This window comes from Mesorhizobium sp. B2-8-3 (assembly GCF_006440815.1).
GTDB lineage: Bacteria > Pseudomonadota > Alphaproteobacteria > Rhizobiales > Rhizobiaceae > Mesorhizobium.
The window spans coordinates 1-53,390 of record NZ_VFTW01000032.1; the positions used below are offsets into that span (position 1 = coordinate 1).

The 53,390-nt window shown below is 59.2% G+C and carries 38 protein-coding genes and 2 pseudogenes; 21 read left to right on the forward strand and 19 right to left on the reverse strand.

Features of this window, described 5'->3' with window-relative positions:
* Window positions 1-2,706, forward strand: a 2,706-nt coding sequence (locus tag FJ418_RS28705; protein ID WP_210243168.1) for a hypothetical protein, incomplete at its 5' end; no start/stop codon positions are given.
* A 190-nt stretch (window positions 2,707-2,896) separates the two neighbouring features.
* On the opposite strand, the gene FJ418_RS28710 is transcribed toward FJ418_RS28705, so the two are convergent.
* Complete coding sequence (locus FJ418_RS28710) at window positions 2,897-3,508, reverse strand: hypothetical protein (RefSeq protein ID WP_140871477.1); 612 nt, start codon at window positions 3,506-3,508, stop codon at window positions 2,897-2,899.
* Between the two features lie 526 nt (window positions 3,509-4,034).
* On the opposite strand from FJ418_RS28710, the gene FJ418_RS28715 reads away from it, so the two are divergent.
* Window positions 4,035-4,322 carry a hypothetical protein gene (locus FJ418_RS28715; protein ID WP_140871480.1) on the forward strand — a complete coding sequence of 96 codons (288 nt, stop codon included), beginning with the start codon at window positions 4,035-4,037 and terminating at the stop codon, window positions 4,320-4,322.
* Window positions 4,323-4,401: 79 nt separating this feature from the next.
* Here FJ418_RS28715 and FJ418_RS28720 read toward each other — a convergent pair whose 3' ends face one another.
* The 6 genes from FJ418_RS28720 to FJ418_RS28745 all read right to left on the reverse strand — a co-directional run bounded on the left by FJ418_RS28720 (window position 4,402) and on the right by FJ418_RS28745 (window position 17,626).
* Window positions 4,402-7,806 (reverse strand): DUF499 domain-containing protein, encoded by a 3,405-nt coding sequence (locus tag FJ418_RS28720; protein ID WP_140871483.1) that lies wholly within the window; start codon window positions 7,804-7,806, stop codon window positions 4,402-4,404.
* Window positions 7,807-7,823: 17 nt separating this feature from the next.
* Window positions 7,824-10,700, reverse strand: coding sequence for a DUF1156 domain-containing protein (locus tag FJ418_RS28725; RefSeq protein WP_140871486.1), 2,877 nt, complete (start codon window positions 10,698-10,700; stop codon window positions 7,824-7,826).
* A gap of 78 nt (window positions 10,701-10,778) precedes the next feature.
* A complete protein-coding gene (locus FJ418_RS28730; RefSeq protein ID WP_140871489.1) occupies window positions 10,779-14,276 on the reverse strand; it encodes a helicase-related protein in 3,498 nt (1,165 codons plus the stop codon).
* Between the two features lie 140 nt (window positions 14,277-14,416).
* Window positions 14,417-15,499 (reverse strand): phosphomethylpyrimidine synthase ThiC, encoded by a 1,083-nt coding sequence (locus FJ418_RS28735; RefSeq protein ID WP_348643130.1) that lies wholly within the window; start codon window positions 15,497-15,499, stop codon window positions 14,417-14,419.
* Window positions 15,463-16,836: an SIR2 family protein gene (locus FJ418_RS28740; RefSeq protein ID WP_140871495.1), complete on the reverse strand. Its 1,374-nt coding sequence runs from the start codon at window positions 16,834-16,836 to the stop codon at window positions 15,463-15,465. Before FJ418_RS28740 ends, FJ418_RS28735 begins: the two co-directional genes overlap by 37 nt.
* Window positions 16,837-16,996: 160 nt before the next feature.
* Window positions 16,997-17,626: a recombinase family protein gene (locus tag FJ418_RS28745; protein WP_140871498.1), complete on the reverse strand. Its 630-nt coding sequence runs from the start codon at window positions 17,624-17,626 to the stop codon at window positions 16,997-16,999.
* Window positions 17,627-17,837: 211 nt separating this feature from the next.
* On the opposite strand from FJ418_RS28745, the gene FJ418_RS28750 reads away from it, so the two are divergent.
* The gene (locus FJ418_RS28750; protein WP_140871501.1) at window positions 17,838-18,581 is read left to right on the forward strand and encodes a hypothetical protein; all 744 of its coding nucleotides are present in this window, start codon (window positions 17,838-17,840) and stop codon (window positions 18,579-18,581) included.
* Window positions 18,582-18,847: 266 nt separating this feature from the next.
* Window positions 18,848-22,492, forward strand: coding sequence for an AAA family ATPase (locus tag FJ418_RS28755; protein WP_181167130.1), 3,645 nt, complete (start codon window positions 18,848-18,850; stop codon window positions 22,490-22,492).
* 671 nt (window positions 22,493-23,163) lie between these two features.
* Here the strand turns inward: FJ418_RS28755 and FJ418_RS28760 are convergent.
* The 3 genes from FJ418_RS28760 to FJ418_RS28770 form a co-directional block, all read right to left on the reverse strand.
* Window positions 23,164-23,358 (reverse strand): hypothetical protein, encoded by a 195-nt coding sequence (locus tag FJ418_RS28760; RefSeq protein WP_140871506.1) that lies wholly within the window; start codon window positions 23,356-23,358, stop codon window positions 23,164-23,166.
* 678 nt (window positions 23,359-24,036) lie between these two features.
* Window positions 24,037-24,930: a DUF1376 domain-containing protein gene (locus FJ418_RS28765; protein ID WP_281407592.1), complete on the reverse strand. Its 894-nt coding sequence runs from the start codon at window positions 24,928-24,930 to the stop codon at window positions 24,037-24,039.
* Window positions 24,931-24,945: 15 nt separating this feature from the next.
* Window positions 24,946-25,152 carry a helix-turn-helix domain-containing protein gene (locus tag FJ418_RS28770; RefSeq protein WP_140871512.1) on the reverse strand — a complete coding sequence of 69 codons (207 nt, stop codon included), beginning with the start codon at window positions 25,150-25,152 and terminating at the stop codon, window positions 24,946-24,948.
* 129 nt (window positions 25,153-25,281) lie between these two features.
* On the opposite strand from FJ418_RS28770, the gene FJ418_RS28775 reads away from it, so the two are divergent.
* Window positions 25,282-25,776, forward strand: coding sequence for a hypothetical protein (locus FJ418_RS28775; RefSeq protein ID WP_140871515.1), 495 nt, complete (start codon window positions 25,282-25,284; stop codon window positions 25,774-25,776).
* Between the two features lie 46 nt (window positions 25,777-25,822).
* Window positions 25,823-26,962, forward strand: a complete 1,140-nt coding sequence (locus FJ418_RS28780; protein WP_181167131.1) for a site-specific integrase — start codon at window positions 25,823-25,825, stop codon at window positions 26,960-26,962.
* A gap of 76 nt (window positions 26,963-27,038) precedes the next feature.
* Here FJ418_RS28780 and FJ418_RS28785 read toward each other — a convergent pair whose 3' ends face one another.
* The 3 genes from FJ418_RS28785 to FJ418_RS28795 all read right to left on the reverse strand — a co-directional run bounded on the left by FJ418_RS28785 (window position 27,039) and on the right by FJ418_RS28795 (window position 29,619).
* Window positions 27,039-28,628: a recombinase family protein gene (locus FJ418_RS28785; RefSeq protein ID WP_140871521.1), complete on the reverse strand. Its 1,590-nt coding sequence runs from the start codon at window positions 28,626-28,628 to the stop codon at window positions 27,039-27,041.
* A 77-nt stretch (window positions 28,629-28,705) separates the two neighbouring features.
* A complete protein-coding gene (locus tag FJ418_RS28790; protein WP_129468801.1) occupies window positions 28,706-28,936 on the reverse strand; it encodes a hypothetical protein in 231 nt (76 codons plus the stop codon).
* Between the two features lie 92 nt (window positions 28,937-29,028).
* On the reverse strand, window positions 29,029-29,619 hold the full coding sequence (locus FJ418_RS28795) for a hypothetical protein (RefSeq protein WP_140871524.1): 591 nt from the start codon (window positions 29,617-29,619) through the stop codon (window positions 29,029-29,031).
* A gap of 136 nt (window positions 29,620-29,755) precedes the next feature.
* On the opposite strand from FJ418_RS28795, the gene FJ418_RS28800 reads away from it, so the two are divergent.
* Window positions 29,756-29,992 carry a helix-turn-helix transcriptional regulator gene (locus FJ418_RS28800; protein ID WP_210243170.1) on the forward strand — a complete coding sequence of 79 codons (237 nt, stop codon included), beginning with the start codon at window positions 29,756-29,758 and terminating at the stop codon, window positions 29,990-29,992.
* Between the two features lie 279 nt (window positions 29,993-30,271).
* Here the strand turns inward: FJ418_RS28800 and FJ418_RS28805 are convergent, their stop codons facing one another.
* Entirely contained in the window at window positions 30,272-31,948 is a 1,677-nt protein-coding gene (locus FJ418_RS28805) for a winged helix-turn-helix domain-containing protein (RefSeq protein ID WP_140871526.1), read from the reverse strand.
* Window positions 31,949-32,037: 89 nt separating this feature from the next.
* Here FJ418_RS28805 and FJ418_RS28810 point away from each other — a divergent pair, with 89 nt between their 5' ends.
* Window positions 32,038-32,313, forward strand: coding sequence for a hypothetical protein (locus tag FJ418_RS28810; protein WP_140871529.1), 276 nt, complete (start codon window positions 32,038-32,040; stop codon window positions 32,311-32,313).
* A 371-nt stretch (window positions 32,314-32,684) separates the two neighbouring features.
* On the opposite strand, the gene FJ418_RS28815 is transcribed toward FJ418_RS28810, so the two are convergent.
* Window positions 32,685-37,490 carry a winged helix-turn-helix domain-containing protein gene (locus FJ418_RS28815; protein WP_181167132.1) on the reverse strand — a complete coding sequence of 1,602 codons (4,806 nt, stop codon included), beginning with the start codon at window positions 37,488-37,490 and terminating at the stop codon, window positions 32,685-32,687.
* 215 nt (window positions 37,491-37,705) lie between these two features.
* Here FJ418_RS28815 and FJ418_RS28820 point away from each other — a divergent pair, with 215 nt between their 5' ends.
* The 3 genes and pseudogenes from FJ418_RS28820 (at window position 37,706) to FJ418_RS28830 (ending at window position 39,430) form a co-directional block, all read left to right on the forward strand.
* Window positions 37,706-38,536 carry a DUF1194 domain-containing protein gene (locus tag FJ418_RS28820; RefSeq protein WP_181167133.1) on the forward strand — a complete coding sequence of 277 codons (831 nt, stop codon included), beginning with the start codon at window positions 37,706-37,708 and terminating at the stop codon, window positions 38,534-38,536.
* A gap of 297 nt (window positions 38,537-38,833) precedes the next feature.
* Window positions 38,834-38,932 (forward strand): annotated as a pseudogene (locus tag FJ418_RS32485) (ATP-dependent DNA ligase); the annotation flags it as partial.
* 96 nt (window positions 38,933-39,028) lie between these two features.
* On the forward strand, window positions 39,029-39,430 hold the full coding sequence (locus FJ418_RS28830; protein WP_140871538.1) for a hypothetical protein: 402 nt from the start codon (window positions 39,029-39,031) through the stop codon (window positions 39,428-39,430).
* An 8-nt stretch (window positions 39,431-39,438) separates the two neighbouring features.
* On the opposite strand, the gene FJ418_RS28835 is transcribed toward FJ418_RS28830, so the two are convergent.
* Window positions 39,439-39,804, reverse strand: coding sequence for a hypothetical protein (locus tag FJ418_RS28835; protein ID WP_140871541.1), 366 nt, complete (start codon window positions 39,802-39,804; stop codon window positions 39,439-39,441).
* 132 nt (window positions 39,805-39,936) lie between these two features.
* On the opposite strand from FJ418_RS28835, the gene FJ418_RS28840 reads away from it, so the two are divergent.
* Window positions 39,937-40,794: an ankyrin repeat domain-containing protein gene (locus FJ418_RS28840; RefSeq protein WP_246683261.1), complete on the forward strand. Its 858-nt coding sequence runs from the start codon at window positions 39,937-39,939 to the stop codon at window positions 40,792-40,794.
* An 84-nt stretch (window positions 40,795-40,878) separates the two neighbouring features.
* Window positions 40,879-41,298: a thermonuclease family protein gene (locus FJ418_RS28845; RefSeq protein ID WP_181167135.1), complete on the forward strand. Its 420-nt coding sequence runs from the start codon at window positions 40,879-40,881 to the stop codon at window positions 41,296-41,298.
* Window positions 41,299-41,958: 660 nt separating this feature from the next.
* On the opposite strand, the gene FJ418_RS28850 is transcribed toward FJ418_RS28845, so the two are convergent.
* Window positions 41,959-42,174, reverse strand: a complete 216-nt coding sequence (locus tag FJ418_RS28850; protein WP_140871547.1) for an AlpA family phage regulatory protein — start codon at window positions 42,172-42,174, stop codon at window positions 41,959-41,961.
* 128 nt (window positions 42,175-42,302) lie between these two features.
* Window positions 42,303-45,350, reverse strand: a complete 3,048-nt coding sequence (gene traA, locus FJ418_RS28855) for a Ti-type conjugative transfer relaxase TraA (RefSeq protein WP_140871550.1) — start codon at window positions 45,348-45,350, stop codon at window positions 42,303-42,305.
* Between the two features lie 172 nt (window positions 45,351-45,522).
* Between traA and FJ418_RS28860 the strand changes: the two genes are divergently transcribed.
* From FJ418_RS28860 to FJ418_RS28870, 3 genes are all read left to right on the forward strand, one after another.
* Window positions 45,523-45,849: a conjugal transfer protein TraD gene (locus FJ418_RS28860; protein ID WP_140871553.1), complete on the forward strand. Its 327-nt coding sequence runs from the start codon at window positions 45,523-45,525 to the stop codon at window positions 45,847-45,849.
* Between the two features lies 1 nt (window position 45,850).
* Window positions 45,851-46,099 (forward strand): conjugal transfer protein TraD, encoded by a 249-nt coding sequence (locus tag FJ418_RS28865; protein ID WP_140871556.1) that lies wholly within the window; start codon window positions 45,851-45,853, stop codon window positions 46,097-46,099.
* A 353-nt stretch (window positions 46,100-46,452) separates the two neighbouring features.
* Window positions 46,453-46,836 (forward strand): MucR family transcriptional regulator, encoded by a 384-nt coding sequence (locus FJ418_RS28870; RefSeq protein ID WP_140871559.1) that lies wholly within the window; start codon window positions 46,453-46,455, stop codon window positions 46,834-46,836.
* 130 nt (window positions 46,837-46,966) lie between these two features.
* On the opposite strand, the gene FJ418_RS28875 is transcribed toward FJ418_RS28870, so the two are convergent.
* Complete coding sequence (locus FJ418_RS28875) at window positions 46,967-47,515, reverse strand: HlyD family efflux transporter periplasmic adaptor subunit (RefSeq protein WP_246683262.1); 549 nt, start codon at window positions 47,513-47,515, stop codon at window positions 46,967-46,969.
* A 53-nt stretch (window positions 47,516-47,568) separates the two neighbouring features.
* Here FJ418_RS28875 and tnpB point away from each other — a divergent pair, with 53 nt between their 5' ends.
* From tnpB to FJ418_RS28910, 5 genes and pseudogenes are all read left to right on the forward strand, one after another.
* Window positions 47,569-47,835 (forward strand): IS66 family insertion sequence element accessory protein TnpB, encoded by a 267-nt coding sequence (tnpB, locus tag FJ418_RS28885; protein ID WP_348643132.1) that lies wholly within the window; start codon window positions 47,569-47,571, stop codon window positions 47,833-47,835.
* A gap of 73 nt (window positions 47,836-47,908) precedes the next feature.
* Window positions 47,909-49,400 (forward strand): annotated as a pseudogene (locus FJ418_RS28890) (IS66 family transposase); the annotation flags it as partial.
* 1,044 nt (window positions 49,401-50,444) lie between these two features.
* Entirely contained in the window at window positions 50,445-50,693 is a 249-nt protein-coding gene (locus tag FJ418_RS32120) for a transposase (RefSeq protein WP_181167136.1), read from the forward strand.
* Between the two features lie 462 nt (window positions 50,694-51,155).
* The gene (locus tag FJ418_RS28905; protein ID WP_140871567.1) at window positions 51,156-51,623 is read left to right on the forward strand and encodes a hypothetical protein; all 468 of its coding nucleotides are present in this window, start codon (window positions 51,156-51,158) and stop codon (window positions 51,621-51,623) included.
* Window positions 51,624-51,641: 18 nt separating this feature from the next.
* On the forward strand, window positions 51,642-53,390 hold a 1,749-nt coding region (locus FJ418_RS28910; RefSeq protein WP_210243169.1), incomplete at its 3' end, for a VCBS domain-containing protein.

The window sequence follows — 53,390 nt, forward strand, 5'->3', positions numbered from 1 at the left end:
CGCGGTCGCCTGCTGAGCGAAGCCTCGACCTGGCTGGAGAGCCGCGGCGACGATCTCAACGACGCCGAGCGCGCCTTTATCAAGGCAAGCCAGGACCACGCCCGGCAAGAGGCCGAGGAAGAGCTCGAGCAAGCACACGAACGCGAGCGACTGGCGAACGAGCTTGCAAAGGCCGCGCAAGAGAGCGCCGACACTCGCGGGCGTGCGCTGCAGGACGGCGAAATCGCTCGCAAGCGACAGAAGCGCATGAACAACTGGCTGCGCGGCGTCGTTGCCCTGCTGCTGATCGCGTTGATCGCCGGTGGGTACTTCTTCAAGGACAATGTGACCCAGCGGAATCGGGCTGACACTGCCCGTGACGCGGCGGAAGTGACAGCGCAGGAGGCCAAGGGCCGCCAGCTAGGTGCCGAAGCCTCGGGTTTGCAGGGGGGCGGGCAAGATTCAGCAAGCGCTGAAAGAGCCGCTGCGCTTGCGATCGAGGGCTGGCGACGCTTTCCAACCGACGCCGCGTTTCAAGCAGCCGCCACAGCACTGCGCGAACTGCCGGAGTACAGCATCAAGCACGGCGGCCAAGTCAATGCCGTCGCCTTCAGCCCGAAGGGCAACCTGCTCGCCACCGCCAGTGACGATGGCAGCGCGCGGCTGATAAGCATCGCTGACGGCAGCGAGGCAGTCCGTATCGAGCACGGCAGCGAGGTCCACGCCGTCGCCTTCAGCCCTAACGGTGAACTGCTCGCCACTGGCAGCGAGGACGGAACCGCGCGGTTGATCCGCACCGCCGACGGCAGTGAGGCGGCCCGCATCGAGCATGGCAAAAGGGTCAAGGCGGTTGTCTTCAGCCCGAAGGGCGACCTGCTCGCCACCGCCAGCGACGACGGCAGCGCGAGGCTCATCCGCACCGCCGACGGCAAAGAGGTGGCGCGTATTGAGCATGATAGCTCGGTCAATGCCGTTGCCTTCAGCCCGAAAGGTGACCTGCTTGTCAGCGGCAGCCAAAACGGCACAGCCCGGCTGACCCGCACCGCCGACGCCAAAGAGATGGCCCGCATTGAGCATGATGGCCCGGTCAATGCCGTCGCGTTTGGCCCGAAGGGCGACATGTTCGCAACGGCCAGCGAAGACGGCAGCGCACGGCTGATCCGCCCCGCCGACGGCAAAGAGGTGGCGCGTATTGAGCATGATAGCCCGGTCAATGCCATCGCCTTCAGCCCGAACGGCGACCTCCTCGCGACTGCCAGCTGGGGCGGCAGCGCGCGGCTGATTCGCACCGCCGACGCCAAGGAGGTGATCCGCATCGATCACGGCGGTCCGTTGTGGGGCGTCGCCTTCAGCCCGAAAGGGGACATTCTCGTCATCGGTAGCGACGACGGTAGCGCGAGGCTGATTCAAACCATAGGAGGGAAAGAGGTAGCCCGCATCGATCACGACGGCCCGGTCCGCGCCGTCGCCTTCAGTCCCAAAGGCGACCTCCTCGTCACAGGCAGCGACTACAGCGCGCGGCTGGTCCGTACAGCCGACGACAGCCAGGTGACGGGCATTGAGCACGGCGGGCCGGCGTGGAGCGTCGCCTTCAGCGCCAATGGCGATCTCTTGGCCATCGGCAGCAACGATGGCAGTGCGCGGCTGATCAACACCGCCGACGGCAAACAGGTGGCGCGCATCGATCACAGTGGCCCGGTAAGGAGCGTCGCCTTGAGCCCGAAGGGCGACCTTTTCGCCACCGGTAGCGTCGACGGGAGCGCCCGGCTGATTCGCACCGTCGACGGCAAAGAGGTAGTCCGCATCAAGCATGATGGCCCGGTGTGGAGTGTCGCCTTCAGCCCCAATGGCGAACTCTTGGCCACCGGCAGCAACGATGGTAGCGCGCGGTTGATCAACACCACTGACGGCAAAGAGGTGGTCCGCATCGATCACGATCAGGCAGTACGAGACGTTGCGTTCAGCCCGAAGGGCGATCTGCTGGCCACCGCCAGTTGGTACGGCGGCGCGCGGCTGATCAGCACTGCCGACGGCGGTGAGGCGGCTCGTATCGAACACGGCGAGGCGGTCTTGGTTGTCGCCTTCAGCCCGAACGGCGACCTATTCGCCACCGGCGGCGACGATGGCAGCGCCCAGCTGATCCACAGCGCCGACGGCAAAGTGGTGGCTACCATCCACCCCCTCGTTCATGTCCTGAGCAGCGGTGTGATACGGGTCGGCGGCGCGGTATGGGCCCTCGCCTTCAGCCCGGACAACAGCCTTCTTGCTATCGGTAGCGACGATGGCAGCGCCCGGTTGATCCGCACTGCCGACGGCAGTGAAGCGGCCCGCATCGAGCATGGCGGCCCGGTCAAAGCCTTTGCCTTCAATTCCAAGGGTGACCTCTTGGCCACCGCCAGCTCGGACGGTAGTGCGCGGCTGATCCGAATTGTCGACCTCAATGAGGAGGCTCGTGTGGAACATGGTGGCCGGGTCAATGCCGTGGCCTTCAGCCCGAGGGACGACCTTCTAGCCACCGCAAGTGAGGATGGCGGCGTACGTCTGTTGTTAACCCCGGAGCGAGTGTTCGACAGGCTTTGCACAGAGCGCGTCGGCCGAAATCTGTCGGCGCAGGAATGGCAGCAGCACATCGGACCAGTGCAGGACTGGATGCCGACCTGTCGGGAGTGGACGAGCGAACCGTCGCTTCTCGCAGCCTGGCAGGCGCGCAATGGAGGACAGAACTGACGCGTCTGAGCCGACAGTTTTTGCAGGGAGCAACAACCACAGGACATGCAACGAGAAGTTGCCTGATCCGAGGCTCGGGATCGCTAACCGCCCGATCGAACCAAAGGCCTCGCCCGGCCCCATTGGCCGTAGCCGCAGCTCTGACGCATTTTTTGATCTTTAAGCGAACCAACGCGACGGCAGCGGACGATCACACTGTATAGCTGATGGCCGCATAGTACTTCATGGCATAACTCGCCACGAGTTCCGCCCTGTCCTTGCCGTTGATTATCCTTCTAGCTTTTACCCAGTCGGCTTTGGCGCCTTCAAAATAGTCGGCCAGCTTGCTACCCGTAAATGTCCCGTTGATCATCCCTCTAAAGAGGATCGCCGTGGCCAATTCCGGCTGGAGAACCAGATCCGGCTTTGCGGTCAGATCGGTGTCAAAAAGACGTCCCCAGGTGATGTAATTGGCTCTGCCGGTGAGCTGGACAAAACCGCGTCCGCAAAAACGAACCCCATCGCCCCTTTCGGTGTTGCCAAGCCGCCTCGCAACGTCGGGACGTTGTCCATAGGGGTCGTACATGTTGAAGAAGTACTTTGGCCCCCCAAATTCTGTGATGGGTTGCATCGTTCTGCCAGTTTCATGATGAACTGTTCCCAGCGCATAGGCCAGCCATCGATCATCCTGCGCGGCATAACCCGCGCTCCACTTTGCCAGTATGATATTCAATCCACCAGCTTGACCGGAAGACATTCTCCCGTCGAATAGATGGAGGCGAACAAAGTCGAAAAAGAACCTCGAATTCAATGGTCCAGACATCGTTCCCCCCGAAACAAACGGCAGAAGTCCCTTTAGCGTAATTCGCTAGCAGCTTTGTCCAGGTAATTCTACCGTTCTAACGCAAGCTAAGCAACACAGCGAGTGACAGGAATGTTCCGACTCCATTGGCCATTGCGCCACCCGCAAAGCTATCGGGGAAAAAAGCGCGTTGCCCGCCGAGGCGGCATCCCGATAACGCCTGTTCTCTCAGGTCGGGGTGTTATCGAGAGGTAAGCTGGACTCAATAGAGGGCAAGCTTCCCCGCATCGCGAGCAGCACTGATCACCACAAAGTTGGCACCAGGGGCACCGGTCTTGAAATTCGGTTATAGCCGTCCTCACCCGCCCCTAGTCATCCCGCCATGTCATTACGTTTCAGTTGCTTACGCTGCTTTTTTCTCGCCGTGTCATGTCTTGTTTTCTTTCGTGCTACCGAATTGGGTAGCAAAATGGTAGCAACGCGTTCACCCATCGTTCCGGGGCGAAGGAGGGTCAAAACCTCACAGATGAGTACACCCAACCTGCGAATGCGCGACAACGACACAATGGAATTGCTGCGCGAGATGGAGCTCCGCCTTCGCGAGAGCGAATTTTGGCGCAGTAAGCCCAAGGGCGCGGAAGCGGCCATCCGGCGGCTTTACCTGACAGGGGCCGGCGACTGCGGCGGCTCTGACTGGCCGCTCGATGAGCTGCAAGAGGAGATTGACGCCCGAATTGCGGCTGAGCACGCGCAGGAGCGCAAATTTGAAGCGATGTGGAAGCGCGACGCTGAATTGGCGCGGTCAGTCGACTGGCGACACCTTAGCGAACCGTGAGAAAGGGCCTCGTGGCTCAAGGAGCGTGCGGCCGATTAATCATCTTGGACAAGGAAATATGGTGCCAGCACGGGCCAACTCAGTCCCCAAAGCCAGTTGATTCTGCCTTGAATTTCAGCTGCTTCGCATTGTCCCGGATCACGTCAATGTCTCCGTCGGGAAAGCCCGCGTCCGACAAGGCTTCGATGTCGAGCGTCAATTTCACCCGGGTGCCCGGCTGTCGTTGGAGTTCGGCGACGACTGCGTTGACGATCGACTCGAATGAGCGAATTGGCCTTGAGGGGTCTATCTCCACAACGCCGAAGAAGCGGTGCGCTTGGGTTTTCACGGGTTCGACAGTCGAGCCGCCTGCGGGACCGGCGGCTCCTCCGCCACTAGAAGCTCCTGTTGTGGTTGCGGCATTTGCCGCGGTTGCTTTTGGCTGCGACGCTGCTGACACCACATCCTTTCGAATGATGACCGCCCTGTCAGAAAAGGACGTCGGCGCAAACCTTCCAAAGACAATTCCTTCGTAGGTGGCTGTCTCGCTGTTGTAGGAATCCGCGTAGCCGAACATCGGGTCCGTGGTGGACACGCCCTCCGCGATTGCGCTCTCCAGTACGGCTGCGTCGCGTAGCTTCGGCAGATAGACGTATGACGCGAACCACTCCTTGAGATCGGCGATTGATACATGGGGCTGCTCGGCGGGCCACAAGTTCTGTAGCTTGGCTGAAAGCATACGTGGACCGAGCGTATCCTTCACAATACTGTCGCCCCGCGAAGAGAGCTTTTCATAGACCGACGCCGCGATGGACGGACGATCTCTCGCCAGCAACGTGGTCTGGGCAATTTCAAATGGACGCCCATCGAGCGCGGCTTCTTCCTTTTCGGCATATAGGATGTGAATCCATGCAGAGCGGACGGCCTTGTCCGCAGAATCGCGATTGGACCGCGCCCGCTCGGAAACGTCTTCGATTTGGCCCTGCGTCAATTGCTTGCGAAGGTCGCCTTTGTCAGCCTCCTTCTCTATCGATGACCAAGCTAGGGACTTTCTGACGACCTCGCGTGCTGTTGCCAGAGAGGCCTCGTCGGCGGCCGCGAAAATGAGAGTATTTCGATAGCGCCGCTGGGCCGAACGACAACGGGTCAGCGCGTCGGCAGCCGCTTCTAGGGCGGGCGAGCTTGGAGCGCCCTTGGTGTGTATACTGGCCGGCAGAAGAATGACGAGCGCGAGCGACGCCGCCTCATCAACGCTACTAGGGGAGTCAGGTGCCGCATGGACCTTCGAGAAGCCGGTGTTTCGCTGGGTGTTCTCTGTCGAGAGAATGCGGATGATTTCGGCGTCAACCTCGTGCGCCGGATAGGCCTTGGCGCGCTCATCTGCCAACCGGTTTAGGGTCGGCTGCGTCGAGAACCAGTAGCGGCCGGCGTCCTCGTAGAGGTACGTCGCCTTTTCGTGCAATTCACGCAGAGCTTCTCCGAAAATGGCCAGCTGATCACCGGGTTCGGCGGACGCAAGGCGAATGGCCTGACCGGTGACACCGTGATGCGGCTGGCCAACCGTCGGTGCCGAGCAGAGAAACACCGCGCGTGCGGCGCGCGTCGCGGCCCGTGCCTGGGAAATGCGGCGGGTCGTCACCGACTCCATGCGCGCCGGTAAAGAGCCGTCGCCATCAACTTCGCTGTCGATCACTGCGGAATAGGCCGGGTCGAGCGGATAGATCGCAGAGGCTTTCACACGCTCGTCAGCCAGCGGAACACGAGCGGGCAGAATGAGCGCGTCACGGGTGCGCTGCTGCCACAACACGCTGACGACATTGGCCATGAAGCGCAGAACGCCGCGCGTGCGCTGAAAGTTGTCAAGCGTCGACCAGTCTTTCGATAGCCGTTCAAACAGCTCCGGATGGATCGGATAGGATAGCTTCAGGAGTTCCTGGTATCGCGGCTCCTTCGCATACGATGGGAACTCGCCCGGGTTGTTCCGGTAGAGCTGATGGAAGGCCTTCACAGTCTCGTCGCGCGCCTTCTCTCCCTCACCGTCCAGCTCCTGAAAGAGACGACGACGCACGATCTCGTACGTCTCATTGCCATGCGCTGCGAGCCAGGGGGAGCCTGTACGGCCGAACACTCGTTCCAAACGACGCAAGGCGGCCACGCCCTTGTCTCCGCCTGCCTCCTGATCGCTTTCTGGCAGCGAGCCGACGAGCAAGACATTGGGTACCATCTTGGCTGCTTCAGTCAGTGACTGAATGAACGAGAGGAATGCTTCAAAGCGATCATCTGGAAGTTGGCGGGCGAACGCAACGACTTCGTCCAGGAGGATCACGCTCGGGCCGGCGAACCGAAAGACCTCGACCATGAGTTCCGAGCCTGGGTTCGTGCCGCCGCTTTCGGCCTCGCGGATCAGCTCAAGCCCGGTGTCTCCGGCCAGCCGCCAGGCGATGTAGCCCCACAATGTCCGTACCTTCGGCCCATCCTTCAGCACCAGGGAGGAATCGACCCCCTTTGCGGTACCTACGAACACGACGGTCTTCACTGATGGCCAGTTCTTAACCCCAAGCGTGTCGGCGAGGTCGGACACACCTTTGAGAAGACCAAGGTCCCGTGCGTGGGCAAGATGGTACAGCGCCAGCATGGTATGCGTCTTGCCGCCGCCGAAAGATGTCTGGAGGCCAAGCACCGGGTCGCCACCCGCGCCTGTCAGTCGCTCAAGCGCAGTGCGCAAGACACGCCGCAAACCTTCGGTCAGGAAGGTGATGCGGAAGAAGTTTTCCGGCGTCGCGTAGTCGTCGCTGGCGTTGCCCATGTCGACCGCAGCGAGGTCCGCCGCAAACTCCGACTGCTTGTAGCGGTTCGCAATCACATCTGGATGCGGGAAGGCCACCTCGATCCAAGGACGCAGCGCGCCGGCTGGCGTCTCGTCAGGATCGAGACCGAGCGACAATGTGCCAGGCTTGGCTTCAGCAGAAGGTTTGTCTCGCCCGGCAAGCAAGAGCGTGGGACGTGCTGCTGGCTGTGCAGGCACAACTGTCATGGTTAGTTTCGGATCAGCGGGGGCGACCACTGACGGAAAGCCGGATTGTCCCTGCGCGGTGTAAAGGCTGGTGATCTCGTCGATCTCGGCCTTTGGTCCTTTGACGGCGCGCGCGAGGCAGACCATGGCGTCGAGGTATCGCAATGCCTCGGCATCGCTCAGCGGTAGGGCGAGGTGAGATGTGGCGTTCCGTCCATCGAAAGCGGTGGAGGCGAAATTGCGAACCTTGAACTTCTCATTGCGGGCAAAGGCATCATCAAAGACATCCCGCCACTGGTCGAGCATGGTTTTCAGCATGCCGTAAATGTCTAGCGGGTCGCGCGGTCCGGAGCCAGAGGCGCGGCTCGCAAATTGAAGCCACCCCTTGCCATATTTCTTCTCCATCCGCTCGGCGATGAATGAGCCCAATGCCCGTTGCAGATGGTAGAGACCATCTTGAACGCGTCGCAGCGTCTCCTTCTCGTTGCTCATCGATCCTCCCGGATTCGTTACGCGAACAGATCGCCGGTCTCGGCCGGCCGCACTTCATTGAATATGTTGGTCGAACGTTCCAAAAGATGGGGCCATTCCTCGGCAAGCTGGTTGTAGACCAACGCTTCTTGGGCCCAACCCTTGTCTGTAGCGACCTGGAACAGACGATCGAGCAGAGCTCGCGCGTCCGTCGCCTTTGGTCCCATTTCTACGATCAGGCGAGCTGCTGCCTGCGCGCCACCTTCTGCGGCACTGAGTGTTCGAGCAAGATGTTGGACGCATTCCCAGACTGTTAGCCGCCGGTCGCGGATAGGCGACCACCGTGGATCGAGTTCTCCACGCTTAGTCAACGCCGTTCGCCCTTTGAGATCGGCAAACACTTCGGAGGCGAATAGATCGCTAATCGTTGTGTCCTTGGCGTTTGCAAGAGTGATCAGCTCGCCAGAAGGCTTTGGTTCGAAGCCGTAAGAGGAAAACCAGGCGAGTGCCACCTGCGTCTCGGGGTCGAAGCTTGCAACAATCTCGTTGTCGATTTCTTCCCAAGTGCGGTTGATAATCGAAAGCGCCGTTTTGACGGTCATCTTTGAATCATCATCCTCGAGCACTTCCAAATACCGGGTGAAGACGCCCATGCCTGGTCCAATAACCGATTGCTGCATGTCTACCGGCCCAACACCGGCTGCGCGGATTTTTGTTATTGCTGCCGGAAGTTCGCGCCTTAGCGCGGCGATGAAGCCCGCCCTATCGGACCCAAGCGCTAACGTCGGATTAATTTTACGACAAACTAATACAATCGAGGAAGCTAGAGCATTGGCCTTATTGCCGATCAAGCGGCCCGCACTCTCAGTTCGGATAGGCCACGTCCCATCAATCAGCAAACCCGAATCCACAACTCCCTGCAAGAAAGAAGCCCAGCCCGCAGAAGTAATCCCCTCTTCTGCGACCTCTGACTGTTTAAATGCGTAGTAGATTGTTAACGGAATTCCATCCGCCGCCGCCTTTTGCATCGCACCGAGGGTGCGCGACATCCCTTGCATAAAAAATTCTTCGGCCAACTGCCTATTGCCATGTCTTGTCGGAGTCGCGACAAGCTCTGCTTCCTTGGGCGTTGAAAGCCGGCGAAACAAATCAGGCCAAATGTGTTGGAGTGAAATTTTTAGCCAAACATAAAAGAAATCCGATAGATCTGCGTAGCCAATGTTGTCATAGTATGGTGGATCTGTCGAAAAAACAGGCGCTTTAATTTTATAATTGTTTTCAGCCGCATCCTGCAAAGAAACCGATGCAAGACCACCTGCGACTTCCAGAGATTGAATTGCCTTAACGAGATATTCGAGATTGACATCAAAACTTCCGGTGTTGCCTGAGAAAGGATTTATCTCAGCGTAATCCCAGGTCATAGGAAGAGCTTGCCGTGAAAATGTATTCCGCACCTTCGTATTCCACCCAGGGCCTCCGGGGTCCCAGGTGCATATTTGTGACGAACTGTTGGCAACGCTGGAAACATTAAATGCCAAATAAGTCGCGACCGCGTCAGCGTATCCCTCGCGATCTTTATCGGAGTCAAAAGCCCTTTCGACCGTAGCGTCGTGGATTATCTGTTGGCGCGCTTTAGAAACTAGGGACGAAAAGACTTCAAGCGCTAGCTTTTGCCTCTCTGAGAAAATGTCACCAAAAGTCTCAAACCCGTATAGGGATAGATTGACTCGGCTCTTACCAGCCAGCGGAGTATCCACCAACGATTGTGATTTTGCTCGATGTGCAGACGTCTCTTGAACCGTGTCCGGGGACAGATAGATCCTTCCTTTTGGTCCTTCTGCGATTGTCGCCATAAGTGTTTGGCCTAGGCGCTTATTTATGCCTTCGGCCCTAATGTACGAGAACGGAATCGATGTACCAGTGAGGGTACATTTCGCCCCGCTGCTTCGCTGGACATTGCCTTTTCGAAGTTCCTCTTCGTCGTTACGCTCTATTGCCCCTGTATGTGTTTGGAATGCCCACCCATTTGGTTTCGTGGGATCAACCGTTACGCTGGCCCACGCCTTGTTACGCGCCATTCGAGACAGCATCAAAGAAGAATACAGCGGAACCATTGCGCCCTTGGCCGCGGGATCAGGCGAGCGAACCGTGCGTGCCCAGAGCCAAGCGATCACTCTTGCCTCTGAACCGTCGCTTAGTTTTGTGTTCGGATACAGATGACCAATTTGCTTTTCAGCCTCATCCCGCATCCACTTGCCATAATAGCGGACATCATCAGCAAGTCCTTGCGCGCCCTTGCCGTTCCAACTCCCGCCGCGCTTAAGTTCGGACCGCGCCTTTGGATTGACCGGCTGGCGACCAGCAAATCTCGGCGGGATTTCCAGCAACGCTTTGCCGATTAGCACTGCAACCGGGTTCAAGTCCGACCCATAGGCGCGAAGCCCGAGGCGCTGCGCCTCCAACGGAATTGAGCCGCCACCCGAGAAAGGGTCATAGACGGGCGCGGCCTTTTCCTGGAGATAGGCGAGGATCGCGCTGCCGTTGTCCTTCGCTGGCGGTTCCTCCCCTAATCCCCAGGCTACCGAGCGCGCGATTTCCCAGCGCGCTTCGTCCAGGATCGCCTCGTCATTGGATGCCTCCCACGGCACCATTCTTTCGATGACCCGGTGCAAGCGGAGCCTCTCAACTTCCTGCTCCGCTTCCGTTGGAAATTTATCCGGCCAGGATGAGGGATCGTCAACAAGTTGCGCGAATAACACTGCGCGGCACGCTGCTAGCGGGCGACGTGCCCACCACAGATGCAGCGTGGACGGATGGCCGTGGCGGATCGACTTTTCCCGGGCCGAGGCCTTGTTTATCGCTTCCAGCGGGATCGAGACTTCGATGAGCTTCTTGCGGGGAGCCGCTACAGTCATGCCAAAACCCTGTTCTACCCCCTGAGAACAGCCGGTTCGGCTTACGCGTCGCGGATTTTCCTCCTAGGGAATCGAGCCTCAATTCGGCCCAGTGCCTATCGATAGCAGATCGGCCACGTTAAACACCACCGCTGTCTCAGCAAAGCCCAGTTCCCTGTTGAAAAACCGGCGAACATAGACGGGCTGGTGAACAAATCCATCGTTGATCTGCACGATGGCGAGAACAAACGCGTCCGTTGCGTTCAGTGAGGCGAGGATTTCGTTCTTGGTGAGGATGATATCGCGACCAGCCTCATGGCGGCCCTTGACCTCGATGAAGCGCAAATGGCCGGTCGTGCCGTGACGGCTTTCGATATCCCACCCCTTTTTCTCCGCCGAAACATCATGAGGGTGGTGTCCAAGCGCGCGCTCGGCCGCGAAGACAGCGTCCATGGCCCTCCGCTCGCTTTTGGCGCGCAGAATGGGGTCTTCGGCGAAACCATCTGGCGAGAGCCCCTGCGGCGCGGGCTGGAGTGATCTTAATAGCCCCCCCGGCATGATAAGCGCCGCACCCTTCAGAACTGGTGGCATGGCCGAAATTTGTCGCTCGCTGTCGAGTTCCGTCTGACGGCGATAGAGGCGCTCGACAAGGCGCTGAGCGGTTGCTTCCGCGTTCTGTGCGTTAATGCGCTGTTCCTTGCCGGCACGCTCCTCTTCTCGAAGCCTCGCCGCGCGCGCATCCCAATAGTTAATTTCACGAGTTAGCCGCGCGCGCACCTCCCGTTCGATCTTGTCGATCTCGCCAACACGCCTGCTACGGACTTGATTGAGATGGCTCGGAACGAGAGTTCCGATTGCATAGGCCATCGCCTGCTTCTCGACATTGGCGGAAAGCCAGGAGGCCTTCATCTGGTCGGCCACAAGGTTGCGCTCACCGACAGTTATAGGTCGGCAATCGAGATAAGGGGCCGGCCCCCCGTCAAACGCGTTTCCGTTAGATTTTAAAAATACAAATTGTAAGCGTTGCGAGATGGCTCGTGGCTCGCCTGATCGGTTCGTGCGCCCGTCGCGGATGGCGTGCTCAAGGTAGACCAAGAGCTTGGGTTCAAGGCTATCGTCGGAATCATCGACCAACACTGCGCCCTGCGCGAGCAGCGGCTGGTACCGCTCCAGTATCACATCAACGAGAGCCTCCAGCATTGGATGGCCCGGCGCGAGAAGTTCGGCCTGCGGCTGGCCGGCGATCAGGGACTTCTCGAACGTGACCCGCGCATATCGATCAAGTATCGGATCGGCCCTGCCGATCAGCCTGTCTCTTTCCTTCAGAATTGGTGGGACGCGCAGGATTTCATAGCGACCCTTCTCCCGCTCCGACATGCGTCCGCCTAAGTTCGCGAACGCCTCACGGAAGAAAGAGCCAATGAAATGCGGTTGCAAGCGTCGGGCCGCAGCACGCTCCATCTGCTCGCGTATCTCGGCTACCGAGCTGGCAGACATGCCCTCGGAGGTCAGCTTCCGTTCCTCGACGAGCTTCTCGATGGCGTCGACATCCACCGCGCCCTCAACCTTTCGGAACAACTCAGCCTTCTTCTCGGGGCTGTCACTGAAGCGGATGGCTTCGACCAATAGGTCACGCAAGGCATGGCCTTCAAAAAGTTCCCCCAACACGTCGTAGACACGCCCACCTAGAGCCTTCCGGGCTTCCTCCAGCTTTTCGAGGAGCCGCCTGTAAACTTCGCCCTCACGCGTATTGGCGGCGCAAAGGTTCCAGAGGTGGCATGTCATCGTTTGGCCGATGCGGTGGATGCGGCCGAAACGCTGTTCCAACCTGTTCGGATTCCACGGGAGATCGTAGTTCACCATGAGGTGCGCGCCCCGCTGGAGATTTACACCCTCGCCAGCTGCGTCATTGGCGATCATCACCCGTACGACCGGATCGGAGTTGAAGGCTGCGATCGCGGCGCGTCTTGCCTCGCGCGCAACCCCACCATGGATCACGACCACGGCGGCCGAATCGCCGATACGGGTCGCGATTCTGTGCTGGAGGTATTCCAGCGTGTCCTTTGGCTCCGTGAAAATGAGGACCTTGCGCCGCGTACCTGTCGACGGATCAGTCATCATCGGTTCGTCGAGGATGGCCTCAAGCTCCCGCCACTTCGTGTCGAGGCCAGACAACTTCAGTTTTAGTGCGCGCTCCTCCAAATCTCTCAGGATCGCGATCTCCGTCTCAAGCTCCCCAATAGTGCCAGCCGCAGTGGCCTGATCGAGAATCTGTTCCTCGGCGGCCTCGGCTTCCGCCCCTGGCACCTCGTCAGGATCGTCGGGGTCGAAAACTGGCAAATTCGGGGTGCCAATCGCAAATGCGCCGCGCATTGTCCTTGCTTCGCGCAGGCGCTCTTCCATCCGCCTACGTCTTCTCTCCAGAGAACGATGGATCGCGGCCGGAGATGATGCGAGGCGGCGTTGGAGAATTTGCAGCGCGAACCCCACGTTTGATCGACGCTTATCGTCTCCCGAGCGATCAGCACGGTTCATCTCTTCGCGAACGTAGGTCGTCACGGCCTGATAGAGGTCTGCCTCTAAGGGAGACAGATCGTAGCTGGCGGTATATGCGTGTCGGTCGGGGAAGAGCTTGGTGCCGTCAAATCGGTAGAGTTCTTCCTTAGTCAGCCTACGCATCATGTCGGACACGTCGGCCTTATGAACACCTTCGCGGAAACGGCCTTCAAAACGGTCGGCGTCTAGCAACCCCATGAATAGCTGGAAATCGGCTTCTTTGCCGTTGTGTGGGGTGGCGGACATCAGCAGAAAATTTCTAGTGCGTGACCCGAGCAATTTGCCGAGCTTGTGTCGCTGTGTTTCCTTGATCTCTCCGCCGTAGTAAGACGCCGCCATCCGATGCGCCTCGTCGCAAATGATCAGGTCCCATTCAGGCGACGCGTCCAGCTTGGCTTTTAGTTCGTCAGACCGCGATGCCATATCGAGCCGAACGATAAGGCGATTTCGTTCGATGAAGGGGTTGCCAGTCACCGAGGCCTCGATCTGATCACGGGTCAGCAGGTCAAAGTACAGACCGAACTTGTCAGCAAGTTCCTCCTGCCACTGCTCGACCAAGCTACCCGGAGCCACGATTAGGCAACGGTCGAGATCGCCTCGAATGAGCAGTTCCTTGATCAGCAGTCCAGCCATCACTGTCTTGCCAGCGCCGGGATCATCGGCCAGCAGGAAACGGAGCGGCTGACGCGGAAGCATCTCGCCATAAACGGCGGTGATTTGGTGAGGCAGTGCTTCGATCTGGGAGGCGGATACCGCCAGGTAAGGGTCGAAAAGATGGGCTAACCGAATGCGGTAAGCCTCAGAGGCCAGTTTCAGCAACTGGCCATCCGCCTCGAATGAGTAGCTGGCACCGGTCTTGATAATCTCAAGATTGACGTCCTCTCCACGATAGAGAAGGCGTTCCGAAATATTTCCTTCCAGGCGGTAGGCAATGTTCGCAGCGTCATCGCCGTAGCGAAAGACCGTAATAACCTCTGCGGGACCGGGGCCACCTAGTCCCCTTAGCCATGTGCCTGGCTTAATGTCGTCGAAAATACTCATCGCAAATTCAATGCCAAAGGAATCTTAAAAGCTCGTCTAGCCTATCGGGGAAAAAAGCGCATTGCCAACCTTACCGGTGCTGCGTCCGCTACACCTAATCCGGGTCGCAGTAAGTGGATTCTTTCAGAGGTAAGCGTGCTCTATAGAGGGCAAGCATGCCCACATCGCGAGCAGCCGTGCTGGGTTCGCCCGGCAACGCAAGTTCGATTTTCCGACCTAGCACGCGCGACCGCTTTTTCTTCTGATCCCGCTCCGAGCCGCTGCAAGTTAATGACGTGGGCTGCTACTCGCGCCGTGTCTATGGCCTCAAGAGTTGATGCTATGCTTGGCACCCCTCCCGTGTGCTCCTCTCGCGTCACAGCTGCTAGGATGTGGGCGGCTCCCTCCAGCCCAAGGAGTGTGGCTCCAATCGCTGCAGACACATGATCGTAGCCTACGGCTAGATCGGTCGGGATAGGCCCAAGGGGCATCACCGGACATCCCGCCTGCCGCATTTGACGAGCTAAGGACCTGATCGCCCCTGGCGCGGCATGCCCTGGCCCCTCGATCACTACCGAGCAGCCTTCAGCCAACAATTGTGCCGCAAGATCAGCTTGCATACGGAGTTCCATCCGCTGCGCGCGGTCATCGGCGTCTAGAACCGTCGCCGAACGGAAGGTCGCTCCAATGCTTATCGTTACGCCAAGTCGTTTTGCCAGCGATATTAGGTCCGGCAGGATAGCAAGGTAGGCGTTTTCTGCCGAAGTTCCGGCTAGCAGGTCTCGGATAATGAGACCGCCTCCTCGTGAGGTCCAAGGCAAGCCGCGATCCTGCCGGGCGATAGCTACGATCGCCTTGGTAGCTGTCGGGTGGACGGTGATCATACCAACTCCACCTTCCATTTGCTCGACCGCCCGATCGAGCAGAGCCTTTCGATCTAGCCGATCACTGACAGACGGCGCCGTGTAGATCGGTAGCGTGGCGGCAGGGAGGCCAGTTTCGACAATTCGACGCCAGAGCGGTTTAGGCGATGGTCTTATGCTCAAATCGGCTACTATGTCGGGACGGTGGGGATGGGCGGCTAAACGAAATATCTTCTCGCTCTCCAATCCCTCATCGCGGCGGCTGGTCGTCCCAACGAGTGCCATGACGCGAACCGGCTCGGTATCTCCGACTACCACCGTGCCGTTCGGGCCAGGAATTCTAGCTAATGCGGCCATGGCGGCATATCGGAAAGCAGACATTCGACGATGTCCGTTGCGCTCAACTTCAAGGCTTCTGCCTTGGGGATATAGCCCGGCGCGCGCTTGTCGAGATCGGCAGCAATCTGAGGATCGCGGATAAGCGAAAGAGCTGAGCCGGTCGTAGAAAGAGGCACAGGGACTATGCAGCACCCTAGCTCCTTGGCAAGCTCTACCTCCGCCTGAGTTCCCATGCCGCCGTCGAACGCCAAAACAGAATGAGCCTGCCGAAGCAGCGAGCTGCGCCACTCCTTTAGTAGCGGCAAAAGGCGAGGGTCGCTCGAAAATTTTGGATTGGACGAGTAGGGATTTGGAAAGAAACGCAGCCGCTCATTAAGGTCGACCTGCTGCTCTACGCAAGCCGTTTGAAACGCAGAAAGCAAATCGCGGCTAATTCCCGCTGACTGACCATCGAGCAATATGGTGCGAGATTGCATCGGATCAGCCAGTGATTTTCCGACCTCAGACGCAAGTGCACTACTGTCTTTGTGGGACCCCGTCACGTAGACTGTCGGCCCGCGCGAACGCCGCGCTATGCGCGCCACAGTTTGCTCTACAGCATCGTAGCCAGGCATGAGCACGCATTTTATGCCAATGCGTGCCAGGTCGGCTCTCCACAGCTCTTGCCGCCCAGCCTTTTCCGCGTCGGCTGTGTCCTGTGCTGCTGTGAGCATGAAGTGTGGATGACTAGCCCGCTCGGCTAGCCGACGAGCTTCGAGGAGAACAGTTCGAACATTTGGATCACCATAGCCATACCCAACGAACAAGAAACTCTTGCCAAGCAAATTAGATTGCAAACGGGCCGTCGTCGCGGGCCGCTTGTATGCATAGTCCTCAAAGTCCTCCGACGCGATGACAAATTCCGCTGGGCTCGATACACCGAAAGACCCATGCGCCTTTACCACCTCAGTCGTGCCAGGTTCGGCTAGTTCCACCATATCGCTTTCGCGAATGCGAACCCGGTATCGAAGGCTCGCCTGTGCAAGGGCGGCCTCGATGAGATGGTCGTAGTTGGTTGTCCAAATGGTGCCCACGTTGCTGCGAGCAATCTGGTGGTGATAGAAGTTTGGTCTTGCAGCGCCGCCGAGGGTCTGGCGAAGGTGCTGAACCAACGGGCCTTTGTTGCCGCTCATCTTGTTGACGTAATACTGCGCAATCGCGGGCAGGTCATCGTTGGCTGTGACTGTGATCCCAAGCTCTTGTCCAAGTGGCTTCAGAAGGTCCACCCAACCCGACAAAGCGGAGGGGCGAGACGTTCCGGCTCCTACGAACCAAGCTGCATTCCCATGAAACGCCGCCCGAGAGAAACTGTTGACGAGATTTTCCAGCTCTGCCGACATCGTGCTGCCCTCTTATATTCGCGTCGGAAGGTAGCTACTGGGTTTCATTCTCATCTAGACAATCTCCTGTTAGGTCCCTCGACGATCGATGGCGCGAATCGGGACCGTGTAGACAACCTTTCCGTCATATCGGGCAAGAGAAGCTCCCCCCGCCGAGCTGTTAGGAGACGCGCCGCCGTTCGGGAAGGCGCTTCGACAGCCGACTTAGCGTCGATCGAGAGCAGCCAGTGGCATCAATGATACCGTTCCAGCTTTGGCCGCCTTTTAGCATGTTCACGATAGCAGCATTGCGCTTCGCATCTTCGGGGCGGCCTCGATAATGACCGCTGCTCTTCGCCTTCTCGATACCTTGCGATTGACGGCGACGGCGGTCCTCGTAATCCTTCCTGGCGATAGCAGCAAGCATGTCGAGCATCATCCCATTGATCGCTCCGAACATGCGGCCGGTGAACTCGTCGCACAAGCTTGTCATCATTGTGTGAGAGGTCGGAAGGTCCAGCGCAACCACGCGCACCTTGCGATCGTCTATCTCGCGTTTGAGGCGATCCCAATCGGCCGCGTTTAGTCGGCTCAAACGGTCGACTTGCTCGATCAGGAGGATATCGCCGGCCTGACAGTCCGACAGAAGCCGAAACAGCTCCGGGCGTTGGAGCGATGCGCCGCTCTCGTTTTCAGTGTAGGTAGCGGCGATTGCCAGCCCCTTTTCCTTAGCGAACGCTTGAAGATCCGTTCTTGCCCGCTCTGCGTCCTGGTCCTTGGTTGATGCTCGGAGATATGCGCGTACGAACATGAATAAGTCTCCGGTTCGATTTAAGTGGTTCCCAAATACGCGGTTCGATTTGAATTGTCAAACGACAATTATCGAACCAAGCCAAAGTTGGTTCGCCAAAGGTACACCCAAAAAGGACAGGTGGCGGGACGTGTTCAAAGCAACGACAGTTGGCCACCTTCGGCTTTCGCCGAAGACGTATGGAGGAACATGCACAAGCAGGAAGTACACGATGAGAGAAGACGAACGCATTTCGGCCGTTAAGGAACTCCTCTTTGACTACGTGAAGAGCCCGTCCCTGCGCCACATCCGAGACCCATATTCGGTGATCAGATTGGCGCATGAGATCGTTAGGCGGGTTGATCGGGGCAACTCGATCTGGAGGAAGTGGGATGGGCAACGCGAGGTCCTGCTTAAGTCCGCGGTGGGTTGTTGGATACCCATCGAGGCCCTGCGTGATTTCATCAATGAAATGCCTGGGCCACAGGTTACGGCGACAGACGTCGGACAACGCTTGAAGGCGTTTGAGGAGGAGGAATACTTCTCATATCCCAAAGAGGAGCTTCAACAGGGCTGTCTCGCGCTTTACGAGAAGGAAAAGGCAGATGGTACCGAGCTTCCAGCTATCATCGGCCTACTTAGGGACCACGTAGAACGGGAAGATGAGCGCCATCGGACGGAGCAGCTGGAAAACTATCAGAAATGGCGTGAAGAACACCGAATAGCTCGCGAACAGCGGCTCCTGTCAGGCGCTGACTGCAAGTGGACGCAGCTGCAAAAATCCCCCCATTGGTACTGCCGCGCCAACGGCAGGACATATCGTCTTTCGCCAACCAATGACAAGATGTGGAAACTTTATCGCGTCAATTCGGTCTCGGAGGACGACGTGGAAGCTTTGATCGGGAAGTATCAACGGCGCGGCGACGCAACGAAAGTGGTTTCGAAAATGGCCTACCAGCCGGAGCCAAAGTGGTAACTTGGGCGAAAACGGCAAATTTCGGAAGCGCAATGACAACTTTGGGTCGATTGAAATTGTGACTTGCGGCTGACAAGTCGCGACAAGAGCAGAAGATTGTGACATTTTGGGCGCCGTTCAATCTGTGGTGTTAATACACCCTGCTCTGCCGAATTCTCATTCCGGATCAAACAACAATGACGACACACCTTTCTGCGCGGCTTACTTGGCATGACTCGGGTTGGAATGGCCGCGTCTGCCGGGCACCCAATCTAAATGCCGCATGCATGGAGCACGACCACGTCCGGGAGCGGCGCGACCTTGACATCGAAAAGCCCAATGCGGATTGCGCACTGTCCCTTCTGAAAGCGACCACCGGATATCTGCCGCCGTGTTCGCGCGATACTAATGCCTTCGGCGGTGAGAGATATGTCATTCGGCATGATGATCCGTTGCCGGGACGCAGCTTGCCGTCTGTTGAGGAGGAAGTGCCGCCGTACTCGCTTTGCCCGACGCCATACCGCTGGATGCTGGAAAACAGCTTTCGCGACATCTGCGAGGACGAGAACCTCCTGATCCGCGGCCCCTCCTCGCCAACCCCAGGGACGTGGGTGAAGGAAGACGACCGGCAGCGTGCGTTGCTCGAACGCTTCTGGGGCAAGCTCAACAGCGGTGCCAGTCTCGTCTTCCTCTACTGCAACCGCGGGAACGCTGTCGATGACGAGGCGAACAGGCTGATGGTAGGCGTTTCGCGCATCGGGGAAGTCGGCGATCCCATCTATTTCGGGCCAAATCCCAAGACGCCCGGCCGGTTCCCCGTTTGGTCTCGTAGGATCACCCAGTGCTGGCCAGAGGAAGGGGTGCGCATCCCTTACCAAGAATACATCGCGGCAGGACTCGACGTGGAACAAATCATATGCCGGCCACCGCGTGACCTATCACTGCCTTTCTCCTACGTCGCCGAGCATGTAAGCGACGGCCAAGCGGTATCTGCGCTACTCGCCATCATCACCGTAGTCGAGAAGCTTCGAGCCGATCAAACTATCGGACGCGGTGTGAGCGGTGACTGGGCCGGCGCGCTCGAATGGCTGAACAGCGCACTCGACGAAGTTTGGGCGGGCCGCGGCGCATATCCTGGAATTGGGGCACTGTTGCGCCACCTCGGCTACGAGCGTGGCGTAGCCTACCACGCGAGCGTATTGCGCGAGTTGGAGCAGCGCGGCACGGACCCATGGCAGCATCTCAAGAGCATTTTAGAAGGCTACGCCACGCCAGAATCGGACCACGCCGAAGGCCTTCAGCTCGCCGCTGCCGAATGGCAGAAGCAGAAACCTTCTCGACAGTTGCTCGATTTGCTCGTGCGCTTCGAGCTCACGGGCGACCAATTCTCCGGCGTCGCAAATGGTACCGCTCGGAAGGAACGCGGGATCGAGGCAAGCAACGAAGCCATCATTGAAAATCCCTATCGTCTTTACGAGCAGGACTACGGAACAGATGCCAGCGCTCCCATCGGGCTTGATGTGATCGACCAGGGTATGCGGCCGGAAGGGGAAGCCGCCCGCTTTCGCACCGAGGCCCCGATTGCGCGTAACGACCAGCGACGGGTGCGCGCGGTGATGCGGGCGGTACTGCGCGACGCCGCGGATGCCGGGGATTCGACTCTTCCCTTCGAAACCCTCATCGCGCGCAGCGCGGCCTATTTTCCTGAGCCCAGGCGCTGCGCACCCGACCAGGCCGTGGTTTGGGACTCCGATGACCGAAAATATTATGAGCAGATCATATGGTTTAAGGCGGTCGAGGCCCCGGACACCTGGCGCCGCGACGACGCCCCTCCGGAGACCAAGCCAAGCGTCTCGGACGAGCTCTCCGAGATGGAGGAGGACCTCGGTGCCGCTGAGGTGGAACGGGACGCCGCGCCTGAAGTCCGCGTGGCAGCCCTCAAGAGCGTGCGCCGTTGCGAACTGGAGATCGCGGAGATCGTCAAGAAACAAGTCGGGCCGCTCGCCAGCCTCCCTGAGGCCAGCCCCGAGTGGAAACTTATCCTCACAAAGTCGGTAGACAAGGGCGGTTTCGGTGAGCCGGTCACTGAACGCGAAACCGAAGCCCTATCGGAGAAGGTCGCCGCCCTGGAAACCTTATATCGCAATCGGCTAAGTGTGCTCACCGGCGGTGCAGGCACGGGGAAGACCTCTGTCTTAAAAGCGTTCTTGCGGACGCTCCGCGAAATCGAGGGACCTCGCGCCACGTTGCTCGCGGCCCCGACTGGTAAGGCCCGCGTGCGCCTTCAGACCGCGTCGGGGCGTCAAGCATCCACAATTCACCAAGTGTTGTGGGACGTTGAAATGCTAGGCGCGAACTACCGCATTCTCGACAAACCGAAGAAAGGTTTGTTATCTTATTCGACCGTGGTCATCGACGAGAGTTCGATGCCCTCCGTCGAACTCCTCGCCGCCTTGTTTCGCGCTATCAAGTCGGGCGCCATCACTCGCCTTATTTTTGTCGGCGACGCCTTTCAGCTGCCGCCCATCGGCCCGGGACGCCCGTTTCTCGACATCATACGCTGGCTAAGGCGGGAGCGCCCGCACTGCATCGCCGAACTCAAGACGTGCATGCGCGTCCGCCGCGTCGATGGCGAGGAAGTCGTCAGTCCCGGCCTTCAGCTGGCCGACGGATATCGTGACGAGAGCGGGCCGGGTGACGACGAGATCATCGCACGTGCGGCTCGCAGCGGGACGCTCGGCGACCTTACTCTGGTAACGTGGAACGACCACGAAGACTTGATCGCGAAGATCGATGACGCCCTTCGCATGATCGGCATCGCTCCCGGCAATGCGACTGCATTCGACCGCTCTCTGGGGATTACGGATAAGAAATGGGAGCAAGCGGAGGCCTGGCAGATTCTCACGCCGACGCGCATACACGCGTTTGGGGCTGCAGAGATCAACCGGGTCGTCCAAGAGCGCTACCGCAGTCACGAGATCGCCATAGCAACAGATCCGCACAGCGTATGGCCGAACCCGATGGGCGAGCAGGGCATCGTCATCCACGATAAGGTCATGCAGATTGTGAACCGGCAAAAGTGGTTGCCAAAAGAAGCCGACGGCATGCGCTTCGTCGCCAATGGCGAGATCGGCCTAGTGACCCAGGCCTGGAAAAAGAAGGGCACCGATCCAGCCGATAAAGCCGTCGTCGTGTTCTCGACCCAGCCTAAGGCCGAGTATCGCTACCTGAAGGGCGAGGTGAAGGAGTGCCTCGAACTCGCCTATGCGCTTACGGTCCACAAGGCGCAAGGCAGCGACTTTGGCGTAACAATCGTCATCCTTCCGCGCAAGGCAGCGACCCTATCCCGCGAGTTGCTGTACACGGCGCTCACGCGATTTCGCGAGCGGGTGATTGTGCTCGTCGAAAGAGACACAGCCATCCTCGATCAACTGCGCAATCCCGCGTATTCGGAAACGGCCCGACGCAGCACATTCATGTTCGACCTTCTGATCGGCGATACGGCGGGCGATTTGCGACTACCCGAACGGTACCGGCCGGAAGGACTTATCCACCGCGCTGAAGACGGAACGCCGATGCGCTCGAAGAGCGAGGTGATAGTATACGAGGTCTTGAAGGGCTTAGGGTTGGAGCCGCTTTACGAACAGCGGCTGTACGCTCCCGGGAGCGAAACCGACTACTGTCTACCAGATTTCACTATCCAATACGCGGGACACACCTGGTTTTGGGAACATCTCGGCATGCTAGACCGGCGCAAGTACCGCGAAGACTGGGAGCGTAAACAGGCCTGGTACGCACGGTGGGGCTATGCCGACATGGTTCTCACATCACGTGACCATCCCGGCGCGCAGGGAGGTATGCTCTACGCGGACGAAATTCGCTCGCTGGCTTCGGCCCGGATTATCAGTGGGCATCCGACTTCAACCGCGTAGTGGCGACGCATCAGCGAGACCGGTCTTCCCAATGTCCGGTTTTGGGTTGGCGGCTCTAGCAGGAATGTCAACCGAGGGGTCAAAAGCTGCCATTGTCGCTATCCCGCCCTGAACCAGTCTTTATTGGCTCACTTCAGCTTCGACTGGAACGTCGAGCCAGGATGGTCGGCGGCTAAGATTTTGAACAGATCGGCGCCTGCCTAACGCTTCCGCTTAGTAGGTTGAGGATTGGCTCTTATCTTCTGAACAGCCAATAGCGCCGCAGCCAGTGACATCTCGCTAGAGGTCGCAGTGCTGGTTGCCATCCCTGCTCGAAGCGGAGTCACCGGCGCTCGCGTCCCATCGAACGAAGCAGGCGGCCTTTTCGGCCGGACGCGGCATAGTTCTCTCATTCGAACGATCGCCGCCAAGGTCGTATACTCCTTGTTGGCGATGATCTCCGTGACAAGACGACCGGCGTCACGCTCTTTTCGCAGACCTTTGACACCCATCGAGCCATCTGGAAACGCGATCCTAGCAGCAAGGTCAAGCCGGATCGGGGCTTCGACGTCGTAGTCGGAAAAGATCTTTGGCTCACACTCTCTGGCCCCGGTCACGTTTCCCTCGTTCTATGTTGCGGCTCGATAACAAAAATGGGCGCACGTTCTACGCTTGACCGAATAGCGTGCCGTTCAGGAAAGCTCGCTCAATCTCCGGATCGACCACCGATCGATATCTACAATTGCGATGTCGATGGTCTCGACCAAGTCCGGCTCGGCCTCCTCGTTGACCAGGAACTGTCGGACCTTGATCAGTTGCCACTTGTGCCATACTGCGTCCTCGATTTCATCCAGTTGATCCAGTCGAAATGAACTACCGATTTTCAATGTTTGATCCTTTCCATGGGACTGGCGCACAGAATTTTGATACCGCATTCACACTTGCGTTGTGCTCGTTGAGACGCGTCGCAGTCGTCTGCGTGTGGCCGGAGAAAAATGGCAATTAAAACTAGTTTTGGTGCACAGATATTTTCAAAAAACCGAAGCCAAAAAACTAGCTAAAACCGCGCCTTACGTGGTCCGTGCAGCCAAAACGAGATGCTCGCATTTCAGGTGGAAACTCCAATAAGTCGGCGAGTCGAAATATGCGACCACTTTGGGACGATCCGGGCTTTCGTCCGCGCCCCCAAGGAGCCCGAACAGACGACACAGACAAACGCTGCAAAATTTTTTTGTCAGCTTTCCAGATGTGGTCGGCGGGGCCACCCGTTCGGTATCGGTTTAAGCGACGCTCGGAAGCGCTCCATGCGCTTGGCATGTCGTTCCAATTCCTCCGGTGTTCGCTTGATCTTCGGGCTGGCGTTCTCTTCGCGCTGCTGCCGCTGTCGATGGGCTCGGTTCTGTGCCTCGCGATAAGGTGCCATTGCCTTGTCACACTGAAGCCGAAGCTCTGCTGGCGAAGGAAGGAAGCCGCTACCGAGGACGCCTTGCAAGACGTTCCTGACAGCTATCGCAAGCCCGTACGCCGTCACTCCGTCGAGTGCAATTTGAAACGCGGCTCCGATGTCATCGGGTGTAGTCGTGGCCCTCGACCGCATCGAACTCAAAAGGGCCATTGCCTGGAGAACTTCGATCTCTGTTACTGGCCTCCACACGTCGGACGGTATTTCCAGTACTGTAGTGCTCATGCTGTTGCGCCTCCAATTCGCGCAGTCGGTGGGAAGCCCAATCACCGACAGTTTGAAGTTTTGCTGCAGGGAGTGAAGTTCTGCCCGTTGGCACGGACGCGACGTTAGCGGGACGATCATCCCAACGCTCTTGATTGAGCCAGGTCGTCGGATTGCACCAAGCCCGGTCTATCGGCTTCGAATTGATGTAGCTTCGAAGTCCCAAGACTAGAGTTTCAGCATCGACCTTTTTGCGCGCGGCTATGAAACTCTTCAATGCAGCAGGTTTGCCAATTTTGTTCGGGTAGAGGGCCCACCATTCACCGAACTCAAGCTCGAGCGCCTGCCCCTTCGCGGCATTGGAAGATGCGACAGCATCTTCCCTGTTCTCTCTTATTGTTTCCTCTTTTAGCATTGCGCCCGCATTGCTGTTGCGATCCTGGTGCATCGTTTGACCATTGATTTCGCTGCGCTTTTCCCACCGACGGTTAGCTGCGTTCGCTTTTGTGGACGCCACTTCGTTGCGGAACTTGAATTCCTCCTCGACCAGAGCACTCCAAAGTCCATCATGGGTGCGAATGACTACGCCCTCTTCAATCAGCTGATCGAGGCTTGAGGCGAAGAGTTTTCGTGACATTTGGCATTGTCTCGACAACCGTTCGGTATTTTCTGGCAACGGCTCGCCTCGTTGAAACATGAGGAGGGTTAGCTTCAAATAAGTGGCCGTCTCACTTGTGCTCATTCTGTCAACGATGTCTTTCCATTTTCCAACGAAGCATCGGAAATACGGCATTTGGGCGGAGTTCAACTACACCACCGCCGTAAGCGTTAACCGCAGCCCGAGTTTGTTAGCGATTGGCGCGACGGGCACGACAATCTTGCGGCCGATGCGGATCGTTGGAATGTCGCCGCGCTTCGCGGCCTCGTACGAGCCGTTCCGACCCAACCCGTAGAAGACTGCCCCCGCATCCGGGACGGAGAGCGTCGGGCGAGAAAGTGCGTCGTTTAGTGTCATCGTATCCTCGATAGGGTCGTTTTTGTGCCTGTTGTGCCGATTTTGTACCCCAAAATTTCGATTCGCACAATCAATCTTGTGCTTCTTGTGCCGATTTTGTATCGTCACCCGGTGTGCACAGGAGGCCTGATGACAAAGAAGCCCAGAGAGAACCGCATCCCGATAATGATGGCGGATGAAGAACTGAGCGCGATAGACGACTGGCGCTTCGCGAACCGGATTGCCACACGATCCGATGCGGTACGTCGGCTCGTCCAGATCGCACTAACGTTTGATCGAGAGGCCGGAGCGCTGCTTTCCCTGGCAGAAGGGACTTCGACGAGAACGCGAGAGTTGGTCGGGCATTTCATGAACGCCCCGCGAGAGTTATCTGAAACGGACAGCGCCGCGGTGCTGGATTTCATGACCTCGTCGCTGGGAGCAACAAGAGATGTACTAGAAAGCCAGTCGGAGCTCTCCTACCGCATTAGCTCTTTGGGAGCCCACGGCCTCTCCCTCAAGGCAAGGGAACGAGAGACTGGCGAGGCGATTAAACTTTCGCATGAGGTTCAGAATTTTCTTGAGAGACAAGGCCGGAAGTTCAAGGAGCGGGTTGAGGAAAGAAACGAGGGCAAAAAACAATGAAGGGCATCTTTCACGGACGATATCGAAAATCCATTTGAGGACTGAAATGGCTAAGGTTCGAAAGCGCACCCTCCCCTCCGGCGAAGTCCGCTGGCTTGCCGACTATTTCGACGCGGGCGGTAATCGTCGCGCCAAGCAGTTCGATAAACGCAAGGACGCCGACGCCTATCTCGTAAAGGTACGGCGCGACCTGCAACTCGGTGTCCATGTTGCCGACAGCGCCTCGATCACGATCAGAGAGGCATCTAAGCTCTGGCTGGAAAGATGCGACGCCGAAGGCCTCGAGCGTTCCACGCGCATCGCCTACGCCCAGCACGTCAACCTTCATATCGTGCCCCTAATTGGAGCGAGAAAGCTTTCACAGTTCAATACTCCGCACGTCCATGCGTTCGCCGACGAGCTGGCCAAAGATCGATCGCCGGCCATGGTCAAGCGCATCGTGCGTTCGCTCGGCTCAATCTTCGTTGAAGCGAGACGACGCGGCTTGGCGGCAACTAATCCGGTGTCGGATGCTAAGGTTAAGACGAACGACCGCCGGAAGTCGAAACGGCCAGAGATCCCGACGAAGGCTGAATTGCGCATCATTCTAGAAGGTGCCCAGGGCAAGCATCGCGCTCTGATCGTCACAGCGCTGTTCAGTGGCCTCCGTGCCTCCGAGTTGCGGGGCCTCAGATGGAACGCCGTCGACCTGAAGCGCGGCTTTCTCAAGGTTAAAGGGCGGGTAGACGCATGGGGTGATTTCGGCTTGCCGAAGACATCGGCTGGCGAGCGTGACGTGCCTTTGGCGCCGATGGCAATCAACGCCCTGAAGCAACAGCGCCTCTCCGTCGCGAATGGTCCCGATGGCTTGGTCTTCCCGTCCGAGGAAGGAACGCCGCTCGATCACCACAACATTCTAGCGCGCGTCTGGACGCCCCTGCTCGTCGGTGCAGGCATCTTCAGCCTTCACCCGACTAGACGCGACTCCGACGGCGCGCCGCTCAAAATTGCCAAGTATAATTTTCATGCTTTGCGTCATGCGGCAGCGAGCCTTCTGATCGAACAGAAGCTCTCGCCAAAGCGAGTTCAGACGATCATGGGACATAGCTCGATCACAGTGACGTTCGATACATATGGCCATCTTTTCGAAGACGACGCTGCCGACAAGACGGCTGTTGCAGAGATCGAGGCCCGACTGCTTTCATAATGTCTACTGCAACACTAATGCAACACAAGGCGAATTTTCATAGCAAAAACAACGGATAAATCTGTCTCTGACTCCGTTAGTCCTGGTTCGAATCCAGGTTCCCCAGCCAAACTGGACTCCCTGTCGATAAAACTGCCTGCTGTGCACCCATAGCTGCACCCGCCACGACCGTTTCCGCAAGTAGATCAAACGGTTGCCTAAAGACGGCGTGAACTTCGCCTTTGTCCCATTTGCAGTTCGACAGCACCAGATTCAGGAGTCGATTTTTCTCGTGCGCAGGCTGTTTCGCAAACAGTCGGCTGGCGTCGCGTGCCAGTTCCAACAGCCGGATGCCGTCCTCCATGTACGATTCCTCGGCGCTACCATGACGCTCTATCTCGCGAAGCAGCCGCGTCTGTTCGGTCCGCCACTGGGCTGACATTCGATCGTAGAAGGCATTGTCGATGCGGCCATCGAGCTTGTCGAGATACATGGCATGCAGCCGATCCTCGAGCCGCTTGTATTCGACCTGACATCGATGGATGGCTTGTTCATGCTCGCGGCGCTCGTCGGCATGGCTGGCCAAGAGGCCTGCCGTTACCCATTCCAGTATCTCTCCGTCGAAATGCAAACGGTCAAGCAGGTTGGCGAATGTCTGGTCGAGCACCTCCTCGCGGACATATTTGCGTCGGCAATCACCGTATCCGCCCCGACCTTTGTTGATATGCCCCGTGCAGTGATAATAGACGTATTTGCTCTTCTTGATCTCGGCCACGATGGCGCAGCCGCATTCGGTGCAGGTCATCAGGCCGGTGAAGGCGAACTCTTTTCCTATCGGGTGGGTCGGTACCGCATTGCGGCCTGTCAGAACGCCCTGTACGCGCTCCCATAGTTCGATCGATACGAGAGGTTCGTGCTTGCCCTGGTGCAATTTGCCGTTCCACTGGAACAGTCCGGTATAGAGGCGGTTGCGCAGGATCATATGCACGGTGCTGACCGGAACCGGGTTGCCGCTCTTGGGATAAATCAGCCCCTCGCCATGGGCTGCCTTAGCCAAGGCCTTGAGCGAATACCGGCCGGTTGCGTAACGCTCGAACAGCTGTGTGACGACTGGAGCCAGTTCAGGATGCGGCTCAATAACCTTTCTGCTATCCTTCCCAGTGGTGTTGATATAGCCCAGCGGAGCCTTTGTCGGCCATATGCCCTGCTCCGCCTTCTCCATCTGCCCCTTGCGGGCTTCTTCTGACAGGTTGTCGATATAGTTCTTGGCCATCAAGACCTTGATGCCGTGCATAAACTTTTCCGACGAGCGTGAGTCGCGCGAAAGTATCACGCCCTCCTTCGCAAGGTGGATTTCGACATCCAACTCGTCGAGCGTGACCCAGTCTTTCAGATTTCGATAAAGCCGGTCTGTCTTCTCCACCAAGACAATCCGGATGCCGGGATGCTTGCGCAGATATTTGACCATTTCCGTGAAGTTGGTCCGGCCGGTGGTCTTGGCCGTCTCAACGTCCACAAACTCCTGCGCAATATCGAACCGCTGTTGTTGGGCATAATCGCGCAACAGCTTGCATTGAGCCGGGATGGAGAAACCTTCCTTGTCCTGCTCCTTGGAGGATACGCGAGCGTAAAGCAGCGCCTTTGTGAGACCTGCGCGCCTTGCGACCTTCATAAGTCGCTGGTTCATCGTAGACGCCTCCTTCCCTCCATGGTCATCGCATCTGCCGACGGACTGAGCCGGCGGAGGGATCCATGAAGCGCCGGCTATTCGCCCCGGTCAATCCGGTCCCATTCGGCGAGGATGCGAAAGAAGCCGCCGAGATTATCGACGATTTGCCGGGCATCTTCCGTTGAGAGGGGCCGCTCCATGCGGGCCTCAAACAAGCGGGCCGTTCGTTCCAGAAATGCTTCGTCAATGGCGCGTTGCCGCGAAAACAGATTGGTCTGGGCGTTGCGTTCAACGCTGCGTTTTGTAACGCGTCGCTTCGCTTTCACCAGTTCCGTCCCGACCACATCTGCATCGGGACAAGATTCGCTGAAATTGCCTCAGCGGCGAATGGCCGTCATGTGCGCTTGCGTATCCTTTTCTACTTTGTATCAGTCCCAGTGGCCGGTTGCTGACCAAAATGAAGGTCCGCCATGCGCTTTTCGAGACCGATCAAATCGGCCGCGATTGCTTGATATCGCCGACAATCCGCCTGAACGATGGATCGATCGGGTCGCTCAAGCGGCACACTCCCGGTGATTTCCTTCAAGTCATGCAGGATCGACTCGATATGTGGCCAGGGAAAATCTGTTGGGTCGTCGATTTCGCGATCTGCGCCCACGATCATCTCTAGCTTGGCGACAACGCCGAGAAGTGAATGTGCGGGCGTATGCGGAAGTCTATCCTGAATCTTCAAAGCCACTGTCGCAGCCTCGACTTCCGCTTGGCAGGCGATCGAGTAACCCACCTTCGCATTCGTCGGCGCCGGACGCACTGCGCCGAGAACGCGCGTTTCCAGGCGTTGCTGAAGTCGGCAGAGAACCTGCGAGACATGCTGCGCCCGCAACCAGTCTCCTAGCAGCGCAAGCGCCGGATCGGCTTCGTCGGAACGAGCAGATTTTTTTGTAGCCTGCTCGCCACCTCCTCCGAGCGTGACGGATGACAAAGTCATGCTATTGTCGGAATCAGCCATGATCCGAGCTCCACAACAGCTTGCACGTGGCCAGGCCGGATCGGTGTTGCATCACCTGTCCGGCCGCCCAATTGAAATCGAGACTACACAAAGTGCAGCATATGATCAATCGAAATCACTATATTATGGTGATTTTATGAATCCGGTGCAGTGTCGTATGGCACGAGCTGCATTGGGCTGGGGCGTTTTAGAGCTTGCTAAGGAAGCCGGAGTCTCAACTCAAACGGTTGTGCGATTCGAACGAGGCGAAACGTTGAAACAGTCCACAATAGTTCAGCTTAAAGCAAAGTTCGAGGCAGCCGGAATAGAGTTCATTGCAGAGAATGGCGGTGGCCCTGGCGTGCGCTTGTCACGCGGTATTGCAAACACCTAGCCGAAGGCGGCGCCTGCGGGCGGCATTGCGGATTATCTGTTCCGATCAATGTCAGCAATGCGCCTCATCTCGGCCATTAAGGCAAAGTTTGTGTCGCCCAGAAGCGGACATCGCTGATAACCATGCAAGTCGTAATCGCGCCAATTCCCACCATCCCGCACCAATATTCTTGTGAAGGATGATCTTGCTTTGAGGGCAACCCACGCTCACCAACACAACGACTTCAACGGTGTTTTGCGGATCAGTTGGTCTTCTGAGGGGTTGCACGCGGACAGCCGTTCACTCCGGCAACCCAGCGAACCGCATGTGTTCGATCCAGCGGTCGAGGCTTCCGGGTGCGGTCCAAATCTTGTTCCACTCCCTGCGTTCTTTACTGATGGATTCACCGGGAGTGTTCTGGAGGAAAACCGCAAGCGCTTCCTTTGCCTCTCGCTTGTTTCCCAGACAAGCGAGGATCCCCGCAAGCATTCGGTGCGCGCCGCTCGGGATTCTGGACATTTTCCGCATCGCCGCCAGCGCGGCCCCGCAATCGTTCTTTTCCCAGAGCGCCCAGCCCATCTGCCAGTTGAAGTCGTCTGGGTAGAAAGGATCGATGCCCATGGCCTGCTTGATCCGATCGATCGCTTCGTCTGTACGGCCAACATAGAGTAGCAGATCCGTGCTGCGGACCAGGATATCCGAGTTGCTGGGATTCAGGGCGATTGCCTGATCGTACCGGGCAAGGGCCTGCTCGACCTCGCCGGCTTCGGTGTGGATGCTGGCGCGGATATTATGCGCTTCAGCGTCATCGGGAGCGAGCAGGATGGCCTTGTCGGCGTATTCGGCGGCGCGCTTCAACGCCTCGTCACGGTTAGCTTCCCGCTCGTGCCAGCCGAAGATCGCATCGTTGCGATAAGACCAGGCCAGCCCGATATAGCCGAACTGCGTGTTCGGATCCTCTTCGATCGCCTTGAGGTTCAGCTGCCGAAACAGCTCGTTCCTCGCGGCCGAGAAATCCTCTCTGATCTCGGCAACCCCCATCAGGTGATAGTGGAGCGCGCTGACCTTGGCGGCACCGCTCTGTGGCAAGGGGCGCTCGATCCTGCGCCCGACCCGTTCCGCAAGCGTGCGGATGATTTCCTCCTGGACGACGAAAAGATCGCCGATCTCGCGGTTGTAGGTGTTGGCCCAGACATGCGATCCGTCATGCGCATTCAGCAACTGGGCGGTCACTTTCAGCCGGTCTCCCACCTTCTGCTGGCTGCCCTCAAGCAGGTAGTCGACCCCGAGTTCATCTCCGATCTGTCTGGTGTCGGTCGGCTTGTCGCGGTACCTGAAACTCGAGTTCCGGGCGATGACAGCATAAGTCTTGCTTCGTGCCAGGTCGGTGATGATCCCCTCGGCAACGGCATCGCTGAGATATCCCTTATCCGCTCCGGTACTGAAGTCATCGAAGGAGAGGATTGCAATCCGGGGCATGTCGCCCGAACGAACCGGAGCGGCTCGCCATACTTCCGCGCCATAATATGCGCCGATCGCTGCCGCAACGAGAACGAGTGCAGCAAGAATGAAACGGCGGCGCGAGAATCGTGTCTTGGCCCGTTCCGTGCCGGTTGCGGCGTTTGGTTCTGCCGCGCCCGACGGATCGGCATTCAGCCGGTAGCCTCTCTTTGGGACGGTTTCCACGATCACGTGCGCCTCGTCGCCCACGGCGCGGCGAATATCGGCAATGCATTGAGTGAGGCTGTCGTCGGTCACGAACGTATCGACCCAAACCGCCTGCATCATCGCATCCTTGGACACGATCTCGCCCGGTCGCGCCGCGAGCACGGAGAGCACCTCGGCGGACTGGCTGCGAAGATTGACCGCTTCGCCTTCGACGGTTCGGAGTTGTTTGCTTTTCGTCAGGAAGACAAAACCGCGAAACGTGATCGTTTCAGCAGATTTCAGGTCAATTTCAGAAGCCTTTCGGGACATTTCACCCTCATGGCGCGCTCTCTAGCTTAGCCCATTCGGCCGCCCCCTCCAAGGGATACTGGCGGCACTGGATTCGACAAGAGGCTGACATGAAACGGACCAGATTTATCATCGCTCTCGCTCTCCTTTTGATAGCGCAAACGACTGCAAAAGCGGACCCCCAAATCGTGAATGCAACCGCGCATGTTATTTCTCTTACATTTGTAAATGGTGGTATTGAAGAACGGAGAGAACAGAAACAGTTCGATACATACGCCCTCTGTCTCGCATGGAAACATCAGATGGAATTCCTTCCGCCGGATCCGCCTGCTTTTATTTCTTTCGTATATTGTGCACAAACAGAGACGAAGCTCGCATCATCCTGAGTACGAATAACTGAGGTGACGTGAATGTTTGGTACGAGTTAAGGCGGCGCCGATACTCTCACCGACTTGAAGGCCGCTTTGAAGATCCGATGCCCGAAACTGCCGGTCCGCTTCCGGCCCCAAAGACGACGTGGCAGCAACGCGCTCATTGCAGCCGTCAAGTTCCCCTCCGCCGCTTCCAAAAGCAGACATCACAAGCGAACGCTCTGATCGTGGTCGGACCCGAGCCAATCCGACGGGCAAGCCAAACCCAACGGTTATGCGTCACGCCGTCCGGACCCAGATTGATTCACTCGGTCATCACGTTTGGGGCCGGACGGGTGGCGGTTCCAGCAGGCGGCCTAAGGGGCAAAGTCTGACCGCTGTCGACCTCAGCCGGGACAGGTGCCGTTTGCAGGGACTTCAGGAAGGAAGAAGCTTCGCCGCTCGCAAGGGGTCAGTTCGCGAGGGACCGTACGCCGGGCGTATTCAATAAGCTCCTTGGGCGTCTCGAAGACGCGAACGATGCTGACCCTTTGTTCGCCGGAAACAATCGCGACATGGGTGCCGTCGGCGCTGAAAGCTGCGCGTGTAAAGCCCGGTCGAAAGGTTGCTTCGTCCTGGCTGCCAAGGACAGCAATCTGGCGCCCCGATTGCGCCGCCCATAATCGGACCGTTCGATCTTCGGTCGACGCGGTCACGACATACAAGCCATTGGGGCTGAATTCGGCGCTGTCCAGCGCGCCGCTGTGGCCCCTGAGAACCTTTTGCAGATCGCCTGAGACGCTCCAGATCCGGGCGGTCCCATCGCGTGAAGCAGTCAGCAACGACTGACTGTCGGGACTGAAGGCGACCACCGTCACCGCGCCGGTATGTCCCTCCAGCGTTCTGACGCTTGTCCCCTCGGTGGTCGACCAAATTCGGGCCGTGTGGTCGAGTGAGCCCGTGGCGACGAGTTGACCGTGAGGGTTGAAGGCCCCTGCCGTGATGCGATTCTGATGCCCGACAAGAGCACGTAGTTCGACTCCGCTCGTCGTCATAAGGTGTCCCACATTGTCTTCCCTGGCCGAGAGGATCAGACGTCCGTCAGGGCTAAGAATGGCTTGCGGCAGATTGCTGCTAGTATTGATGGCGGCCAGCTCGGTGCCGGTCGTGGCGTCCCACAGTTGCGCGGTGCCGTTGATCCATGCGCAAACAAGCGATTTGCCATCGCGACCAAACTGGATCTTGATCAGTCCGGCATCTGATCGGAACTGGGCGGTCTCGTGTCCCGTGGCCACGTCAAAAATTCGGACCACGCCCTCAAGAGATGCCGTGGCGACGCGCCTCCCATCTGGGCTGAACGAGGCGCTTTGAATGATCTCATGCGTGTCGAGGCGGATTATCTCGCGCCCGCTCACGACATCCCACAGGTGCGCCGCGCTGTCACCGCCGCCGGTCAGCAGGTGGACGTTGTCGGGACTGAAAACCGCGAAAGTCGGCCGATATTCATGTGAGAGCGAGGTCGTCAGGGCGCCGTCGACATCCCAAAGCCGAGCGGTGCCATCGTGTGAAGCAGTGAGTAGAATGTTGCTGTCGACCGGGCTGAATTCCAAATGCTCGACCAAGGATTCGTGACCGGCGATCATCGTCACCAACGAGGCGCGTTCAGCGTCCCAGATGCGGATCGGCCCATTGATCGAGGTCGTCGCAAGGAAGCGGTCGTCCTTGGTGAAAGCACCGTTCATCTCCACATCGCGTTCATCTGTATCGATCTCAGGCTTCAGCCCCGAAACCTCTTGGCCGAGCACTTCATCCAGCGTTCCCAACGTTCCATCCCAAATCCGGGCAGTGCCATCGAGGGATACCGTGGCGATCCGCTGACCCCCGTGGCTGAAAATCACGCCGTTCAATTGTGTGTCGCTGTTGCTGCCGGCCAACTTTGCGATCTCCGTTCCTTTCGACAAATCGAAAAGGCTGGAAGTGTCGCGGTGTGAATGCCAACCCCACGGGCCGGCCACCATCCGGCTTCCGTCCGGGCTGAACGCCAGGGTATAGGGCCAGGAGGTCACTCGGATCGACTTCGTCAGCGCGCCGTCTGCGGTATTCCAGATCGAAACAAAATGCTTGCCCGCCGTCGCGAAGCTGCGGCCGTCTGAACTGAAAGCAGCACGGGTATATGCGTCGCTGCTTACACCCAAGACTTTCTTTCCGGTGCGCGCATCCCAGAGCGTTGCATCGCTGCTCTCCCCCGCCGTCAGCACCCGGGTGCCATCCGGGCTGAAGATTGCCGTCGGGTAATTGCCTAGCGGCCGCAGGATGTAGAGCTGCTCTCCCGAGACGGCGTCCCAAAGACGTGCAGTGCCGTCCCTCGCGGCCGTCAGGATACGGGTCCCATCGGGGCTGAATTCGGCCCTCTCCACGGCCCCATCATGACCTTTTAGAATTGCAGTTTCGGTACCGGTGGCGATGTCCCAGACGGCTGCGGTTTTGTCGTAGGATGCGGTGACAACACGATCACCTGTAGGATTGAAAGCCGCATGCGCCACACTGGCGCCAGGGCGGAGGATTTTGATCTGCCGGTGCGCCAGCAGAGCCTTGTAGAGGGCTGCTTCCGCCTCGAAGAGATATGGCCGCTCGGGTTGCTCTTTCGACGGCAGCGCCTCAAGCGCCAACCGGATCGCTGCCTCGGTGTTGCCTGCCGCGGCGGACCGCTCCGAAAGGAACGAGAGCGAAAGGAACTGATTGCGCAGCACCTGATCGCGTTGGCCCCTTGCTTCCTCCCGCGCCTTGAGGGCGACCAATGCGCCTGCACCCGCCATAAGAGCGAGCATTATTGCCACGACAGCGGCGTTCCGTGTCCGTCGGGCAAGCCGGTTTGCTGCGGCAGCCGCGAGGCTCCGGCGCTCGGCCTCCCGCTCCAGGCGCTCGCGTTTTGCCTCTTCGGCGGCCGCGACCAGTGCTAGCTCTGCGTGACGGTCCTTCTCCTCCTTCTGCCGATGGGCACGCAAAGACTCCTCGATGTATTCAAGGACGGCTTCGTCGACCTCCTCCCGCCTTGAAAGCATCAACTCTTCGCCCTCCGCCAGACGTTTGCCGGACGGAAGGAGAAGCTCTCGATTCCTGCTTTCCAGGTGCCATCGGTGGGCGTCAGCCCTCAGGCGTTCGCGCGTCGCGAGGAAGTTGCGGTTTGCATTCACAATGTCACTGGCGCGCGGCCAACGGCTCAACAGGGCCTCATGTGCAAGACGAACGAAGACATGCCCTGCGGCGTCCTCGTCGCTGACGAGGAGCCGGGCCTCGATTAATGCCCTGACGAGGGCCGATCGCGCGGGAGTGCCCGCGACTTCGGTGTACAGCGCTGCACGTGCCGTGACTGTTTCATCGCCCAGGTTCGCCGTGGTGAGGGCGCGCAGCACCGCGGGCAAGGCCTCCTGGATCCCGGGCGCCAGCAAGTCCAGGACTTCGTCGGCGCGACGCGCGATTGCGCCTTCGAGCCCGCCGAGCGCACGATAGTGCGCAAAGGTGAGAACGCGTCGGTCGCCACTGGCTTGGTACAACGCGTCGAGGACAAACTCGAGAAGCGGCAATGATCCGGGGTCCGCAGTTGCTGCCGCCTGCAGCACGTCATCGAGCCGCCCCAACTCGGCACTCTCCTCGAAGCGGAGCCCGGCCACGACCGCAGGTTCGCGGATCATCTGCGCGATCTCTGGGCCGGTTGGTGGCAGAAGTTCGTAGCTGGCGAGGCCGTCCTTGAGCGCCGAGAAACCCGGGACATCGCCGCAGCGGTGAAAGAAATCCGAACGGATCGCCGCTATCACCCAGACCAGTCCGCTCGCGGCCAGCACCGCCATGAACCGCACAAGGGCCTCGCGCGTCGCCGGCTGCTTCTCCGTCGTGAACAGCTCCTCCAGTTGATCTATGACAACAAGCAGTCTGATCTGCGAGCGGGCCGGCCCAGCGGCCTTGCGAAGTGCCTGTCGGACCATCGCCAAGGCTCGATCCGGCGTGTCCCTGCAGAGTCGAGCGAAATCCGCGGCTGTTGCTTCTGAGGACAGCTCCGGCACAGCAGCGTCGTGAAGCAGCGCCGCAGCCAACACAGCGAATGCATCCGGTCCTTCGGAGAGGCGGATCAGGCACCGGCGCCACAAGGATATGCCTGCCACGGCTCCAGGTCGCGTCAATGACGGCAGCAGGCCAGCGCGCAGGAGGGAAGACTTGCCACAACCGCTCATTCCGTAGATGAGCAGGAATGCCGTGCCGTTTGCTGCCTGCTGCTCCAGTCTGGCGGTGCAGGCGGCAATCGCCCGCGCCCGGCCGAAGAATAGATCGGCATCTTCGAATTCGAAGGCATCGAGACCGTGAAATGGCGATCTGACCGGTTCCTCGGACGCAAGACATACGCGGTAGATGCGCAAGGCACGGGCGACATCCTTCAGTTTGTGCTCGCCGAGATCGATGAATTCCAGCGAGAGGCGGTCCTGAGCCTGGGCGCGGACCGCTTCCGTGATGCAAATTCCGCCGGGGCGTGACAAGGTTTGAAGATGAGCTGCGACCTCGACGGCCTCGCCCCTGCGGTGGTCGCCCTCGGCGACGACGTAACCGAGGTCAACGCCGATGCGGAAGCGCAGCCGCTTTGTCTCGGGAATGTCGCAGTTCCGCCTGTCGACCTCATGCTGGATCTCGTTCGCACACCGCAACGCCTCGACAGGGCCAGCAAACTCCGCAAGGACTGTCTCTTCGACGCTCGCGAAGACACGACCGGCATGTTTTATCAGCAGCCGATCAAGGACCTGCCTGTACGCCGGGGTAGGTGCAGCAATGCTCCGCTCATCCTTGCCTGCGGGCCGGACTTCGGCGGCCAATTCTGCCGCCAGAACTGTAATCAATCTTGGTCCGGCATTTGAGGGAAGGACCAACCTGTAACCGCGCCTCGGCACTGTCTGCACGACGGCCTGGCGACTGTCGTTGAGCGCCGCACGGATCTCGTGAATGCATTGGACCAGGCTGTCATCGGTGACGGCTAGCCCATTCCAGACCGCCTTCATCAGCTCGTCCTTGGTGATGACGCGATCAGCGTTCTCCAGAAGGTGACGAAGCACCGCGAAGGTCTGGTGGCGAACTGCGATTGTCCTGTTGAACTGGTCGCGCAAGGTCTCCCTGCTCACGTCGGCGGTCACGCCGTTGAGCACGAACGTCGTGGGCGGCGAGCTGTTCAAGCCGGTTCCCCTCAAGCACGAAGCCGCAGTCCCATACTAGCACGGTTTCGCGCTGCGAAGACTGATCATCATCCAGACCGCGCGGGAGCGCGGATTTCGGCGAATGATCGTAAGCCGTTCGTGACTTGGCAAATGCCCCCGACCGACAATTCCACAATTCCATTTGTCAGTGAGAGGGGTTCGCCATGGACTGCTTAGTACGGATTGCTGGAAGCATGGGTGCAAGACCAGTGCCGCGGCTCACGGGCGCCTTCCTGCTCACCCTGTTCTTCGCGACAGCGCCACAGGCTCACTCGACGGACCGCCCCGCGGGCGGCCTGGCCCAAGTCGATTTGCAATTGATCCTTGCCGTGGACGTCTCGCCCTCGATGAGCAGAATTGAGCAAAAAGTGCAGCGCGACGGCTATGTTGATGCCTTCCGCCACGCGGACATCGCGATGGCAATCAAGGCGGGAGAACTGGGAAGAATCGCAGTGCTCTATCTGGAGTGGGCGGGGCCAAATCAGCAAACCGTCATCGTGCCGTGGACAATTGTCGAAAGCCGCGAGGACGCTCTGACCTTGGCAGACAGGTTGGCGGCTTTGTCGTTGACTGAAGGCCGCGGAACCTCGATTTCCGGCGCGTTGCAGGCCGCGAATGAACTGTTTGCGAAGAGCGACTTGCGCAGCCCGCGCCGCGTTATTGACGTCTCTGGCGACGGACCCAACAATGCCGGAGCACTCATTGACCCCATCCGGCAGTTTCTTCTCGCGGAAGGTGTGACGATCAACGGGCTGCCTATTGCACTACCCCGCATTGGCGAGGCCGACGGGTTTGCGCGGTACGACCCTTCCAGCCTGCAATCCTATTTCGAGCGCTGCGTCATTGGCGGACCGGACGCATTTGCAATCGGCGTCACCGACGCCGCGATGTTCGCCACCGCGGTCCGTCGCAAGCTGGTGCGTGAAATTTCCATGAACATGGATCAGGTGATCCACGCCGCGTACACCGAGCGTTCCGACCGCATGGTCGATTGCAACATGATCGGTCAGTTGCCAAGCCGATGACGCACGGCAATGAAGTCCCAGCATGGGAAGAGCTTCGCGCATTGCTGCCGACAGTCCAATGTACCAACCGCAGCGATGAATGCGCTCAAAAGGGCTAAAGGGTTGCTTGTCGAGAACTTCGTTTCGAGACCGGAAGGCAAGTTTCGGCTATGTGCAGCCGTTTTCGCCGCTCGTCGTTTTCCAGTCGGCCGCGACCAGCGCCTCCTTTTCCGATCCGCCATGCTTGAGCAGATAGGGTGCCAGACGTGCGTTCATCTGCTCGACGAGCTTTGCGTAGTAAGTTCTGCCCAGAAGGCCGAGTGGGTCAAGCCGGGTCTTGTGGGGCGGGTTAAGTTTCTTAGGGGCGAGGAGAAGCTTCGCCATGCGTCACTGAAGGATTTTCGGGAGGCTGATTAGACAAGGCGGCCGCCGGACCTATGCGGCGACCGATGCGACCTCAAGAATGAAGATTAGCGATGTCTAATGTGGTATTCAGGTTGCGAGGGGATTTCGATGACGCAGTCAAAGCGGTATTTCGCATTGGCGTGGCTCGCACTGATCGGCAATGCCGAGGCCCACGATTGGTATACGGGTAAGACGGACCCCGTTCTTCACTACGACTGCTGTGGAGGCAATGACTGTCATCCTATCGATCCAAGCCATGTCAGGATGACAAAAGACGGCTATTTCGTCCGGCCGCCCCGCCCCTTCTACCCAAACGAGCCACAAGAGCCGGAGTGGTTCATTCCCAGAGAGCGTGTCCAGACCTCGCCGGATGATCAATATCATATTTGCGAGCGCCTGATGACGTTCTATCGGACGCTGACCCCACACATGAGTTTCGAGGCTTATCACAGGTTTCGATGGACGTGCTTTTTCGCCCCGCCCGGCACTGGTTCAATCGGGCGAAGCTAGAAGAACATTCACATTGCATCCGCTGGCGCGAAGAAGCAGTTTTCGTCTTCTTCCGTGGGATGCAGACAGATGTGGAAGTTGTCATCCCCCGAGGGGATTACGACTTCGTACGGCACGAAGTAGCGGTTCCGATGCGTGACTTTATGATGGTCGCCTGGACGCAGAATAATCACATAGCCATCTGGCCGGGGCGTCACAGTTGAACCGGGAATTTTCCCGCAGTCGCCAGTGAGCGGGTCGCCGTGGCAGCAAGCCGGTGGATAGCCCCAATTTTCATCCGGGCCGTGGGCTAACGCCGCACTTCCCTCAATTGCCGCAGCCGTGGCGATCACACCTGCAAAGCACGTTGCCTGTCTTGTCCTGACTGCATGCATCGATTGGGGGCCGCCCTCAACGGCAACTTATGTCGTCAAGGCCATTAGATACCATTAGCCTACGCTAATATACGCTGGAAGCCCGCGCCTATCGGGTATATTCTCCTCCTTGATCGGCGGAGGGATGCCGAAATGCGGGGCTTATTCGCAAGCTTCCTGATCTTGCTATGTGCCGTCACAACAGCGCATGGCGGTGCGCTCCACGACGCGGCCAAGAGCGGCGACCTTACTGCAATCACGGCGGCGCTCGATGCCGGTGCTAACATCGAGGAGCAGGAGAAGGGGGCAACACCGCTATTCCTGGCTGTGCGCAGCGGCCACGTCGAGGCGGCGGAACTGCTGATCAAGCGTGGTGCCGATGTCAACAAGGAAGCGGTGCTCGGCCTGCCGATGACCGTTGCCGTGCTGAAGAACGCCGCCGACATGATCCGGCTGCTTCTGTCGCATGGTGCCGACGCCAACGGCAAGACGCGGGGAGAGCCGATGCTGACCCTCGCGGTCGCCAGTGGCTGCCTTGACTGCGTTAAGGTGCTGGTCGAGGCGGGCGCTGACGTCAACACCATCTGGGTCCAGGGCGACCCCAATCAACGGCCGGGCATCATCACGGCCTACCATCTCGCAAAGCACGATGATCATGAGGACATCGCCGCCTACCTTTTGGAGCATGGCGTCGTCATCCTGAAACCGGAGCCGATTTCCGCCCGGCTCGCGGAGGGCGACCCCACCAAGGGCGCGGCCTTCTTTGCAAGCACCTGTGCCCCTTGCCATGTCGTGCGGCCAAAGGAACTTCCGACCATCGGGCCGAACCTTTGGAACGTCGTCGGTCGCGACAAGGCATCGACGAAGTTCGAGCGTTACTCCAAGACCCTGCTGGGCTGGGAGGGAAACTGGACCTACGAGGACTTGAACATCTTCCTCGCCGGTCCCACGCTGACGAAGCCCGGCGTCAACATGGATATTCGCGGGTGCCTGAAGAGGCCGATCGGCTGAACGTGATCGCCTATCTCAGAACGCTCGCCGACACACCGATGCCACTGCCGTAGGGGATGTGCGTTTAGCACGGCCATGTGTAGGTTGATCCTCACCCTTGCCTTCGTGCTCACCTGTGGCCGGGTGTCTGCAGGAGAGCATTGGTCTGCTGAGGACGGCGACACGCTGTGGCACGACAAAAAACGAATTCAATTGCTCGGTTTTGATGCCCCCAAACTTTCGCAGGCGTGTTTTGATGCCGCTGGCAAAATCTGGCCCTGCGGCAAGTATGCGCGTGACCACATCCAACATCTTATCGCCTCAGGCGATGTATCCTGCATCGTCGAGCGCAAGGACGGTTATAACGACGACCTCGGCATCTGCTTCGTGGGAGGCATCGATCTCGGACGGGACCTGGTGAAACACGGATTGGCGGTGGCCGACACTCGATACCTTGCCGAGGAGCAAGAAGCCCGCATTGCCAAACGCAACTTGTGGGCAGGGAGCGTCAGCAAGCGGCGATAGCAGCTGGGCGTCCACCCCGATCGATACCTGTCTCTGATTATGGCTGATAATTATGGCTGGCACTTGCAATAGCGGCATGTCACTCGGACTACGCGCGGCGTGTCGATGGCGAGAGACGCCAAGCGAAAGAGTCGGCCACAGCATCTGCACCGCTTCCGTAAGGGATAGGGCCGGTCGCGTCGTCTATGCCGCAACGTTGACCTTTAGGACACGTGGCCGATTGCGGGAGGGAGCGATTTCGTCCGGGAACATAATCCATTGCTAAGGTTTCGATCGTGAGGGCGAGGATCAGAGGCCGGGCGACCTCCGAACCTGGAACGCTAATCCTCTTCGTTCACGAAAGAATCGATGGCATTTGCGAAACAGTCGCCGAATGTTAGGAAGCGGTCCGTATCATCCTCGGCGTGCCGCGACGAGACAGCGCGGCGGCCGCTCTAACAGGCGGGCGAAGGCAAACCGAGAGATCAGAAAACGGAAGTCAGGACCTCCAGTTGAGGGATGGCGAATCGCTACCTACTTGCGGGGTTCCGCAGCTATGGACGCATCAGCGCCTTTCGAGCGTATTGAACCCAATGCGGACCTTCACCTTTCGGCTCCTTCCCAGTCATTGAACTTGACTTAGAGAGGAGTGTTCAACATCGACAGCGACGTACCACTCCGCTACTCGCTGTTTTTTCGTGATGCGCCGGTGTGCCATGCAACTGGATCGTCAACCCATCGATTGATATCGGATTCTCTCCAGCCCGCCCCGTTGATGCTGATCTTGATCTGGGCCGGGAAAGTCCCTTCAGTGATCTTGCGATAGATGGTTGAGCGGGACAGGCCGGTCCGCGCGAGGACCGTCCTAAGGCGTATGATACGATCCGGTTCGGACATGGCTTGCCTGCACCTCACTGGTTCTTGCTGATGTCTCCTGGGACAGACAGGACGAACCCATGCTGTAGGCAATCAGGTCTGTCGCCTCAGCCGGCTGCGGAGTGGAAACGGCGGCAAATCGGCATGCCTTAGATTCCAATCCCCCGCCCCTTACCGATGCCATGGCTGAAGGCGAGTTCCGCGCCCAGGCGACGACCCGAATCCACGTTGATGCCAAGCTCGTGTTTGCGGTTTGCCAGTAGGGATTCAAGTTGAGGGTCGCGTTCAAGGCTCTTGGCCATATCGGACATGGCCGAACGCGTTGACTTGTAGCGGGAGATGTCGCCGGTCTGATATTGCTCCTGTCCCGTCCGATTGAGCTTTTGCCAGCGTTCCACGAAACGGTCGGCGCGGCGGCCGGGATCGATGTCCATCCCGTTGCGGATTTCCGTTTCAAGCTGGAGAGCCAGCACGATACGGTTGACCCGGCCCGCGCCTGCCTCACGGACAAGCTCGGGGTTTTTCACATAGGCCGCCTCGGCATCGCGCCAGCCATGCGGCCGAACCTTCTCGAACGCGCTGCGGGCATCCCTCAATTCGCGCATCTGCTCGGGACTGCCCTGCCCGTCCGCACTTCCGGTGCTGAGGATCGCGTCGAGCGCACGTGCGTGGCGAACAAGCGCCTTCGTGCGAGCGCTGCGCAACGCCGCTTCCAGATCCGCCGACGCATCCGCCTCGCGCTGCGCTCCCCTGACGGAAGCTTCTCTTCCAGGAGCGGCGCCGGCATCGCCGTTTTGCGCTCGACCGTCTTCCCTTCCCGGCTGATGCCCACGGTCTTTTCCGGGCTCGGCATCTGCCGGCGAGCGCAACCCGTCCAGCAGCCCGTCGATCCGGTCGCGCAACTTCTCTGGAATGATCCGGCGCACGATCTCGACCACGCGCTCTCGGAAGGTGATGCCGCGCCGCTCGGCATAGCTCCGCGCCGGGTCGATCTGCTCGTAATCCGACGCCATGTCCTTGGCTCGGTCGCGCGACAGCGTGCGGACAAGCCTATCCCGGGTCGCGAAGTCATCGCTGCCGTAGTGCAGATCCGTGCCATCTCGATGCCGCGACAGGGCAACGTAGCTGCCATGCGCATCCATGCCCGGCGTTGCCAGGACGTGGGTGCGGTCGACCGTCATGCCCTGCGCCTTGTGGATGGTCGCGGCATAGCCGTGGTCGATGTGGGCATAGTCTTTCAGGTCAAAGCGCACCGACCTGCCGTCGTCGGTGCGCACGGCCATGCCCTGTGTGCTGACCTCTTCGATCACGCCGAGCGTGCCGTTCTTGACGCCGAGCCCGCGCTCGTTGCGCAGGAACATGACACGGTCGCCGCTTGCGAAGTTTCTTGCGCCGCGTTCCACATCCACCTGAACATCGTCGCCGAGATCGCCGGCAGCGCGCATGCGCTCGCGCGCGGCCTTGTTGAGCGCACTCACTTCGTCGTTTGTGTGGGTGAGAATGATTCGGCTTGCCTGTGGCTGAGCCTGCCTCTCGCGATCCCATCGCTCGACAAGATCGCTGCGAGCCTCGTCGCGCGTCGCAGCCTGGTGCACCATGCCTTGGCCGTCATAGGCGTCAATCGCAGCGCCGACCCTGCCGGTTGCCAGATCGCGCGTGGCGTCGCGCTGCCAGTCCTCGCGCTGCCGGCGCACCTGGCCGATCTCGACGCCACCGTGGCGTTCGTGGATAGAACGGAATGCGGCGCCGGCCTCGATCGCCTGCAACTGCTGCGGATCGCCAACCAGCACGACCTTTGCGCCGGCTTCCGCGGCATGGGAGACCACGCGCTCCAACTGGCGCGTGCCGATCATGCCGGCTTCGTCGATCACCAGGACATCGCTGGCAGTGAGCAGATCGCGGCCCTGTCCCCAATTGTGTTCCAAGCTGGCGATGGTGCGCGAAGCAATTCCTGAACCGCTTTCGAGATTCTCGGCCGCTATGCCGGAAAGTGTCGCGCCTCGAATCTCGTAGCCTGCTGCTGCCCACGCCTGGCGCGCTACACCCAGCATTGCGCTCTTGCCCGTTCCGGCAAAACCAACCACGACGCCAAGACCGCGGCCGTCGGTGATGTGATCCAGTGCATCGGCCTGCTCGCTCGAGAGTGCAAGACCGTACTGCTTGGCATTCGCCAGAGCAGCCTCGCGATGTGCGTCATTCATCGCATGACGCTCTTGTCCAGCCATGCGTACTGCCGCGCGATGCAGACGCTGTTCGGTCTCGATCATCTGCCGGGTGGTGAAGCGATCGTCTCCGCGTCCGTCCTTGCCGAGTTCGACCAGATCGGGGGCGCTGCTGATGGCAGCCATCACCTCGTTGAACTGCTCAACTCCGTCGCTGTGGCGATGCGCAAATTTCGCAATGTCCTTTCGGGTGAAAGTCGATTGCTGATGCGTGATGGCATCGAGCGCCACGGATAGCTCAGCCATAATCCGCGCGCCATTGTCGCGCGCGATCTCGCGATGCAGTTCGGCTCGATCTGCTTCAATGTCGCCAGCAGCAAGGCCGCCGCCTTCAATGCGTTGGGCCGGCGCACCAATCTGCGTTTGCGGATCCAGGACAATGCCCTGCGCTTCCAGGCTGCGATGATCGATGCGTGCGTCGATGTCGAGTTCGGCCAGGCGCTCATTGGCAAGCTCCGCCCATCGCTCGCGCCAGCGCTCAACCATCTGGGTAGCGTTCCAGTCTCGTACCTTCGCCCCGAAACCGTTTTCATCGACCGACCGCATGGTGAGCATGACATGGGCATGAGGTTTGGGGCTTCCATCCTCCGCTCTGTCCCAATGCACATTCAGGTCAGCAACCATGCCTTGGCTGACGAACTCGGCCTGAACAAAGTCGCGCGCCAGTTCGATGCCTTGCGCCTGGCTCAGTTCGCGTGGAAGGGCAAACTCCACCTCCCGGGCGAGCTGGGCATCCTTGCGTACCTCGAAGGCCTCGACGCCGTTCCAAAGCCGTTCGCGGTCGCTCCAGGCCTCTGGCGCATTCTCTGGCAGCATCACCTCAGAATGGACAACGCCGTGCTTGCTGGAAAAATCGTGGCTGCGTTCGATGCGCTCGTCGCGCAACCGCGAAGCCGAACGGTACGCGGCGGATGCCACAGCACTGCTCCCAGCCTTGCGGCCAATGACTTTGACATGAAGATGATAGATCGCCATCGCGACAGCATCATTTGCACGTCGAAGCGCACGTCGGCACGACGTATAAGCGCGCCCTCCCTCGAAAAATTCTCGGGATGGACCAGCCCGTCCCTGGCTGTCTCGCCAACCCTGAAGCTTTCCGGCAGGCGCTCCCCTATCATCATCCGATCGACAACCGACGGAGACAGCCATGCGTAAACCACGAGACTTTGACGCGGAACTGAAGGCGCTGGAAGACAAGGCGCGCGAACTCAAAGCGCGCAAGGTGCAGCAACTTGGCGAGCTGGTGATCGCCACCGGCGCCGATCAACTCAGCCCCGAAGAACTGGCCGGAGCGCTGGTTGCAATCGCTGAGACGAAAGACACCGGAAAGCGTGAGGCATGGGCCAAGCGTGGGGTGATGTTTTTCGAGAGCGGATCCCGGCGAACTGCTCCGGCATCTCAGCGCAATCTGCGCGGCGCTGCAGCGCAACCGCGCAGCCCAGAACCGCCGGCAGTCAGCCCAGGCTCGACATGACATGCGCACGTGGCAGGCCGAGCGCCGAAAGCGCACCCGACATCTGATCGAACTCGGCGGTCTTGTCGTCAAGGCAGGCATCGTTGAACTGACCAATGACGATCGCGCCATCATCTACGGGGCGCTGCTTTGGATTGCCGCCAAGCTGCAGGGCCATGAAGGTAAGCATGCGCGGGACCTTTGGGCCGCGAAGGGAAAGCAGGCATTCGATGCGGAACGGCATGAAGACCATAAGAACCAGCGAACATAGCGGTTGGCGAGCAGCGGGCGGTGCAAAGCCGCTAACAGGCATCATCTATCCGCCCTGTCCATCATCTCGAGCACTTCAAGGGCGGGCTGCATGTCGATGGCTCTGCAGGGTTAGTGCGGGCACAAGTAGAATTCCGGACGCCCCTCGCGATCGTTTGAGCCAACTAACGCTACACCGGAAACCTGCGCATGATGTCGGGCCGCCCAAACATCAGCTTCATGAGGACGATCACCGGACGGGGAAGACGCCATAGATCGCGGGCGCTCCACCGCAGACCCGTGATCGGATCGAGGCACTGGCATTTTGCCGAAAACCGACTAAGAGATTCAGCCAATCGAGAGCGGAGATATTGCATGTCCGACGAGAACAACCAAGACCTGCCGGAGCTGATCCGAAACGTGGACTCGTCGCAGCCGGCCGAACCCGAGAAGCCGGCCCAAGTCCCCGCCGTCAATCCCATGCAATCGGTCTTCCCCGACTACATCATCTGTCTCGAGGACGGTAAGCGGTTTAAATCGATGAGGCGCCATCTCGGCGTGCGCTACGGCCTGACGCCGGAACAGTATCGTGAAAAGTGGGGCTTGGCGCGCGACTATCCGATGATGGCCCCAAACTCAGCGGCTCAACGGTCGGCCTTGGCGACGTCCAGCGGACTTCGCCGAAAGATCGCCAGCAAAAAGCACTCGACCCGTTGCATTCCAGAGCCTTGCCCGTTCTGCGCAAGCTCTGAGGGTTAGGCCTGGGCAAGCCGGATGCGGGCCTGAGTTAATTTGTAGACTCCTGCGGATGTAATGGCGGCCATCGGCTGTCGACCCTCGCATCGGCGCGGCCTTCTCCATACGCTTGGATGCGGTCCTAGTAGTATGTCTAATTCTGCCGGAACGCCGTGTGCAAGGACGTCGTAAGCGGTCCCAGGATGTAATCCAGCGCCATGCGTTCCTCCGTCACGATCATCACCGAGGCCGGCATGCCTGGATAGAGCTGGATCTGCGGCGCGGCGGCGAGTTCCTGCTGATCCACCGCTACGTCGGCGACATAATAGGGAAAGCCGGTCTTGGCATCGGTGACGCGATCGGCCGAGATACGGGTGACGCGGCCGTGGATGACTGGCGTCGTGCGCTGCTTGTAGGAGGTGAAGCGCACCTCAGCCGTCATATCGGCGCGCAGGCTGGATATGTCCTCGACCTTGACCTGCGCCTGGACCATCAGCGAATTCCTTGTCGGCACGATGTCGAGGATAGTCTGGCCGGGGGAGACAACCGCGCCGGTGGAAAAGACCGTGAGGTCGGCGATCGATCTGCCTGATGGCCGGCGCGTCTTCGCCCCTACCGGAAGCGATCCGGATGCAGTTCGCGAATATCTTGAAAGCGAAGGAACAGGAACATGATGATCGTTCCCGCGGGCGTGAAGGTGCATCTGGCGCTTGGCTACACCGATATGCGCAAAGGTCTCGACGGGCTCGCCATGCGGTGCAGCAAACGCTGAAGCAGGATCCGTTCTCGGGCCATCTGTTTGCCGTCCGTGGCAAGAAAGCGTCGATACTGAAGATCTTGTTCTGTGACGGAAACGGCCTGTGCCTGTTCACAAAACGGCTCGACCAAGGCAGCTTCGCATGGCCGGTGATGGCGGGCTTTAATGGCTCGATCACGCTGACGCCGGCCCAGCTTGCGATGCTGATCGAGGGCATCGACTGGCGCGCTCCCGAGCGAGTTTGGAGGCCAGCGCTCGCCGGCTGAAATCAGCACTTCGACCATTACGGAAAAGCCTGGAATCCTTGGGGTTTTGCGGCTGTTTGTGATCGATTCCGTCATGTTGATCGATCTTGAGTATCTGCCTTCCGACCCGCAGCTTTTGCAGCGACTCGTGCGCGATATGGCGGCTGCGGTCGAGAGCCGCGGCGGAGAGATCGAGCGACTTCAGTCGATCATCAAAAAGCTCCAGCGGGCGCAGTTCGGCCGCAGCTCCGAGCAGCTCGATCCCGACCAGCTCGCGCTCGCGCTGGAAGACCTCGACGCCGATGTCGCTCGCATCCAGGAAAGCGGTCCGTTCGCAGGCAAACCGCCGGTCGAGCGGCAATCCCATCGCAAGTCGCTGTCCGATCATCTGCCGCGCGAGGATGTCCTGCTCGACATCGGCAGCACTATCTGCGCGGGCTGCGGCGGTGCGCTGCATCTCATCGGCGAGAGCGTGAGCGATGCTGGACTGGGTGCCAGCGCAGCTTCGCGTGATCAGGACCACGCGACCAAAATATGGCTGCCGGACCTGCGTGACCGTCGTTCAAGCGCCGGCTCCGCAGCGGCGGCGGCATGGCAACGCCGGCGTTGCTGGCGCAGGTCCTGGTCAGCAAATATTGCGACCATACCCCGCTCTACCGGCAGTCGCAGATCTTCGCCCGCAGTGGTGTCGATCTTCCGCGTTCGACACTCGCCGGTTGGGTCGGCGGCGCCTGCTGGTGGCTCGAAGCTCTGCATGAGCGGCTTGCCAAAAGCGTGTTTGCTTCCAACCATCTCTTTGACGACAACACGCCGGTTCCGGTGCTTGATCCGGGCCGTGGCCGCACCAAGACCGGCAGGCTCTGGGTCTATGCCCGCGAACAGAGACCATGGGGCGGACCGGAGCCGCCGGCCGCGGCCTATTTGTTCGCGCCGGACCGCAAGGCTGAACGCCCGGCCTCGCATCTCGAGCACTTCAAGGGCGTGCTTCACGTCGATGGGTATGCCGGCTTCGAGCAGCTCACCGTCAAGGGAGACATCGTCCTCGCCTCCTGTTGGGCGCACACCCGGCGCAAGTTCTTTGATGTGGCGCAGGCCACCAACGCGCCGATCGCGATGGAAGCCTTGCGCCGGATCGGCGAGCTCTATGCCGTCGAAGCCGACGTTCGTGGTCAATCGCCGGCGCATCGGTTTGCATCTCGGCGCAGCCGTTCGAAACCAATTGTCGACGCCATGCGGGTCTGGCTCGAAGGGCAGCTTCCACTGTTGTCGGGACGAAGCACACTCGCCGTAGCGGTCCGTTACGCGCTCTCGCGCTGGGACGGACTGACCCGCTTTCTGCACGACGGTCGCATCGAACTCGACACAACCCGGTCGAGCGCGCGATTCGTCCGGTCAGCCTTGGTCGCAAGAACCCCCTCTTCGCGGGCAGCGACGGCGGCGGCTATCGGTGGGCGGTGCTGTGTTCGCTGATCGAAACCTGCAAACCTAACGACGTCGAGCCTTATGCCTGGCTGCGCGATGTGCTCAGCCGCATGGTCGACGGACATCCGATCAACCGTATCGACGAACTCCTGCCGTGGAACTGGACACCCAAAGGGTCCGCCGGCGCCGCCTGGGCAAAGCCAATCTCTCGCCAAACGGCGAAGCCAATGGCGATAGTCGTATATTGTAAAGATCCCGCTTGGTGGCCCATAATTGCAATATGATGAGGGTAAAGAGATGACACAGTCTTCCCGAGACGGGGCAGATGCAGGACTGCTTTCCGAGGCCATTGCCGTGCTTCGAGAGCTAACCTCGCGCGCGAGAGAAACCCACGACCGGTCGTTCGACGATGGACATTCCGCCGATACATGGCAGAGCGATGAACTCCGAGCAGCGATAGAGCGTGCTGAAGCCGTGATCGCGAAATCGGAGACTCCCAGAGGATAGGAGGCCGCGTCCACGTGCTGCTTCCCTGAGGCTGTTAATCGAGGATTTCATGTCAAGATCTTACCTGACGTGCAACATCCGAACGCTTACGCCAACCCTTGGTAAGCGTCCGGTCTCTGCACCTCTTTGGGGTCGTGCAATCTCGCTGCATGTGGGGTTTTCTTCTTGTCGAGGAGGATTTCCGGCGGTGGCTCGACGTTCCTGGGACAAGGCCAGAAACGCATACTGATCGTCACATGTCGCGGCCTGGTATCGGGGCCGCCTTGAGGTGGAGGAATATTGCCGCCGGTGTAAGCTCTCGACGACGACGTTCGAGTTGTGGGCGCGCCATCTGGTGAGCCCGGAAGATCGCAAACGTGCGGAATATCTGCGGAAATTGCACAATGAAAGGCTGAAAAGCAGAGCAGCAAGGGGCCGCCGAAGCGGCACAAGCGACCACTGCGCTATCGCTACCGCGCTCGCACAGACACCGGTCCGATTGCGCTGCAAGCATTCTGGGGCGTGCATGTGGAGGCGATGAATTGGAGAGGATTGGGGCTTGCCGACCTGCGGCAGCGCTCGGGCTTTCGCCGTACGCGCCGCGCAAATGGCGTGATCGTCTCGAGGAATTCGAGGTCGAAGTGGACTGGCGATCTCTGTTGCATCCGAGTGCCCGGGCTCAATTAAGCAGCGCTGCTAGTTGTGTTCGGCGACGATATCGCTTGACACCGGAAGCGGTGGATGGGCGGTCGAACCGGCGCCGGTTCAGCGACGAGCAGAAGCGGGCGATCGTGCAGGAAACGGAGAAGCCCGGCGTCGCCGTGGCGCAGGTTTGCCGACGCCATGGCATTGCCACCAGTATGGCGTTCCGCTGGCGAGAGGAGTTCGGCCTGACCGCCCGCAAGGCGCCGCAGCCAACTGCCGCGCCGGAGAACTGGCAGCACGAGAGCGGAAGGAAAAGGGTCTGGTGACTACACCGACATCCCTTGCACCGCGCGGCCGGTCCATAGATGGCCTGCACGGCCTGCTAGTGCTCTATTTTCGGCCGTTAACTGTTCCTCCGTTTGGATGTTGACGCTTACCGTTTGTTAGCGTTAGGAATGTGTTAACATAAGCATCTCCTAAAAAAGAGCCTGACCGACAATCAGGGAATGGGCGACGCCAAGGGGCTAAAGGGAACGCAGCGCGGCTAGCAGAGTCGTGCCAGCTAGCATTGTTGAGCCAAGACTGCAGTGGACGGCCATTTTGATATCTGGCTGATCGCGGAACTGTGCCGTTACCTGCGACTGGACTTCGCACTGATAGTGGACGAACTAGCATGTTGATCATACTGTTTTAGATGGAGAATGGCCAAGCTTTCAATGCGGCAGTAAAACAGGTGTGGGGGCATCTGTATTTGTACATATGTACAAGTAAAATGGGTGGGGACAAGGGTGATTTATTCTCACATCACAGGTGCCGATGGGACGACGATATCGCTTTCCGATATACCAGAGGTCGGCGACGACGTCTTTAATTTTGCTGAAGATACAGTCATCCTTACTTCTACCCTCCTGGTCATTATTTCACACAATGCGCTAAGCAACGATAGCGCAAAGACACTTTGCTCCATCGATGGCGAGTTTTCCGCCTCGAACGATGCAAAGAAACCCGCGGAAGGCGGTTGCAAAGATTCATCAGACGTCAAGCTGTGTCCGGCTGACCCGCGGGCGTGGGCGTTTCGCATCGGTACAAATGTCATTGGGCTGAATGCGAATTCATCTGATCCTGGCGCTCTCGCGGGGGATCAAGCCGTCTTTTGGCGATGGCGAATTTGCCCGCATAGGACGTATTTTTTGAGCGACCACGCCGCCGCAGCGGCAGGTCGACATCGGCAATTTTTGACCGACAAGAAAAACTAGCGAGACAGGGGACGGGGCATGGCAACGACCATCGGAACAAGCGGCAGCGACAATCTGGTCGGCGGCAGCGGCGACGACCTGCTGTCGGGAGGGGCTGGAAATGACCGCCTGAACGGTGGGTCAGGCGCAGATACGCTCGATGGAGGCAGTGGTTTCGATACAGTCCTGGGCGGATCCGGAGCGGACACGCTTATCTATCGAGCATGGGAAAATCAGTACAAGATTGGTACCCAAGTCTACGGCACGGGGATAACGGTCGGACAAACGACCTTTTCCGGCTACGACGTCTACGACGGCGGTAATGGCAATGCTGCGAAAGGCACTGCCGAGATCGATACGCTTGTTATCTATCTGAGCAATGATCAACTATTAAATACATCATTCATGACAGCGTTTAACGCTGAAATTGCTCAGTTTCGTACCTTCATTGCCGCAAACTCGAACGCGAATACCGGCCAGGCAGGTCAAGCAGAATTTACATTCACCACGATCAACCTCAAGGTCTCCGCGATTGAGCAGGTGCGCTACGGAGTCGACCCAACCGCCCCCGTCGGTGTCGACGATGCCAATGGAGTGCGAGAGGCTGGCGTTGGCCCAGGGAATACACCATTTTCGGGCGTCTCCACGGCGGCAGGTAATGTGCTGGCCAACGACACGGATTCCGACGACAGCCATGCGTCGCTGGTCGTGTCGGCGGTCCGCACAGGTCCTGAATCCGGATCTGGAAGCGCCGGCACCGTCGGATCTGCATTGGTGGGCACCTATGGCTCGCTGACCTTGAATGCGAACGGAACTTATACCTACACACTCAACAACAGCGATGCGGACACTAACGCGTTGGCGGAAGGGGTCACTGTCACTGAAATCTTTACGTACACCGTGCGTGACCCTCACGGGCTTACTGATACTGCGCAGCTGACCATCACGATCACCGGCACCAACGACGCGCCGATTGCGGTCGCCGACACCAACGGCGCCGATGCCGTCGCCGAGGCAGGCGTCAATCCTGGCAACACTGCCTTCGATGGCGATCCGTCGGCCAGCGGCAATGTGCTCACCAACGACACCGATATTGACACCGGCGACAGCAAGACGGTTTCGGCCGTCAATGGCCTGTTGGCCAATGTTGGCTCGGCGGTGGTTGGGACCTATGGCTCGGTCACGATCGGGTCGAATGGCAGCTACACCTACACGCTCAACAATGCCGACCCCGACACCAATGCCCTGGCCCAGGGTGCCACCGCAACGGATGTCTTCACCTACACGGTCAAGGATGCCAATGGGGCCACCTCCTCGACCTCGCTGACCATCACGATCACCGGTACCAACGACGCGCCGATTGCGGTCGCCGACACCAACGGTGCCGATGCCGTCACCGAGGCAGGCGTCAATCCTGGCAACACTGCCTTCGCTGGCGATCCGTCGGCCACCGGCAATGTGCTCACCAACGACACCGATATTGACACCGGCGACAGCAAGACGGTTTCGGCCGTCAACGGCCTGTTGGCCAATGTTGGCTCGGCGGTGGTTGGGACCTACGGCTCGGTCACGATCGGGTCGAATGGCAGCTACACCTACACACTCAACAATGCCGACCCCGATACCAATGCCCTGGCCCAAGGTGCCACTGCAACCGATGTCTTCACCTACACGGTCAAGGATGCCAATGGGGCCACTTCCTCGACCTCGCTGACCATCACGATCACCGGGACCAACGATTCGCCGGTGATCACGACGGCTGTCGGCCAGGATGCCGGCACGGTTGTC

Coding starts and splice junctions, on each gene's coding strand:
- FJ418_RS28740 (WP_140871495.1), bottom strand. CDS start 16,836: ATGTCGGCAGAGCTGGAAAATCTCGTCAACAGTTTCTCTCGGGCGGCG.
- FJ418_RS28860 (WP_140871553.1), top strand. CDS start 45,523: ATGCGTAAACCACGAGACTTTGACGCGGAACTGAAGGCGCTGGAAGAC.
- FJ418_RS28730 (WP_140871489.1), bottom strand. CDS start 14,276: ATGAGTATTTTCGACGACATTAAGCCAGGCACATGGCTAAGGGGACTA.
- FJ418_RS28765 (WP_281407592.1), bottom strand. CDS start 24,930: ATGCCGTATTTCCGATGCTTCGTTGGAAAATGGAAAGACATCGTTGAC.
- FJ418_RS28710 (WP_140871477.1), bottom strand. CDS start 3,508: ATGTCTGGACCATTGAATTCGAGGTTCTTTTTCGACTTTGTTCGCCTC.
- FJ418_RS28795 (WP_140871524.1), bottom strand. CDS start 29,619: ATGGCTGATTCCGACAATAGCATGACTTTGTCATCCGTCACGCTCGGA.
- FJ418_RS28810 (WP_140871529.1), top strand. CDS start 32,038: ATGAAACGGACCAGATTTATCATCGCTCTCGCTCTCCTTTTGATAGCG.
- FJ418_RS28800 (WP_210243170.1), top strand. CDS start 29,756: ATGAATCCGGTGCAGTGTCGTATGGCACGAGCTGCATTGGGCTGGGGC.
- FJ418_RS28830 (WP_140871538.1), top strand. CDS start 39,029: ATGACGCAGTCAAAGCGGTATTTCGCATTGGCGTGGCTCGCACTGATC.
- FJ418_RS28805 (WP_140871526.1), bottom strand. CDS start 31,948: ATGTCCCGAAAGGCTTCTGAAATTGACCTGAAATCTGCTGAAACGATC.
- FJ418_RS28875 (WP_246683262.1), bottom strand. CDS start 47,515: ATGCACCTTCACGCCCGCGGGAACGATCATCATGTTCCTGTTCCTTCG.
- FJ418_RS28780 (WP_181167131.1), top strand. CDS start 25,823: ATGGCTAAGGTTCGAAAGCGCACCCTCCCCTCCGGCGAAGTCCGCTGG.
- FJ418_RS28770 (WP_140871512.1), bottom strand. CDS start 25,152: ATGACACTAAACGACGCACTTTCTCGCCCGACGCTCTCCGTCCCGGAT.
- FJ418_RS28725 (WP_140871486.1), bottom strand. CDS start 10,700: ATGACTGTAGCGGCTCCCCGCAAGAAGCTCATCGAAGTCTCGATCCCG.
- FJ418_RS28750 (WP_140871501.1), top strand. CDS start 17,838: ATGAGAGAAGACGAACGCATTTCGGCCGTTAAGGAACTCCTCTTTGAC.
- FJ418_RS28715 (WP_140871480.1), top strand. CDS start 4,035: ATGCGCGACAACGACACAATGGAATTGCTGCGCGAGATGGAGCTCCGC.
- FJ418_RS28865 (WP_140871556.1), top strand. CDS start 45,851: ATGCGCACGTGGCAGGCCGAGCGCCGAAAGCGCACCCGACATCTGATC.
- FJ418_RS28870 (WP_140871559.1), top strand. CDS start 46,453: ATGTCCGACGAGAACAACCAAGACCTGCCGGAGCTGATCCGAAACGTG.
- traA (WP_140871550.1), bottom strand. CDS start 45,350: ATGGCGATCTATCATCTTCATGTCAAAGTCATTGGCCGCAAGGCTGGG.
- FJ418_RS28820 (WP_181167133.1), top strand. CDS start 37,706: ATGGGTGCAAGACCAGTGCCGCGGCTCACGGGCGCCTTCCTGCTCACC.
- FJ418_RS28735 (WP_348643130.1), bottom strand. CDS start 15,499: ATGTCTGCTTTCCGATATGCCGCCATGGCCGCATTAGCTAGAATTCCT.
- FJ418_RS28720 (WP_140871483.1), bottom strand. CDS start 7,806: ATGAGCAACGAGAAGGAGACGCTGCGACGCGTTCAAGATGGTCTCTAC.
- FJ418_RS28745 (WP_140871498.1), bottom strand. CDS start 17,626: ATGTTCGTACGCGCATATCTCCGAGCATCAACCAAGGACCAGGACGCA.
- FJ418_RS28775 (WP_140871515.1), top strand. CDS start 25,282: ATGACAAAGAAGCCCAGAGAGAACCGCATCCCGATAATGATGGCGGAT.
- FJ418_RS28835 (WP_140871541.1), bottom strand. CDS start 39,804: ATGCATGCAGTCAGGACAAGACAGGCAACGTGCTTTGCAGGTGTGATC.
- FJ418_RS28785 (WP_140871521.1), bottom strand. CDS start 28,628: ATGAACCAGCGACTTATGAAGGTCGCAAGGCGCGCAGGTCTCACAAAG.
- FJ418_RS28755 (WP_181167130.1), top strand. CDS start 18,848: ATGGAGCACGACCACGTCCGGGAGCGGCGCGACCTTGACATCGAAAAG.
- FJ418_RS28840 (WP_246683261.1), top strand. CDS start 39,937: ATGCGGGGCTTATTCGCAAGCTTCCTGATCTTGCTATGTGCCGTCACA.
- FJ418_RS28850 (WP_140871547.1), bottom strand. CDS start 42,174: ATGTCCGAACCGGATCGTATCATACGCCTTAGGACGGTCCTCGCGCGG.